This window comes from Shewanella sp. 2_MG-2023 (assembly GCF_030548905.1).
GTDB lineage: Bacteria > Pseudomonadota > Gammaproteobacteria > Enterobacterales > Shewanellaceae > Shewanella > Shewanella electrodiphila.
Genome location: NZ_JAUOSO010000003.1, coordinates 173,015 through 230,685, shown reverse-complemented (window position 1 = coordinate 230,685; position 57,671 = coordinate 173,015). Strand labels below are relative to the sequence as shown.

Here is a 57,671-nt window from a genome sequence, read left to right as displayed (position 1 = left end):
CAATTATAGGGTTGGAAAGTAAGCCTGATGAAGATTTGATGGAAGCTATTAGGTTAGGTAACTTCTCATCGATCACTTTAGTTAGTCGTGAAGAGAAGTCCATTAATGGCACTGATAGTAATGTTGAAATTATAGAAACTCAAAGAGAAGTTAGGTTAAGCACTAAATTTACAGGCTCAACAGGTTCTTTTTTTAATGGAATAAAACAGTATTACAAAAATGATTTTGATACTGTTAAAGTTTCTTATAAATCAGGGGGTGTGAATTCTTCTGCTAACTTCGATGTCTCAAATATATCTGTAGATGGCTTAGAAAAAGCTGTAACGAAGAAAGTTTTAATTGATGGTTTTAATGAGACTTTAAAAGATGCTTATACAATGTTATCTAATGATATAATTGAAAAAATGTTGGAAGTACAACAGTAGCCTTTAAGGTATTATTATGCTGATTACCCAAATCGCAAGTCCACTAAATTACTTAAAAATCAAAAGTATGAACTCAAAATACTTATTTGATTGGCTTTTCCCTATATTGCTGACAAGTATTAGCTGTATTTATTTGTATGTTGTGGCTAATTGGGATTTAAATTTTATTATTATTCAATCAGGTTTTATAGATAAATTATTAGCATTTACAGCTCTATTACCTGGTTTTTTTATAGCTGCTTTGGCTGCTATAGCCACTTTCCCCCGAAAAGAAATTGATTTTGCATTAGACAATCCAAACGTAGAACCGACTATGAAGGTAAACTATGTTGATAAGTCTGGAGTGCACCATAAAGAAGATATTATTATATCAAGACGAGTTTTTTTATGTTCATTATTTTCTTTTGTGACATTTGAATCAATTGTTTTACTTCTAATAAACTTATTTTCATCAGTAACAGTAGTTCCAGTAGATACTTTTTTTGTCCTGACATCTTTTTATGTTGTATTAGTTTTGTTCATATTTTGGCAAATGCTAACAGCAGCTTTTTTAGGTTTGTATTATTTAAGTTTTAGAATTCATCTGCTTAGATGATTCTTAAAAAACCAGTGAGATAAAGTTTAAAATAAATGTGGTCAGAGTCTGACGAATCCCCACGAAATAATTATTAGAAACAACAAGATATTGAAAAAAGATTGGAACATTCATGGCATTTGGTGATCAAATTTATCGCCAAACAAAAATTACCACGAGTAAATGCCATGAATGCGAAACAAGTTTTATCAAAATGCCTATCGATTGTCACCCCGTTAATGCACAAAACTCGCCGACAAAGTTTGTTCTGTGCAGTCGAAAGCTCAATGAATGGAGGCTCCCTTTCAATTACAGGCCTTGGCCGTAACATTGAAAGTAAAGCGCTGGAAAAACATAAGATTAAACGTGTCGATAGGCTTTGTAATAATGGCCATTTACATCGTGATATCGAGTTTATATACACACGCATGACTTGCTTACTAATCGGAAGAATGAAACAACCGATAATTCATATCGATTGGTCTGATCTTGATGACCGAAAGCAACATTTTCTCATTAGAGCATCGCTTGCAGCTCAAGGTCGTTCACTGACACTTTATGAAGAAATTCATCCGCTAAATAAAAAAGAGAAGCCTAAAACTCATCAACTATTTCTAACTAAATTAAAAACTATGCTTCCCAATGAGTGCAAACCTATAATCGTGACAGATGCAGGTTTTCGTATACCTTGGTTCAAGCAAATTTTGTCATTAAATTGGGATTACGTAGGCAGATTTAGAAATCGAACTCACTGTAAAAAATTACCAGTAGATAGCTGGTATCCAGTTAAACAACTCTATGTTCAAGCAAGCACCAGAGCTAAAAGCCTCGGTGTTTACATGCTAGGTGAACAAACCTCTTTTAAGTCCCGTTTAGTTATTTTCAAACGTAACGCAAAAGGACGTAAAGACAAAGTGGTAACGGGTGAAAAGTCGAGGCGGAGTAAACAATCTCGAGCCAGTGCAGAACGAGAGAAAGAGCCTTGGTTACTTGCTACATCACTTTGTTTATCAAGTGCTGCTGCCAAAAGAGTCGTTAAGATTTATTCAACAAGAATGCAGATAGAAGAAAGCTTTAGAGATGTTAAAACAGGTCTAAAAATGAATGATAGCGGCTCAAGGAACCAAGATAAATTAAGCGTGCTTCTACTCATCGCCAGTCTTTCACAATTTATACTTTACCTGCTTGGTTTGGCGGTCAAAGCAGCAGATAAACACAGGCAATATCAAGCTAACTCGATAAAGCACCGGAATGTACTTTCAAACCAGTTTATTGGCTTGAGAGCCTACAAAAATAAGAATTTGAAGCTGTTGAAATCGCATTGGCAGTTAGCGATTAAGATGCTGCTGGATTTAGTGTGGGAACCACAAGCATCCTATTAAATTCGTGAGGTTCCCTCAGACTCTGACCCCATTTATTTATGCGAAATGTATATCAAACCTGATATAGCCTTTCGGTTTAGCGACTAACTTAGCTAAAATAAAATGGCCTATTACATGCGGGAGTGACTTTGATTGAAAAATATTATTGCTGTGCTTGAATCAACCGGTGTGCGCAAGCACGATTATGCCCAGGGTCGTTATCTATTGCGCCAGTCCTGTGAAGTCACCGCGCTATTATTTTGTGTTGATGCCAATTTTACGGTTTCTTATATCAATGATAACGGCAATGAATTTATTTTGAAGGTGGAAGAAAATTACACTGGCTTTGTCGGTGAGATGGAATTTTTTCAACAAGAGAATCATTCACTTTTCAGTGTTAAATCTAATAAGCCCGGAACCTATTATAAGCTCAGCAAAATGCAGGTGTTAACGGTTTTATCGGCTGACAGTCAGGTTTTTTCTGACTTAATGGCATTGATGACCCAACGATATAACACCAATGTCAAAAAGCTTATTGAACGTCTCACTCAGCCAACAAAAATAAGTATTATCAATCAAATACTGCAAGCTCATAACGTGTCGGATGATGAGCTATTTGATTTGTCATCGACTTTAAATGCTAAAAAACTCGGCATTACTACACGAACGTATCGCAGAATTGTGCATGAACTTATCGAAGAGAAAAAGCTAGAGAAAATCGGTAAACGTTATAAGGTTATTGGACAACTTTAGCTATTAAACAGAACGCCAAAGGCTTGTTGACGTTCTTCATGCGATAACTATAACGGCTTGATGGCTGTTTCTAACGCTAATTTCATCATATTGTCAAAAGAGCTTTGGCGCTCTTCTGTGGTCAACTCGCCGCCTTTTATAACGTGATCAGACACTGTTAGTATGCTTAACGCTTTCACACGATGTTTCGCTGCGATGGTAAATAAGGCAGCCGATTCCATATCATAAGCGAGAATATTCATGGTTTTCATCGCAGGTAGCAGCGTGTCAGGATCTTCGTAGAAAAAATCGCTGGTAAAAATATTACCAACACGCAGCTCAAGAGATTGTGACTGTGCCACATCCCAACAGTTTTTAAGCATCGAAAAATCAGGTGCCGCAGCATAATCATAACCCGCAAAACGTGCACGATTCATGGCGTTACCTGTACTGGCAGCGTTAGGCACAATAATATCTCTTAGCTCAATATCTTCCGCAATCGCGCCGCAGCTACCAACACGGATTAGCTGTTTAACCCCAAATTCATTGATAAGTTCATTGGCATAAATGGCCATAGAAGGCGTGCCCATACCAGAGGCCATTACTGAAATTGCTTGCCCTTTATAGGTGCCGGTAAACCCGAGAATATTACGTACATCACAGACTTGCTTAACATCTGATAGATAGTTTTCGGCAATAAATTTCGCGCGTAAAGGATCGCCAGGCATTAAAACCGTGTCAGCGAAATCGCCTTTTGATGCATTAATATGGGGAGTCATGGTGCTACCTTTTTATGGTGTTTATTAAACTAGTTATTTTAGATAAAACCTGTTTTAGATAAGAGGACATTTGTCCGAAATACGTAAAAATAGACGGTATGAACGCGTATGCAAACAAATCGTTATAGTGGTTGATTTTTTGTAGTGGCTGCACAATATTTATACAGTACCTTAATTTTGCTTAAGTAAGTTCTTTTTCTAAACCCTATGGTGGTTATATGTTAAACAAATGGATTGCACCAATTACACTGGCTACATTGACGTTATTAACCAGTAATGTGATTGCAAGTGAGGAACAACCGCATCGTTATCTCATCAAAAACGTTAATGTTTTTGATGGCAGCGACAAACTTATTCCAAATCAAGATGTCCTTATCGAAGGAAACCTCATCAAACAGATTTCTGAAAATATTACCGCAGAAAAAGAGACTGAAATCATTGAAGGTGACAATAAGACATTGAGCCCAGGGTTTATAGCCGTGCATGAGCATATTATTGGCCAAATGTCCTTTGGCGATATATTTACTACAGATACAAGGTTTGCAGCTTATGTCGCTTCAAGTACGGTAAATACTTACCTAATGAATGGCTATACAGCCTTAAGAGATGTCGCTGGCAATACTTTTTCTTTGAAAAAAGCAATCGATGAAGGTTATGTAACAGGCCCCCGAATTTACCCATCTGGCCCAATGATCACACAAACATCTGGCCATGCCGATCACCGCCATGCCTCTGATGGTTCAAACGTTAATGGCAATGGCACATGGGATCCAATGGTAAGAAATGGTGACATGGTTATAGCCGATGGTGTACCTCAAGTCCTTAAGGCCGTAAGAGAAAGTTTAAGACAAGGGGCGACACAGATTAAAATAGCTGTAGGCGGTGGCACAGGCTCTTACGCTGATCCGCTTGATGTTATCGAATTTACACCTGAAGAGATTAGAGCCGCTGTTAGCGCAGCCAGTGATTGGGGCACCTATGTTTTAGCGCATGTTTATAATAGTGATGGTATTCGACGTGCCGTTGATAATGGCGTTAAAAGTATTGAGCATGCCAACCTTATTGATGAGAAAACACTTAGATACATGAAAAAAAACGATGTGTGGCTGTCACCTCAAGTCAGTGTTTACACTTTTATTCCTAAAGGTTATACCGAAGACCAAGCGAAAAAACATCGTGCAGCATACGCAGGACTTGATAACTTATTCTCGACAGCTAAAAAAATAGGTTATAAAAAAATCGCATTTGGTTCAGACATTATTACTGACCCTGCAGCTATTGAGCGGATCAATGAGGAATTTGTTCATCGTACTAAATGGTTTTCTAATGCGGAAATTATGCAACAGGCAACAGCAAACTCTGCGGCATTACTCGCTCTGTCAGGTAAACGTAATCCATATCCACACCCTATGGGCGTCATTAAAGTGGGGGCATACGCTGATTTATTGATAATTGATGGTAACCCACTTGAAGATATTTCGATTCTGACTAAACCTAAGCAAAACCTTAAAATGATCATGAAAGATGGGGTCATATACAAGAATACCCTTTAAGTCTCAAGCAACAAGCAAGCTAATGAAGTCTGTTCACAACTTGCTTGGCGCTATATGGCTTAATTTATTGCTATAGAAAGTTTGTGGCAATAGCTAACGCTTGCGGTGGGGCTCCTATGCCCCGCGAACGCTATCCTGATTCTGATAGGCAGGATGCCTGAATGCTTTGAAGCACATGGATGTACGAGAAAGGCCATGTGAGGCTTACGCTAACTCTCCGAAAATTAACATGGCCACCTATTTTACATGGTCACCCACTCCAAGTGGCTCCCGCTTATTCCCCCCACTTATTTAAAAATAGGCACTGCGACTGCTGCTAACTCTTGGTAACAAACTGGCTCCAAGATCCGATTTTTTTTTGAACGCAAATAAATGCCAAAAGTGAAACAACCTGCGTCTAATTTCACTTATTATGACCTCAGTTATTACTACTTATTTAATCGGGAACTCAGCCATTGCAGGCTGAGTTTACTTGAAACGCTAGATTTTAGTGTTGTAGCAACTGACTAAAACGTAGATTAAAGCTGGCAGAGTCATTTGGGTCTAACATGACCCGTACTATGTTTACGCCTTTAGGCTCTTTTAATGCAGTGAAAATCGCATCCATTTCTTTTTCAGTGTTGACTACATAGCTATGCACATCAGTACCTTCAGTGCCGCCAAGAGCTTCACCAAGCTTTTCGTACTTCCATACTGCAATGTCGTTATAAGCACGCTCTACACCTGGATGAATCGCTCTTTCTGCGCCGTAACCTGCATTGTCTAAAATAAATAAAGCTAAGTCTTTCTTGTGCTCAATTAAGGTGGCTAAATCCTGTGCACTCATAGTGAATGCCCCTTCGCCTTGGATACTCACCGAGCGACGGTTGTGTTGTTCATTGGCAAAGTTAGCGCCGACAAACATGCCAAATCCTGCACCGAGCGATCCCCAGTTACCACAACCATGCATAACAACATCCGCAGGGAACTCAGCTTGTGAGCTATTAATAAATCCGCCAGTATCGCCATATAGCATGTCGCCTGCTTGCAGGTAATTAGCAAATTGCACAAATAATCGATCGATGGTGAGTTCATTATCGGTCGGGGTGAATTTGTCGTTTAACTCAAAGGCAAACTTACGTCGAGATTGCAAAGACAGCTCGCCTGCATCGATATGCCTGATAGCAGCTAAAAGCGCTGGAACAAAGTCGCGTAGATAGACCATGTCATATCGCTCACCATTAATTTCGACATAGTCTTTACGGATCCAAATGACATCTTGTTGCTGACCTAGTCGAGTTGAAAATACACCCGTATCAAACTCATTGAATGTCACACCAAGTGCTATAGCCACATCTGCACCATCCATCATTTCTTTGGTGTAGTCTTCGCTGACTTCGCCCATATAGATCCCCACACTGTTAGGATGATCTTCGAAGTCGCCCATTTTACAGGTGAATGTAGTGGCAACAGCAGCGTTAAGCTGATCAACTAACTGCACGCCTTGCTTAATCATGCCTTCGCGCTGTAGAAGGTGCCCTGTTAACACACTGCGAGTGTGTGATTTTTCAAGTAAGGCAACACTGGCTTCAAGTGCTGCATTGAGGTTAGTCATTGAAGACTGCTCAAGCATTAAGTCCAGTGGACGCGTTGGTGCAGGTACTAATGCTGTTTGTAGATCATAGGGTACTTCTAAGTAAACAGGCTTTTTGGTTTGCATCGCTTTACGTAGCATTTGGTCTACTTCAAAGGTGGCAATGCTTAAATCAACTAAGCGCTGGCTGGCGCAAGTAATGTGTTTAAACATATCGATATTAGTGTCGAAGTTGTTCTCAATCACATGATGGTAGCGGCGCTCTGTTGGTGTTGATAACACCTTGACCGTTGGCGTGCCAGCAATGACCATCAAAGGTGTGTCGTCAGCATAAGCGCCAGCAATGGCATTAGTACAGCTCAATGAACCCACCCCAAATGTCACAACCATAGCGCCGAAACCATTCAATTTTGCGTAACCGTCAGCAGCATAGGTGCCGTTAAGTTCATTGCGTGGCAGGACGTGCTTTACGCCATGGTCGCCATCTAAAATCTCATCAAAAAATGGCAGAACATAGTCACCTGGGATGCCAAAAACATGATTAGTGTTAAGTTCTTTAAGACGAGTCAGGATGTAAGTGGCTAGTGTGATCTGTTTCATGGTGTTACCTCAACGTGGTTTTAATTTGGTGCTTTGTTTGTGTGAGGTAATAGTAAGCAATGGCTGATATCTTCTATATAGCGTATTTCGAGCTTGCCAATCCCAAAAATGAGATTGGCTTTTTAACTGAGTGGAGAAGGGGGGATTTACTTAAACGCGCTGACGATGGCATCCACTACCGCTCGCTGAGCGGCTGATTGTAACTGGCGACTTCGATAGAGTAGTGAGAAAGGCACGGGCGCTAATTGGTAGTCGTTAAAGATTTTCACTAAGGCTGAGTCGGCTGGTTGCAGCGCATATAAAGGAATAATGGCGTAACCAAGACCTTCTTTTGTCGCGGAGAGCAACATTTCAGCATCCATCACAGTGAGTTTGCAGCTCGGTTGAATTTTGAATTGTTCATCGGTGCTTTTATGGGTAATCGGCAATGAAGGGTGAGAAAGCGTTGAGATATAAGGCAGGTTATTAAACTCAGCATTATTGATTGCATCTTTATATTGCAGGGAAAATGCTTCACTAGCGAAAAAGGCGAGTTCGAGCTCAATGAGTTTTCTGGCGATTAAGTTACTTTCAGGGAGTTCACCGTTCACCACTGCAATATCGACATCGTCAGTTAATGCAGTGGAGTTAACTGAGTGCTTGAGTTCGACACTGAGCTTAGGGTTATCTTTGAGCAATGTAAGAATAGCAGGATGAATATAGCGAGCATAAAAAAGCTTGGTGGTGGAGATAACAATATGACCGCTGAGTAAGCCTGAGTCATCATTAAGTTCATCGACAGTATTGGCGAGTTCTTCAACAATATTCGCTAATTTTTGGTAATACTTAGCGCCTTCATTAGACAGTGATAATTTGTTTTTATTTCGAATAAAAAGCTGCAAGCCTAGGTTTTCTTCTAACGACACAATCCGCCTACTGACCGTTGATAATGGTAAGCGGGTTTTCTCGCTCGCTCGCTTCATGCTGCCATATTTAGCGACTTGGCAAAAAACATAATAATCATCTAATTGAATTTTCATAAGCAATCCCTATCCCTGTTCTACTCCAAGATGCTTTATTTCAAGAGAAATTAAAAGTGATTTAACGCAGGTTTAGCGCTTAAGGCTAAGGTAATTCGTGGCGCTTCGTTCCTTATTGTTTGAGAACGCTAAAAAGAATGTGAACTGCGACACTCTCTTATTCGTTGCCAACATTGCCTCAGTAGTCTCAGCTAAATATTCGGAAAACGAATGATTTCCAACGGGGGAATATTTAGCGTCAGACTTCATTTGGGTGAGATTAGAATTAAGTTTACTCTGACCCACTTATAAAAAAGTCGTTAAGTTACTTTTTACAATGGATGGCATGTTACGTGTTTACGGGGGAGTAATTAGCGTCAGACTTTATTTGAATTTGAATTTGAATTTGAATTTGAATTTGAATAGCAAATAGTCATAAAGATGATCGCAATCCAGGTAGGGGTTGTTACTGTACTTTTTAACAATGAGTGGCATGTTAAGTTATGCTGCTTTTCCCGCCATCTCCAGTGAAACAAACTCTTTGGAAATAGCATTGACGCTTCTAAATTGGTACCACTGCAACCCGCATATCAACAACGAACACACAATAAAGCTGATAACGGGAAGCAGAAGCATTGAGATTAATGGGTCTGCTAAATTAAGTAACATCATTACATCCATTTATTAGTCCTCATTACTTACTAATGCTGTATCTGGCTCTGTTACTGATTCAGTCAACTCAAGAGAAGTACTTAGCTCAAATAGTTGCTCTGCGATGTGGCTTTGCAGATTCAAAGTAATTTCTTGTTTTGCAGTTTGTAGCATTTCTGTGGTTGCTTCAGTAAAACGTGTTTCTAATACACTTACGACATCAGCACTACTCAATTCATTAGCTTGAGCGCCAATACTTGCTGTTGCAATAACGGCAATTAACGCTAATTTTTTAAATGTACGGTTAGTTTTTGTAGATGCTGAACGAGCTACTAAATTTGTATTTGAGGTTGAGTTAAACATGGTGTCTTCCTTTTCAATTATGGGGTACACCTAGGTTATTACAAGCTGCGTGCCAAGTTTTTCTGTAGTCAATTAAGTTGCTGATTTAAAATTGTTTTAAATGGTTTTAATCAAAAGCAAATCAAATAAAAATCAAAATATATTCAATTTGCACCTGTGTAATAAATAAACAATTAGTCATTTTAACCACCTAAGTAGTGAGTTTAGTTAACTCTTAATTGGCAAACCGCAAATACAAAAAAGCGCCTCTAATGAGACGTTTTTTTATGTTCAAAAATAGTTTAATCAGTGGTGATATTATTAAGGTAGAAAGTGACATCTGCAGGAAGCCGACTTTGATGCATTTTTCAACAGCATCCCAAATGACCTCTAATAGTTTGACCCCACTTATTTTGGCCTTGCGGCCAAGGTAAGTCGTGGCGCTTCGCCCCATACTGTGCAAAGAGTGCGACCAAAAGGGTGTGAACTGCGACCCCCTTCTTACTCTCTGTAAACATTGGCCCCGCAGCCCCGACGAAGTGGCTCTTGGTAAATATTAGGCTCATGCTAATTTAAGCTAATTGACTATCGCCTCAGATTCGCCATCCATGGCTCAACTGAGGCTATCTCGGCGTCCATGCCGAGCTCACGTCAATTCACTTAACGCACTCGGACACTTCCAACGGGGAATCATCCAGCGTCCGACTTCAATTTAGTTGAAAGGATTTAGTTTACTAGGAATCACTTTATTACTTAATAAATCCGGCTTTTTAGTTGCTTAAAAGAAGTAATTCCTGCATATTTTTTTGTTAATAATTTTTGTCCAATTGAAACATCTGTTGGACTACTCATATCTACAAACTCATTGATTAGGGCGGAAGTTTCAGTTACTTGTGGAGAAAATTTTTCAAAGAAATCAGAAGAAGGGCAAAGGCTATCAATTTTTAACATTCTTTTCCAAGCTAAGCTGTAGTTTTCATGTGCTTCTTGTATATTATTTGGAACAACACTAGGCAGTTGGTTGTGTTCTTTATTTAATTCAATAAGCTTATCAAAGTAAATCCCGTAAGCTTCCAAAGTCTCATCAAATCTAGATTTTGCGTTGTCATAAAGCAACTGTTTTTTCCAAGACGTTAGTGCTTGCCTTGAGTAATAGGTAATAAATAATGTTGCGGCAGCAGTTACTGCTGCACTGAGGCATATTACAACATCTAAAAAGCTATTTAAATTTATTGTAACATCGGCGGTCCAAGCCGCGCCAAAAATCACACCTGAGATAAAAACTAGAAGGCAAATCAAAAAAGTTTTTAAATCAATATTCAAAGCTTCACCTTGTGCAGATAGACTAATTCTTAGGAAGTGTACCCTTTTTTAGAGATTTACAAAAATAGCCCTAACTAAATCTGAATATGTTGAGCCAGAGCAAACTAATCCAAACACCGCCGCAGTCTCCAATATTCCCATTCCAAGTTGCTGAAATACGCAGATAAAAATACCGTGTAGCCATCAGGATGATGGCTAAGGCTCGGCGGGACATGGATGTCCCATCTGAGCCGTTAGGTATTTTTATTGGAGTATGAAGAAGCACAACTTGGTTGGGGCGGCAGGGGTGATTCAAGAGGGGGATTGCTGTTGAACCCCATCTTGGCCAGTGCAGGGTGGAACCCTGCGATCTCAATCCAAACGAAGTTTGGAAACCTAAAAGAGTAACCAGTGATTACTCAACATCAATCTCTACTCAGGATCACTCTTACTCAGGATTGATGTGGTCAAGCACTGGTGCCAACCATCTTTCCGCTTCTGCCAAGCTCATTCCCTTACGTTCAAGATAATCCTCAACTTGCTCTCGGCCAATATTAGTAGCGTGATTTCGTGTGGGCAAAGGGATTTATCAGACTAAGAGTACACTATTTCTAGTTAATTAAGGGGGAGTAAATTACCTTTTATTGCTATTAATGCTAATAGTTAGGCATATTTATATATGGCATTATATAAAGTTATATTTAGATTTTTTTCAGAAAATTTAAAAGTTTTTTTACAAGGATTAAGTATGAAAGACGTGTTAATACCAATAGTATTCCCTGAATATAAGATAACAGTGGATACACCTAGAAAAGATGTAGATCTTATACCGTGGGTAAGTTTTGATAATTTTACAATACAGAGTTCAACTCAAAAACTATCCAATTTAGGGCATGCGGGCATCCTTATCGTCAATGGTATTTCGGGACTAACGAAATACTATGAATTTGGAAGGTATGATTATCCTGAAGAAAAAGGAATTGTAAGGAGAGTACCAGTCCCTGACGCAAAAGTAAGTACTTCAGGTGTAGAGCCTAAATCTTTAATTTCTGTTCTAGATAAGGTGAGTAAAATTGCTGGAAGAGCTACCAGAATCGAAGGTGTTTATATAGAGGCCACAGATGTTTTTGAAAAGCTTAACCAAAAAGTGATTTTGCAGAAAGCTCAAAATAATAACCCGAATCGAAAAGAGTATGACCTTACTTCGAATAGCTGTATTCATTTTGTTAAAAGGTTAGTTGAAGCAGCAGGTAAAGAAACGCCGTGGATGATAGATCCTCGGCCCGCATCCTATATCGGAGAATTCCGAGACGATTATCGTGATCTTGATTATTACCCTTCTAGTAAAAGGCTTGTTATTGAAGCTGTTGGGGAGTATTCCTAATGAAATGGATAAATATACTGCTAATATCTTTTTTGCTATTTGGATGTGAACAGGTAGCAACTATTGAGCCTGAAGTTCGTCCAAATAATATACCTCTAGCAGCCTTATGGGTTGGGGGGAGTGATGGCGGGGTCTATGTAAAAGTAGATCCTGAAAATGGCCAATATAAAGGGACCATCTATTTTGAGTCAAGTGGGGAGGTTTGGTATCAAGGAGGTTTTCAATACTCTGGAAATGAAATAATTGATACCAGAGATCAAACTCTCTATGCGGCTTGGGATGGCGATATTTTGTATCTCACAAATGGTGAGAAATTAGTATCAATGGCAACCGAATAAAAATATATTGGGTCAGAGTAAACTAAACCAATTACCGCCGCAGTCTTCAATATTCCCCATTCCAAGTTGCTGAAATACGCAGATAAAAATACCGTGTAGCCATCAGGATGATGGCTAAGGCTCGGCGGGACATGGATGTCCCATCTGAGCCGTTAGGTATTTTTATTGAAGTATGAAGCTTATTCGCTTTGAAAGAATAACTTGGTTGGGGGCGGCAGGGGTGATTCAAGAGGGGGATTGCTGTTGATCCCCATCTTGGCCAGTGCAGGGTGGAACCCTGCGATCTACATCCAAACGAAGTTTGGAAACCTAAAGAGTAACCTTATGATTACTCTGGATCACTCTCTATTCAGGGTCATAATCCAAAACCGGTGCCAACCATCTTTCCGCTTCTGCCAAAGTCATTCCCTTACGCTCAGCATAATCCTCAACTTGATCTTTACCTACATTAGTCACCCCAAAGTAACGTGATTTCGGATGGGCAAAGTACCAGCCTGATACGGCTGCGGTTGGGAACATGGCATAGCTTTCAGTGATGTTTAAACCAATGGTTTCATCGGGTTTAAGCAAATCCCACAATAAGCCTTTTTCAGTATGATCAGGACATGCTGGGTAACCTGGCGCTGGGCGAATCCCTTTGTATTTTTCACGAATAAGCGCTTCGTTATCTAATATTTCATCGGCAGCGTAACCCCAAAACTCTTTACGTACTCGTTCATGCATACGTTCGGCAAAGGCTTCAGCTAAACGGTCTGCAAGGCACTTAAGCATAATGGCGTTGTAGTCATCATGGTTCGCTTCAAAACGCGCGACATGTTCATCAATACCATGACCTGCGGTGACTGCAAATCCGCCCATGTAATCGGCAACGCCAGAGTCTTTTGGCGCAACAAAATCAGATAAACAGAAGTTGTCATTACCCACACGTTCAAGCTGCATGCGCAGATGATGGGTGGTCATTTCAACTTCGGTACGTGTTTCATCAGTGTATAGCTCAATGTCATCATGGTTGACGGTGTTGGCTGGAAATAAGCCCATAACCGCTTTGGCGGTGAGCCACTTTTCACTGATGATGGTTTTAAGCATGGCTTTACCATCGGCGTATAGTTTGCGGGCTTCTTCACCTACAACCTTGTCGTCTAAAATATCAGGGTAACGGCCATGTAATTCCCAGCTTCTGAAAAACGGCGTCCAGTCGATGCGATCAACTAAGTCTTCAAGTGGGTAATCATCAAAGACCTGACGACCTAATACATTCGGGGTAAACGGCGTGTAGTTGTCCCAGTCATGCTGACAACGATTCTCGCGCGCTGCCTCAATGGATATGATGGTTTTACGTTTAGTTTGTGATAAACGCTTTTCACGCATCACATCGTATTCATTATAGGCTTCATCAATGGTGGCTTGACGGGTTTCATTATTAATCAGTTTTGACACCATAGGTACGGCGCGTGAGGCGTCGGCAATGTAAATTGCCCCAGTTGGCGAATGGGGCGCAATTTTAACGGCGGTATGAATTTTTGAACAAGTCGCGCCGCCAATAATCGATGGAATGGTTAAACCTGCCTTATGGAAGGCTTTAACGTTGTGCACCATTTCATCAAGGCTTGGGGTGATAAGGCCTGACATGCCAATGATATCAACGTTTTCAGCTACCGCGACTTCAATGATTTTATCAACGGGCACCATCACGCCTAAATCGATCACTTCATAGCCGTTACAGGCCAGTACGACGCCGACAATATTTTTACCAATATCGTGCACGTCGCCTTTCACTGTGACCATTAAGATTTTGCCGTTTGATTGGCCTTCGACTTTTTCGGCTTCAATGTAAGGGTTAAGGTAAGCAACGGCTTTTTTCATTACTCGGGCTGATTTAACCACTTGCGGCAGGAACATTTTACCTGCGCCAAATAGGTCGCCGACCACGTTCATGCCATTCATTAATGGCCCTTCAATCACATCAAGCGGGCGCACAGCTTGTAGGCGCGCTTCTTCAGTGTCTTGGTCGATAAATTCGGTAATGCCTTTTACTAGCGCATGGGATAAACGCTCTTCCACAGGCCAGCTACGCCATGCTAAATCTTCTTTTTTAGCGATTTGTTTACCGTCACCACGAAACTTTTCTGCCACATCAAGTAGCTGTTCGGTATTAGTTGAGTCGGCAACAGGGCAAGGTAAGTTCTGCACCACGTTTTCGACTTTTTCTTTAAGCTCTGGGTCAATGTCATCATAAATGGCTAATTGACCTGCGTTAACAATCCCCATGTCCATACCCGCTTGAATCGCATGGTATAAAAACACTGCGTGGATCGCTTCACGTACTGGGTTGTTGCCACGAAAAGAGAACGAGACGTTTGATACACCACCAGAAATCATTGCATAAGGCAGGGTGGTTTTAATGTCTTTAATCGACTCGATAAAGTCGACCGCGTAATTGTCGTGCTCTTCAATACCCGTAGCAATAGCAAAGATATTCGGGTCAAAAATAATGTCTTCAGGCGGAAAGCCAACTACATCGACTAAAACGCGATAAGCACGGGTACAGATTTCAGTTTTACGAGCGCGGGTATCGGCTTGGCCGTCTTCATCAAATGCCATTACGATGGCAGCAGCGCCATAACGCTTCACTAAGGTCGCTTGTTTGATAAAGGCTTCTTCGCCTTCTTTCATCGAAATAGAGTTAACGATCGACTTGCCTTGAACGCACTTAAGGCCAGCTTCAATCACTTCCCATTTTGATGAGTCAATCATGATAGGTACACGAGAGATATCAGGCTCAGAGGCGATTAAGTTTAAGAACTTTTTCATCGACTCGGCGCCATCGAGCATGCCTTCATCCATGTTGACGTCGATGATTTGCGCACCATTTTCGACTTGTTCACGCACCACATCGAGTGCTTCTTCAAACTTTTCTTCTTTGATTAAGCGTAGGAACTTAGCTGAACCTGTGACGTTGGCACGTTCGCCCACGTTAACAAATAATGAGTTGCCATCAATGGTTAATGGCTCAAGTCCTGAAAGGCGACAAGCGACTGGGATCTCAGGCAGTTTACGTGGGTCGTGATTTATCACAGACTCACGAATGGTATTAATATGCTCAGGCGTACTACCACAACAGCCACCAACAATATTGAGCATGCCATCGGCGGCCCAATCTTGAATCACTTCAGCCATTTCTTCTGGGGTTTCATCGTAACCACCAAACTCGTTTGGCAGGCCTGCATTAGGGTGAGCAGAGACAAAACATTCAGCAATACGTGATAGTTCTTCAACGTATGGGCGCAGCTCTTTAGGGCCTAATGCACAGTTAAGGCCGATTGAAAGCGGCTTAATGTGGCGCAGTGAGTTATAAAAACCTTCGGTAGTTTGCCCTGTGAGTGTACGGCCTGATGCATCGGTAATGGTGCCCGATATCATCACGGGTAAGCGGTCACCCAAGTTATCGAAGACTTTTTCAATGGCAAATAAAGCGGCTTTGGCGTTTAAGGTATCAAAGATGGTTTCGACCATGATGATATCCGCGCCGCCTTCAATTAAAGCGCTGGTAGATTCAACATACGCATCGACCAGTTCATCAAAACTGACATTACGAAAGCTTGGATCGTTTACATCTGGGCTGATAGAACAGGTACGGTTTGTCGGGCCTAAAACACCAGCAACATAACGTGGCGTGCCAGTTTGCGCTGCCACTTCATCAGCTGCTTCACGTGCAACGCGAGCACCTTCTAAGTTCATTTCAGCCGATAGCGACTGCATGTCATAGTCGGCCATGGCGATAGTGGTGGCATTAAAGGTGTTGGTTTCGATAATGTCAGCACCAGCCAGCATGTATTTGGTGTGAATGTCTTTAATGATTTGACGTTGGCTTAGGATCAACATGTCGTTGTTGCCTTTTACGTCGCAATGCCAGTCTTTAAAGCGCTCGCCACGATAATCAGCTTCTTCCAATTTGTAGTCTTGGATCATGGTCCCCATGGCACCATCAAGGATTACAATGCGCTCATTTAGCGTATTGGTAAGTTGCTCAAGAACCTGACTGTAGGAAGTCGACTTCGTCATAACTGATTACCTTTATTACTTATTAGTTGGTGCTATTGGCCAGCAATATGGTGATGAGGCAGTGCGATTAACGCTCATTAGCATACCTTTATTGATTGGATAAAAGGCGCTGACAAGTGAAAAATCCCTGCAAAAATATTCATCATCAAGATTTGTTTGGACATTTAAACGTATAGACGTCCATAATACGTTTAAATAGATTGTAAGAGCAAGCGCATTACACAAGTAAGCTGGACGCTAGATTAAATTCAGTGTCTATGAAATCTTTATAATCGTCAGAAGTGAATGATTTACGCTTGATAATGGCTGGCTGTTAGCTGAGTGTATGCTTGAACTGAATGAAGGCTCGAAACAGAATGAAGGCACGAAGCTGAGTGAATTGAGCTGAGTTGCACTGAACTGAACGAAACGAAACAAGGGTGAAGCGTTAATATGCAACAAGCCAAAATGATATTACTGCGTCATGGTCAGTGCGAAGGTGGCAATATTTTACGTGGTAAAACCGATGTTGCGCTTACGCCTTTGGGCGTGGCCACCATGGAGGCTAGCGTAAAAAAATTAGGCGGGGCTTTGCAAGCTGCTCCGCTAACGATATACAGCTCTCCTTTAATACGTTGCCAGCAATTTGCCCAAAATTTAGTCGCTGATATAAATCAAAACCGCAGCTTCAGCCAACAACTTAATGCTAATGAACCTGTTAACAAGCGAGAGGTTGATTGCCAAACCAGCTTGTTAGCTGAAGTAATACAGATGCCGCAATTTCAAGAAGTAGATTTTGGTGATTGGGATGGGCAAACGTTTGATGCTTTATACCAACATGACGGCCAAGCTGTAGATAGCTATTGGACTAACCCTTGGCTGGATACACCACCTAATGGCGAAACGATGTTTGAGTTTGAAGCCAGAGTCACTAATGGACTCGCCGAGGTGTCTGGTCAACTTGCGGCTCAGTTATCAAGTTTGAAGCAATTAAATGAACAGGTTTCAGCTGAATCAAGCCTTGCTTCAGCGCCTGAGCCTGAGCCTGAGCCTGATTCTGATACTGACTTTGATAATGGCACTGCTACTGAGAATGAGAAAGCGACTGCTTTGATTGTCACCCATGGCGGCGTGATCCGCTGCATCATGAGTCATATTTTAGGGCTTGAACAATGCGCTGGTTTGTATTCACAGCTGGCGATAGATTACGGCGCCACAGTGGTGATTGATGTTTATTGGCCAGAACAGGCAGTAACTAAACAGGCGGTTAACAGTGCTTCTGAAATTGAATCGATGCAATCAATGACAAAGCCTGCGGACAGTAAACCCGTCTACCGATTACATTGGCCGAGTTAAATTAATCACCTGCAAAACTTGTGCAGCTAAATCACTAAAAGATTATCGTTAAAAGGTCATAAACTCGGTGAGATATATCGTACAATAGTGCGAGAACAGTTTAACCGCTTGCAAGCCAAGCACTTAATAATCACTGTTTGTTTAAAATGTAATAACGTTAATTTACTGCTTTGTCGTTAGTAAAACTCGATAGCCAGTAAATGAATAGGGAATCATGGCATTCATAAGTTACTTATGATGATTAGCATGAACTGTACCCGCAACTGTGATGTGGCATTAAATAGCAAGCTAGCTTGTGTTTGCCCACTAAGTCAGATACCTAGCGTTATTTTCTTTGCTGTTTAACAGCGTTATGCAACCTAAGCGGGTGACTTAGGCGGAGTGTTAATGTTATTTATTCGTTCATTTTCCTTATCAGGTATTAATGCATTTTTTATCGCTAGCGCTGAAGGCGTTATCGCTAAGGCGATAAAGATATGAGTGTAGATATCCCTTCAGCGTTAAACGTTGAACTCCTCAGTTGGTCTGCTGATGATAACCAGATCCTTTCTCGCGTCAGCTTTAGCCAAAATCAGGGAGAAATGCTTGGACTGATTGGCCCCAATGGCGCCGGTAAGTCGAGCTTACTGCGTTGTCTCTATCGTTATATCACCCCAGAGCAAGGCAATGTGAAGCTTTTTGGCCGTAACATTAATGGCTTTAGCCAAAAGCAACTGGCGACTCAAGTGGCAGTCGTTCAGCAAGAAACTCCGCACTATTTTGAAATGACCACAGAGCAAATTGTCGCAATGGGGTTAACGCCCCATAAAGGCTTGTTTGAAAGTGATTCTCTGTCGGATAAACAAGATATTGCCGATGCACTTACCAAAGTTGGTTTGCAATTAAAGGCCAAGCAGCAATATGAGCAGTTATCAGGTGGCGAAAAACAACGGGCATTAATTGCCCGTGCGATTGTGCAAAAACCTCAGCTGCTGATTCTTGATGAACCGACCAATCATTTAGATATTCGTTATCAAATCCAAATTTTAGAGCTAGTTAGGCAACTTGGGATCAGTGTGATTGCTTCTATTCATGATTTGAATTTAGCCAGTGCTGTGTGCGATCGCTTAATACTGTTAAATGCAGGCAAGTGCATTGCGCAAGGTTTACCAGATGAAGTGTTAACTGAAGCCATTATTGGTGATGTATTCGGGGTATGTTGCCAAGTGTCCAAACACCCTCAACACGGCAAGCCTTTGATTACCTATTTTTATGGCTATCAAAGTGGTGGTCATAGTAAAGATGATGAAGCAGAGGCAAGTTTATGACCCTAGCTGCATCATCGATGAAATATAAGCTATTAATTTTTGCAACCGCATTATTAACCCTAATGACACCGATTGCAGCATCAAGCTTTGGCGCTGCAAACATTAGTTTTGAGCAAGTACTTGGCTTATTTACCTCACCGTTTTTGGGCGCTGACGCTGACAGCGCTAATGCCTTAACGCAACGAATTGTGTTTGAGTTACGTTTACCTCGAATTGCATTAGCCTTTATTGCTGGCGCAGGTTTAGCGCTCGCGGGCAGTGTGTTGCAAACTGTCACGCGAAATCCGTTAGCAGATCCCTATTTATTTGGTATAAGTTCTGGAGCCTCTTTTGGCGCAGTATTGGTGCTGAGTTTTTTTGGTAGCCAAGGATTAGTGCAGCAATGGTTGTCGGAGTCTGGTAGCCACTTAGCCGAGGCGATACTGCGTTCTGGCTGGTTTAGTCATGATGCCTGGTGGTCATGGTCATCACTCAGTTTGCCCATAGGGGCATTTATTGGTGCGTGTTTTTCAGTGTTATTGGTGTTGTCTTTATCGGGTTTTGGCCGCGCAAGCCAAGTTGAAAGAATGCTGTTATCCGGTGTTGCTACTTCATTCATGTTTGGCGCACTGACCAGCTTGGTATTGTATTTTTCTAGCCCGCAAGCTGCGGCGTCAGTGCTGTTTTGGAGCTTAGGCAGTTTTGCCAAAGCAAGTTGGCAAGGTCTGGTGATACCCGCTGTGGTGGTATCAGCCAGTATATTGATTATATTGGCATTTAAGCGTCAAGTTATCGCGATACAGGCTGGCGATGAAAGTGCCCACTCATTGGGGGTAAATGTCGCCAAGCTGCGTTTGTATATGTTGGTATTGTGTTCATTAATCACCGCCGTACTCGTGGCAAGTTGCGGCGGTATTGGCTTTGTGGGGTTAATGATCCCCCATACTGTTAGGCTACTTTTCCCTGGGCAGCAGCCTATTTTAATTACCGCACTTGTCGGTGGATTATTTATGGTGTGGATAGATGTACTCGCCCGTTGCTTACTGGCTAACCAAGAATTACCTGTTGGGATTATTACGGCTGCTATTGGTAGTGTGTTCTTCCTATTTGTTTTACGCCATCGTCGTTAAGACGCTGTTTTGGAGTATAAAAATGTTTGCAGTAGATCCGGTTAACCATCATATAGATGAGCAGATCCAACATAAAATAAACCAAAAAACTAAGCCTTTGGGCGCGCTAGGTCTTTTAGAAACCTTGGCAAAGCAAATTGCTCAAGTGCAGTTTGCCAAACAATTTAATGGCAGACACAAATTGTCGATTAAAGAACCTGCAATGTTAGTGTTTGCAGGGGATCATGGTATTGCAGCCCACGGGGTGTCTATTGCGCCGAGTGAAGTGACTAAACAAATGGTGGCAAACTTTGCCTCTGGCGGCGCAGCAATTAATGTCTTTTGTCGTCAAATGGGCTTAAACCTTGAAGTGATTGATTGCGGGATGCTCACCCCAAGTGATGCGCCTAGCGTGACTAACCATCGACTCGGCTCAGGCACAAAAGCGATTCATCAAAAGCCTGCGATGAGCTTATTGTCGGTTAAAGATGGTTTTAGTTATGCCAATGAAGTGGTGCAGCGCCATTATGATTCAGGTTGTAATTTAATTGCTTTAGGTGAAATGGGCATAGGTAATACATCATCTGCCGCAGCGGTGATGGCAGCTTTATTGAAATTAGATATTAAAGATTGTGTTGGCCGAGGTACGGGTATTAACGATGAAGCGTTTGCATTAAAAACCGAGTTATTAACTGTGGCGATGAACCTACATCGTAATAATCTTAATGATCCGGTTAATGTTTTGGCTTGTTTGGGCGGCTTTGAAATTGTGCAGATGACTGGGGCTATTTTAGCTGCGGCTGAAAAGAGAATGCTGGTGGTGATTGATGGCTTTATCGCGACTGCAGCAGCATTAGCAGCGGTAGCACTGCACCCTGATGCGCGAGGTTATTTAATTTTTGCCCATCAGTCTGATGAGCAAGGTCATATCAAAATGCTGCAAGCGTTAGATGCTCAACCGATTTTATCTCTAGGGCTAAGACTCGGCGAAGGGACGGGAGCAGCACTGGCGTTACCGATTATTCAATCAGCTGTTAATTTTTATAATGACATGGCCAGTTTTGAAAATGCTGGCGTGAGCAATGTGGTTTAGGCTGCTATTAACATTAACGCTATCAAGGATTAGAGAATGTCTCAGGGTTCAGATATCGGCTCCTATTTCAATATGGGCTGGTTCAGGAAACAACTAAACTTACTGCTTATCGCAATGAGTTTTTTTACTCGAATTCCTATTCCTGCATGGGTAGAGTTTGATAGCGATAAGCTCAATAAAGCCAGCCGTTACTTTGGCGTAGTGGGCTTAATTGTGGGTGCTGCGAGTGCTTTGGTATTTTGGTTAAGTCAGTTTGTTTTACCCAATAGTGTTGCGGTGATCTTAGCCATTATTACTAGCGTATTAATGACTGGTGGTTTTCATGAAGATGGCTTAGCGGATACCGCAGATGGTTTTGGTGGTGGCTGGAAAGTTGCTGACAAATTAAAGATCATGAAAGACTCCCGTATTGGCACTTATGGCACCTTGGCAGTGGGTTTAACCTTACTGTTAAAGTGGCAACTATTGGTTGAAATTGCACTTTATAGTCCACTTAAAGCGGCTATTGCGCTGATTGTGGCACATTCTTTAAGTCGAGTCGTTGCGGCGAGTATGATTTTCTCTGAGCAATATGTCACTGAAGATGATGGTAGTAAATCTAAGCCGTTAGCACAGCACCAGCATATTAATGATTTATTGATTTTATGTCTTAGTGGTTTTGCCGTCTTAGCTTGTTTAAATGGCCTTGTGGCATTTGTGTTGTTGCTGGTATTAGTTGCGCTTAGACAATTATTGATTTGGGGTTTTAATCGTCAAATTGGTGGATACACAGGCGATACCTTAGGTGCGGCTCAACAAATTAGTGAACTGATGTGTTACTGCATCATGTTAACCATAGGATTGAATTAATGATCCATCTTGTTTTAGGTGGCGCGCGTTCTGGTAAAAGTCGTTATGGAGAAACCTTAGCGGCAACGTATGCTGAGCAGGTTTCTGAACAGGTTTCTGAGCAATGTTCAGCGCAAAGCCCCAGTTGTATTTATATCGCCACAGCAACTGCACTAGATGAAGAAATGAGTCAACGTATCGCACGTCACCAACAAGACCGTGTTGATGCTAAAGTGAATTGGTTATTGATTGAGTCGCCACTGGCATTAGCATCCACCCTCATGGAACAAAGTGCTGCTGATAAGGTCATTCTGGTTGATTGCTTAACGCTTTATTTAACCAACCATTTAGTTGCTAGCGAAGAAACCCACCGCAATGGTGTAGATGATTTATGGCAGCAACAAAAAATTGCTTTGCTTAACGCTTTACCACAGCTCAAAGGTCATATCATTTTTATCAGTAACGAAGTGGGTTCTGGCATTGTGCCATTAGGTGAACTCACACGTCGTTTTGCCGATGAAGCAGGTTGGCTAAATCAAGCCATTGCCGAGCAAGCTGACAAAGTGACTTTAATCGTCGCGGGTTTGCCATTAGCGCTAAAATAAACAGTTATTAAAAAAAATCCCCAACTTATTGCCTATCGACGTTGAATTATTGGTAATAAATGCATCATAAACAGCAAAGCATGAAGGATGATTGGCATCAATGAGCAATCGAGAAAACTCCCCCCTGGCTGAAGACGAAAAAGTCATTAGCGAGTTTAGTAATGATGTTACAGATCATAGTTATCTGGCTGGGGCGGCCTCAACCTTAATGGTGCAAGGTACAACTTCAGATGCTGGTAAAAGCACCTTAGTGGCTGGCTTGTGTCGGCTATTTGCCAGAAAGGGCACTAAAGTCGCGCCATTTAAACCACAGAATATGGCATTAAACAGTGCTGTGACAAGTGATGGTGGTGAGATTGGTCGCGCTCAGGCGCTGCAAGCTGTGGGTTGCTACCTTGAACCTCATACCGACTTTAATCCTGTATTACTGAAGCCCAGTTCAGATACGGGCGCGCAAATTATTATCCACGGTAAAGCGCTATCCACACTTGAAGCCAAAGCCTTTTTCGGGCCAGAAAGCCGTAACTATAAGTCGGTTGCAATGAACGCGGTATTGCAGTCGTTTGAACGGCTAACTTCTCAGTATGAAATGGTGATTGTTGAAGGTGCAGGCAGCCCTGCAGAAATTAATTTACGCGAAGGCGATATTGCTAATATGGGCTTTGCTGAAGCAGTAGATTGCCCTGTGATTATTATCGCTGACATTGATAAAGGCGGCGTATTTGCTCACCTAGTTGGTACATTAGCGTTATTAAGTTTGTCTGAGCAAGCGAGAGTTAAAGGCTTTGTGATTAATCGCTTTAGAGGTGATATTAGCTTGTTACAGTCAGGCATTGATTGGCTAGAAAGTTATACCAATAAACCTGTGTTAGGCGTTTTACCTTACCTACATGATTTACATCTTGATGCAGAAGATGCCCTGGTTGATGCTCCTAATGCTTCCGTTGATGCTCCTAATTCAGACTTATCTATTGATGAGTCTTCACCAAGCTCATCGAATCAGTTGCAAGCGCAACAGAAAATTAAAGTGCTGGTATTAGTGTTTCCACGAATAAGCAATCATACCGACTTTGACCCTCTGAGATTAAACCCTTATGTGGACTTTCAATATGTGAGTATGCAAACCCAAGCGAGTAATAAGCTGTTTCCAAGTGCCGATCTTATTATTCTTCCTGGCAGTAAAAATGTCCGCGCCGATTTAGCTTTTATGTGTGATCAAGGCTGGGATAAAGCAGTCAATCGGCACTTACGTTATGGCGGTAAAGTCGTTGGGATCTGTGGCGGCTATCAGATGTTAGGCGTGCAGATTGACGATCCAAGTGGTATCGAAGATGTCGCTGGTAGCAGTAACGGCCTAGGATTAATTAACATGACGACCGTGCTTAGCGAGCATAAAACCCTTAAACAGGTCAGTGGAGAATTAACCTTGGATGGCCAGCTGGCTAGTGTCAATGGCTATGAAATCCACTGTGGGCAAAGCGAGTTCATTAACCCAAATGATAGTCAGCCTTTATCTTTGCAGTCGCAAGAGAATACTGGAATTGACGATGTTGCTAAAACAGAAACGGCAACTAAAACCACAACTAAAACCACAACTAAAACCACGACCAAACCCGCAACGACAACTACAACCACAGCCGTTGCTGGTCAAGTCTATTCAGAAGGTTGTGTAACCGCAGATAACCAAATTTTGGGCACTTATGTTCATGGGCTGTTCGATAGCCCAACAGCGTGCCAATTGATATTAACCTGGGCAGGGTTAGCACAGGCTCAAACGGTGGATATCAATCAGATAAGAGAGCAGCAATTAGATAGATTAGCTGATGTGCTAGAAGCGCATCTTGATATGGACAAATTAACAGGAAGTCTTGCATGACACAGTCTGACAATAACTTAGATAACAATGAAGCAGCAGATACTAAAGCTGAGCGTCATAAAGCGCGCCAGCAAAAACTCAAAGAAGGCGTAGATGCAAAAATTGCAGCGGCTCAAGAAGAGAAGGGTATTTTATTGGTGCTGACAGGTAACGGTAAAGGAAAATCAACATCCGGTTTTGGCGCGGTAACCCGTTGTGTTGGCCATGGACAAAAAGCTGCAGTGGTTCAGTTTATCAAGGGTGGCTGGGAGTGCGGCGAACGTAACTTACTTGAAAAAGTGGGTGTTGAGTTTTATGTCATGGGCACAGGTTTTACCTGGGAAACTCAAGATAGAGAGAAGGACGTTGCTGCAGCTGAGTCCGCTTGGCTAGACGCTGAAAAGTTACTCAAAGATGAATCTATTAATATGGTGTTACTTGATGAGTTAACCTACATGGTGACCTATAAATATATTGAATTAGCACGTGTTGTAGAGGCACTAAAGAATCGTCCTAAAATGCAGCACGTTATTATTACAGGCCGTGCGTGTCACCGTGAAATCATCGAACTTGCAGATACGGTTAGTGAAGTACAACCCATCAAACATGCCTTTAACGATGGCATAAAAGCCCAACTGGGTTTTGATTATTAAGACAGTGAGCATGAATTCATAGGTGTCGTTGAGTCGTCAAACTCACTTAACGGCATCTATGACTAGGATTATTTTCATATACCAATTTTCACTGCCATCACCCATCACCCATCACCCATCACCCATCACCCATCACTTTCTCCTATTACTTCCTTCAACTATCACTTCCTTTTTAGTTAGTACTGTACATTGTGAGCTCACTTTTATCGCTTTTTATTGAATATTTGGGTTTGAATTTATATGAGCCTCAGTGATGCTTCATGTTAAATAAAAGTTGATTCAGGTGTTTTTATGCATTTTTGGGAGGATGTTAATTTTAATTTGTCTAAATTCGATTTTGAACGGCTTGTTTTATTAGCTTACCTTTATCAATCACTCGGATTTAGACCTTTAAAGTAACGCTTTGTATGAAATTGTATCTTATTTTAAATATGTTTTAATTTTTATTTGTTCTCTATTTTGTACTGTTTTTAGTTGTGGTGTGATTTTTATGTTTTACATTGTTTTTAATTAGACCCTTGTTTCGGTTGGTTTTTATTGGTTTATGTTTTTAGCTGTTTATTATTTGCTGGTTATTTGTTTTTTGTGGTTATTAATGTTTAACCTTATTGTTCTGTATATTGATAAATGACTTGTCTGTAACCGTATCGTCATATTGGTTTTAAGTTTATGTAATGTAAGTGGTATTTTTGTTTTGTTAAATTAATTGGCGGTATTGTTTTTGTGATGTGGCTCGTGTTGGTCGCCTTGCTATGGCGCTGTAACTTACTTAATATTCTAATGTTGATTAATTCTGGTTGCTGTGATTGATAATTAAGCATGTGTTGCGGTTGTGTAAAATTAGTTTGTGGGAATGCCTAATACATAAATATTAGAGCTCATCCGTTTAAATATAATTTTTATTTACATTTTGATTTTTGAGTATTTTGAAATGTTGTCATTTTTACAAATGAACATGCTTCCGTTTGTTTTTCATTCTTGAATGTCTTTCGCCTGATTTTATATGAGTTTACTTGTATGGATAACCCTTTAGATATTCTTATCGCCGATAAATCAACCTCACATTAATAATAATTAAGTCAGAATCCAACCTACAAGCTAAAGGTTGAAGTTCACTAATGGAAATAAACGCGATGCTTAGAAAAACTACAGTTGCAGTCGCATTGGCCTCTTTATTTTGTATATCAGCAGCTCAAGCTGCGACATTACAACAAGAGGACAATGGCGATTACCTAGATTTATACGGTGAAGTGGGTGTCGGAGGTCATTTCGGCACCAATTCAGATTATAACCACGATGAGTTTTACGATACCAAAGGGTATGTAGACGACAGCTTTGCCACTATGGGCATTAAAGGGCAACGTTCAAACTACATCTACCGACTAGAGCTGGATTATCAACGCAGAAATTGGCTTGGTGGTGACGGTGAATTTGAGTTGGCTATTGATAAGTTATATGTCGGTTATGTGTTTGACGACAATCATTGGATTGAACTTGGCTTAACCGATACCGCATTTGATGAATATGATCACTTTGGTGACTTTACCTTCAATAAATCGGTAGAAACGGGCGAAGCTGGCGATCAAGAAAACACGGTTAAATACGAAGCTAAATTCGAAAACCTTGTTTATGGCGTTTCATATTCTTATGAAGGTAAACATAAGAACGGATCACCACAAGGCGATATCGTTAATGGTTATGTCGGTTGGATGACGGATGTAGTCTCTGTTGTTGCAGGTCTTGAGACTCGTGGCGGCTCTGAAGGTGAATCTAAGTATGGCGAGCAACAGTTATTTGGCTTAGGTATGCGCGTACAACTGACTGATGATATTGCATTAGGTTTAAACGGTTTTATTGAAGATGAAGACTTAGCCACTCGCAAAAGTGGCGATGTGCACTTAGCTTATGAAACTTTCAGAAACTATGGTGTGACCCTTAGTGGTAAATACGACCTAACAGAGTCGTGGGAAATTATTGCGTCTGCAAACCATGAGCAATATGAAAGCTGGGATGTAGAAAGCCCTAACTACGACTATACCGGTTTGCCCGCTGAATATGGTAAAGACCGTCGTTGGGCGAGTGTCGGCTTTAATTATCGTCCTACCAGAGACATCGTATTGTCTGTTGAAGGCCGTGTTGGCGAAGCCCCAGAAGCCGGATATGCGTACGCACGCATGTATTTCTAGTTTCATTTCCAGTTTAAAAAATATCGAGTTTACTATGAAGAAAACTTTTCTCTCACTGGCCATTGCCAGTGTTATCAGTGTCAGTGCTAACGCAGGCGTTAATGATCTACTGATCACTGAAATGGTACAGAAAAATTATGGAGCTGAAGTCGGCTCTGTTGAAATCACCAATACCCATGCTACTGAGTCATTTACGTTTACCGATGATACTGCCGCATTTATGTGGGGTAACGGTAAGTACGAAAACCAAATGCTTGCAGCTGGTGGTGCACCGCTATTAACGGGTATTACCGTTGAAGCTGGCAAGTCTATTGTGGTAATTAACGCTGCAGCTTCTGACGAATATAAGAAAATTATTACTGATAATGGTGGTGATTTTGTTATTGGTGAAGGCAATGGTTCAGGGACGTACAGCGACTTTTACCTGAGTGGTAATGACGGCTTTTATATCAAAAACGGTGATACCATCATCGATCGTGTTGGCGCAGCCGATAACACCAGTGTTTGGGCTGAAGACACCACATTACGTCGTCGCCAAGACAGCGAAGGCAATGCTCCAGCACCTTCAAGCGATTTTGATGCTTCTCAATGGGAAGTCATTAGCCCGCTAGATATGAGCACTGTCGGCACCCCAAACCTTGCTGAAGCATTTACCCCATTCTTTTGCGAAAATTTAACAACAATCAGTGAAATTCAAGGTACTGGTGGTGAATCACCATTAAAAGGCCAGAGTATTGCTGTACAAGGTGTTGTCACTGCAGTTGTTGATATTCCTAAAAAAGGTTTCTACTTACGTGATGAAGTTGCTGATGGTAACCCATTAACTTCTGATGGTATTTTTGTTGAAAGCGGCAATGCTGATAGCGAACTTGTTGGTCGTACTGTATGTCTCGGCAGTGACGTTGCTGACAGTTACGGTCAAACGCAGTTAAGTGCTGAAAGCTGGGAAGTGACTAATAGTGCTTACACGCCAACATTAGCGACAGATCTTGAAATGTTAGATTCAGACGATGGTTCTTTTGAAACCATGCTTGAACGTTATGAAGGTATGTTAGTTAACTTACCTGAAGATATACGTCCACAAGCTGACGGCGTTCATGACATGCGAGTATCGCGTAGCTTCAGTTTTAACTTCGATAGCTTCCGCAATAACATGACTTTGGCATATTTACGTCCTAATATGCAGCCAAATCAGCTTAATGTAGCCGGTTCGCCAGAATCTGTAGCAGCAGCTGCGCAAAACGATGATTATCGTTTAGTCATTGAAAGTGCAACAAAAGCTAGTAATGATGTTATCCCTTACTATCCTAACTTTGGCATTGCACCACAAGATAATTATGTTCGCATCGACGACAGTGTCGTTGGTATGGAAGGGGTTATTAGTTACACCTTTGGCAATTACAGCCTAACGGTAACTAACGAGTTAACCAGTACCAACTTTATCCATAATTTGCCAAGAACAGACAGCCCTGATATTGATGAAACGGTTGCAGATGACCAGTTTGCTATCCGTATCGCCAGTCAAAACTTGTTCAATTACTTTAATTCTCCATTTGGGGGCGATCAGAACCAGTTTGGCCAAAGCCGTGGTGCTGACACTTATAACGAGTTCATCCAACAAAAAACCAAGTTAGTAGAAGCGATTCGTGCGTTAGATGCTGATGTTGTTGGTTTGATGGAAATGGAAAACAATGGTTATGGTTTAAAGAGTGCTGTTGCTGACCTCGTCAATGAAGTCAACGTGTACTACAACGATGAGTACGCGAATAATCATGACAAGCCTTACTCAACTGAAAATCGCTATGTGTTTGTTGGTTTTGACCATAACGGCAATGGTGTTTTAGACGAGTTAGATGCATTAGGTTCGGATGCAATTGCAACTGGCATTATTTATCGCCCGAGTAAGTTAAGTATTGAACGTACTCGCGTTGTGACAATGCCACAGCAAAAAGCGCCGACTATCGTTAATGATAACAATGAGGTTATCAAAGACGGTAGAGATGAAATTTTAGAAAGTGGTCAAAACTATCATCGTGATGCATTGGTTGTGACCTTTGTGGTTAACCAAACCGGTAAGCGTTTAACGCTTGCGGTTAATCACTTTAAATCTAAAGGCTCAACATGTTGGGAAGATTGGCAAGGTGTTGAATTTGGCGATGCTACTACATGGACAGATGATGCTCCAGATTTAGATTTCCAAGGTTCATGTGCAGAGTTCCGTAACTCTGGTGCCGTTCGTTTAGCTGAAGAACTTAAAACGGTTGAAGGCGATCGAATCATCCTAGGTGACCTTAATGCTTATGCGAAAGAAGATCCTTTATTAGTATTAACAGAGAATCCTCGTAACAAAGCCCTAATGACTGCAAGTCATACTTTTGTCGGTACTAAGCCACAGTTCAACACTGATGGATCACCAGTAGCGATTACAAGTAGTTATGGTTATATCGATATTATCTCTAAAGTTTTTGAAGAAAAAGGTAAAACACCTTGGAGTTATTCATATAACGACGAAGTGGGTTCATTGGACCATATCTTAATCTCACCATCGCTTGAAGATCGTGTGATCGATGCTTCGGATTGGCACATTAATGCTGCTGAATCTAGCCTTTACGATTACAACAATGAGTACAAAGGTGATTACGATAACGAAGTGAATAAGTTCTTTGCTGAAGATCACTTCCGCTCATCAGATCATGATCCAGCATTAGTAACGTTAAGTTACTTGCCAGGTGAGGCTGATTCAAATCGTCCAATCCATTTAACCAATCTTAATAAATTGATGAAAGTACCGTATCAGATCCCTGAGTCTGCTGGTGCGATGGCAGGTGATATTGCCATGATCAAATTAACACCAAAAGATGATGAAGCTAAATTGGATTTGAGCCAATTAGTTGAGCCAAATGTGGTGTTAACCCAAGACGGTGAAACGTTAATTAACTTTGAAGTGTTTGGCGCCCCATCTGCACGTTACACAGCCAAAGTATACCTTGAGCGTGATGGCAATGTAGTTGAAGGTTCTAAAGTTTCTCTAGATTTAGAAGTAGCAAGTAGAGATGCATTAGTTGCTGAAATTGTTGAGGAAAAACACGATGGTAGTGGCGGAAGTACCGGGCTGTTGAGTCTTCTTGGTTTATTTGGGTTTGCAGCGCTGCGTCGCCGTAATCAAAAATAAGTTCAATCCCAGGTGAGGTGTTAGCAAAGGCTACACCTCACCATCTAACAATAAGATAAGACTATGAATAATAAAATTAACGCAGTCGCTAAGGCAGTTACCCTATTGCTAGCAACAGCGTCTACAGCTGCACATGCTGATCTGGTCATTACGGAATACGTAGAAGGTGGTGGTAGTAATAAAGCCATCGAAATATCTAACCTTGGTGACAGTAATATTGATCTTGATGCAGCGCAATATGCAATTACGCTGTATTCAAATGGCTCTACTGAAGCCGGAAACTCATCAATACTCACTGGAACTTTAGCCCCAGGCAGCAGCATTGTTTATCATAATGGCAGTGCTGATGATGCCTTTAAAGTAGGGATTGAATCAACAGTCACTTACTTTAATGGTGATGACGCTTTACTGCTAACTAAAGACGGTGTTGTCATTGATCGTTTTGGTAAGCTTGGTGAAGATCCTGGTTCTGAATGGACCGACGCTAATGATGCAAATTTCTCTACTAAGGATAAAACCTTAAGACGTAAGGCTAGTATTACCACTGGTGATACCAATGCATCTGCAGACTTCCCTGGAACTGATAACCAGTGGGTTGTGTTTGATAAAGACACAAGCGACGGTTTAGGTTGTCCTGGTGAAGGTGCTTGTACTGCTGAACCTGGCGTATTAATTATCACTGAATATGTTGAAGGTGGCGGAAGTAACAAAGCGGTAGAACTTTCGAATGTGGGTGGCAGTAGCATAGATTTAGATGCTTCCGTTTACACATTGAGTTTATATGGCAACGGCAGTACCGATGCTGGCAATACTGAAACTTTAACGGGCATTTTAGCTGCTGGCGAGAGCATTGTGTTCCATAACAGTAGTGCAGACGATGTTTTTAAAGTCGGTACAGAATCAACAGTCACTTACTTTAACGGTGACGATGCACTAGTCCTTTATAAAGACGATGTGGTTATCGATCGCTTAGGTAAGTTAGGTGAAGATCCAGGGTCAGAATGGACAGATCCAAACGACCCTGATTTTTCGACTAAAGACAAAACCCTTCGTCGTAAAAATAGCATTACAGCAGGTGACACAGATGCTACTGCTGCATTCCCTGGTGACAATAATCAATGGGTGACCTTTGATAAAGACACTGCCGATGGACTAGGTTGTATGGGTGAAAGCGCATGTGGTAGCACACCTGTAGATCCTGAGCCAGAGCCAGAAGGTCCTTGTTCTGGGTGTGATGAGTTAACCCCTGTCGCAGATCCCGCTACCTTTGATGCCAATGTTTACTACACCAACGTACTTAGCGGCAGTTTTGATGATGCTGAAGCAATGAAAAATGCGATTTCTGTCGCTATCACTGCAGGTCATACACAGTTGAGTTACAAGCAAGTGTGGACAGCGTTGACATACTCAGATGAAGATCCATCTAACAGCAGTAATGTTATTGAGCTTTACACGGGTTTATCAGTGTCTAAGCAAAATAACGGTGGCAATACCAGTGACTGGAACCGTGAACACGTTTGGGCTAAAAGCCATGGCTTCCCAAGTGAGTCTCAGTTAGGTTACACAGATGCTCACCATTTACGTCCAACTAACGTAAAAGTAAATTCTACTCGTAGCAACTATGACTTTAACGAGTGTAGTGATACAGGTACTGAAGTTGCTGATGCTCCTGGTAACTATCTTGATGCAGGTGCTCGTTGTTTTGAGCCAAGAGATGCAATCAAAGGTGATGTGGCGCGGATGATCATGTACATGGATACACGTTACCAAGGTAACGACAGTAACATGCCTGATTTGATTGCTGTTGATCGTATTACCACTGCTGATGAGGTCTCAAACAATGATCCACTGCATGGCAAGTTGTGTACACTTTATGACTGGCACCAACAGGATCCTGTTGACGCAAAAGACATAACGCGTAACGACGCGATTTACCAATATCAAGGAAACCGTAATCCATATATTGATTACCCTGAGTGGGTACAAGAAGTGTATGGGGATCAGTGTGGCGATCCAATAAACCCAAGCTTAGATGTTGATGTCGTGATTGAGGCACCAGAGCAAGTGAATGAAACTGAAACGCTGGTTCTTGATGCATCGGCAACAGTGGCTGAAGATGGTTCAGACTTAACCTTTAGCTGGGAACAAACAGCAGGCCCAGAACTAACATTTGACGGTTCTGCAGCTATTTTGTCTGTGACTGCACCAGAAGTTAGTGTAGACACACAAATCGCGTTTACCTTAACTGTCAGTGATGGCATGTTAGAAACGACGCAAGTTGTAGCTGTTACTGTTGTCAATGTGCCTTTGTCATTTGATATTAGCTTTAGTGGCAACACTGAACTCAATGAAGGCGATAGCACTGTTATTACAGCTGCAATTGCTGATGAACCTGCAGGTTTAGTGTATAGCTGGAAACAAGTATCAGGTGCTGATGCTGAATATAGTGCTGATGGCTTGGTATTGAGTGTGACAGCGCCAGAAGTAACAGTTGATCAGGCTTTGGTGTTTGAGCTTGTCGTGACTGATGGTGACGAGCAATTTACTACCTCTGTAAGTGTTAACGTTAATAATACACTAGATGAAGGCTGGACTAAGCCTGAAGGCGCGGGCAGTTTAGGTGCTGGTTTACTAATGCTACTTCCTCTGTTATGGCGTCGTCGCCAATCTTAATTCATTATTGAGGGTGTATAGCCCTAACGATAATTGAATGGTTAAAAGCCAGTTGTGCAATGATTTGTACAACTGGCTTTTTTGTATAAATGAGTTAAGGGATACAGTTTTAGCTTGTTGCTCTTTTTCGTTTGCAATGTATTATTTTACCATCTGTGAGCTTCCGTAAACGTGATTGTCTAATAAGACATACAAGGATAAAGACATGAAAACCATGACTTGCAAACAACTTGGTGGCGCTTGTGAACACGAGTTTCACGCTGCAACTTTTGAAGAGATGAAAGCCCTAAGTAAACAGCATGGGATGCTGATGTTTCAACAGCAAGAACCAGAACATATGAAAGTGATGGCTGAAATGTCGCACTTAATGCAAGATCCAGCAGCAATGAAAGTCTTTATGGAAGAGAAACAAAGGCTATTTGACTCAATAACAGAAGATTAGTAATCAGAATTGAAATAAGAATGGAAACTAGATGAGCCATACTGAACAGGACGTTAATGGACAATGAACCTTGTACTACTAAGTAATACAGCTTCTTTAGAAGCGATGAATGCACTGACATTTTTTATTGGTAACTTATCAAAGGATTTGTTGTCATTACCGGTGATTTATATTGCATCTCAGCCTGATCCTAAGCGAGTGTATTTTACTCCTATTAAGATTATGTATCAGCAACTAGGTTTTAAGCAGGTTGACTATATCGAGCTCGAGGATGGTTTTCAGGCTAATGCGTCAACACTATTAGAAAAAGCAGGTTTAATTCATCTATCTGGTGGTGATACATACCGTTTTTTAACTGGGTTAAAGCAACGCGGTATTGATAAGCAATTAAGGTGTCTTGCTGAAGAAGGTACAGCGATAGTTGGAGTGAGTGCAGGGGCAATGATAATGACGCCGAGCATAGATTCAGCAATACTTTGTGGCGATCAAAATACAGTCGGTTTAACTGATACTAGAGGCTTACATTTAGTGTCATTTTTAATAGTTCCTCATGTGAGTGGCCCCATTAGTAATCTGTCAGAAATAGAAACATTTAAGTTGCAAAGCGACAATGAGTTATTGCTTTGTAAAGACACCGATGCTGTGGTTATTAATGGAAATAAGCAACAAACGTTCGGTACACCCATTTGGCTAAAATAAGTTTTTATTATCATTAAAGCTTTTAAATAATAAAGGGCTTAAATGAGTCAATTTAAGCCCCGTGCTTACTACAAGGTGTAATGCTAGCTAGAACTTTGGCTTATATTCAAAAGCAGCTTGGGCTTTGCTGTCAGTAAAGACTTCAATGACCTGCTTTTTATTGAACATACCGTTAACCATATTATTCGGGAAAGCTTGAATACAGTTATTAAAATTAGCCACGTTTTGGTTAAAGATACGAACTGCAGCACCGACATTTTCTTCTTGTTCTGTAATCTCACTCATGAACTTTGAGAAAGACTCTGATGCTTTAAGTTCTGGATAGGCTTCAACCGCGACATTAATACCTTTAATCAGCTCCTGTGAGGCTTTATCAACATCACTTTGTAACTTAGTGTCGATGTTATTGTCTTGGAGTGCGTTTATCCCTTTACGTAGTGCAGTAATCTTCGGCAGTAACTCCATTTCATAGTCTTTATGCTCTTGTAACACTCTATCTAATTCTGGAATAATTCTGCTACGTTGCCTTTCTTGAGTTAATACGTCAGCCCAACCACGCTGAACGGCATTGTGCTCTTTAACAATGGCATTATAAATACTGAAAATAATGATCGCGCCAAGGATAATTACCGCTAAGAAAATATAAGACATGTCCATGATTTTTCCTCTATGAAGCTTAAGTTGTGTGCTTAATAAGTTGATTAACGAAGCCAAAGATACTGTTCACTGTGAACAGTGATGTGTCATTTAGCAACTCTTGTTTGAATTTCTCAGGTGTTGTGATGTCATATTCCATTTCGGGATTAAGCAAATTAGTGTTGTGCTGATTAATCAATAAACTGCCATCATGTGCAAATTCGATAGTTACATTTTTGAGTTTATGGCTAAGTTGCTCACAAGCAATCACGACAACGGGTTCAAGAAATTTTGCTGCGTCAAACTGAGAATCTGCTTGCACGCGAAAGGACTTTTCAAACTCTCTAGAAGCTGGCATAAAGCTTTGTTGCCATTGTTTGGATAATCTTGATTCACTTAACACTAAATGAGTGGTCTTATTAATTGGGGGAAATATTACACCTTGACGATAGTAATGGTCATAGACAGTTCTGGTGCGAGTACGCGTACCGCCTTTACCATCTGATTCAGTATAGGTCTCAGTTCTTCTGTCGACATAATGATGATAAACCACACTGGCGCGGATTAGTCCAATATCTGAGTGAAAGTCAATTTCTTTGCCCCACTCAACATCTTGCGAGTGATTTCCTCGGTTAAAGTCGACAAATTTATTTTCTGCATTATTGAGAAAAGCAGCGTCGCAACTACGCATATTATACAGATGCTTAAGGGTTTCATCTCTTATGAGTGTGGAGACTTTTTTAAGTTTCGTACGGCGTGAAAAGTATATTGCTATCGCTGATATTAGACCGACAATGCAAATAATAAAAATGCCAAAATCAAGTTCAGAATAGCGATAATAGCTTCCCTGTTGCTCAAGATAAAACCAATAAACAACGGCTGATAAAAGGGCGATTAATCCAGCGATAAGTATGTTGCTATTCTTATAAGATAATTGATTTGGATAAGCGATAGCACTATCTAGTGCCTCTTTGACGACATCAATAGATTGAGAATGAATCACTTGGGATTTAAGCTGCTTCAAAAAAGCGCTTAATGCCTTATTGTTCGCGGGTTTCTCACTAGACTCGTTGTTAACATCTGCGACAGGCTCTGATGACATTGTACGTCCTTGTTTAAATTGACAGGGTTATATTACAAGGCAAATTTATAGTGTAAAGTGCTGTTTTATATAAATTTGATAAATGAGTCAATAAATTGAAACAGATTGATACAGATATCTAGTGATGTCGTTAATTATTTTCAAAGGGAGCTTTATGGCTAAGTTACACCGTTTTGATCATATCCATATTTACGTTGAAGATAGAGCGAAAGCGTTAACTTGGTATCAAGAGGTAATGGGCTTTGAACCTGTAGCACCTTTATCTTTTTGGGCGGTAGATAATGGCCCTTTAGTCATTGCCCATGATGATTTACATCTGGCGCTATTTGAATCAAGTGCTGCTAAACGTACTACCGTCGCCTTTGGTGTCGATGCCAATAATTTCAGCCTTTGGCAACAAAAGTTAAGCGATAATGAGGTTCAATTTAATGTAAGCGATCATCAAATTACCTGGTCGATTTACTTTAGCGATCCCGATGGAAATCCTTATGAGATTACCAGCTTTGATTATGATGAAATTGCTAAGGCTAACTGATAATGACACCAGCGATTAATCTAGCGAAAAAGAACAAGGTACTCCATCAAGTGCTGTCATATCACCACGACCCAGCAGTGGCATCATATGGAAATGAAGCACTTGATAAGTTAAAGCTGCCAGCAGAGAGAGTATTCAAAACCCTTGTTGTTCAGCTAGACACCAAAGAGTTAGTCGTGGCTGTTGTACCGGTGCTTGGAATGCTTAACTTGAAGTTTCTTGCTAAAACCTTAGGGGTTAAAAAAGTGCTGATGGCTGACAAAGTACTTGTTGAGAAAACCACGGGTTATGTATTAGGTGGGGTCAGTCCATTAGCGCAAAAGAAACGCCTCAGGACAGTGATTGATCAATCTGCTGAACACCAAGCACAAATCTTTGTGAGTGCAGGAAAAAGAGGACTAGAAATCGGCTTATCTGCGCAAGACTTATTAGTGTTAACCCAGGGTGTTTTTGCGTCGATTGCTGAGGTAAGGTAAGCGCTTGCCCGTTAATGAATAACTCATTAGTTATTAACGATTGTGTTTAAGTGTTCATGTTTAATTCTTGTTGAGTATCATAAGCGAAATTAATCACTATCAGATTATTGTCCCATATGTTATTAAGTCTATAAGTGAACTTTGTTTAACATCTTGCTGCTTAGTTTGATTAATGAGTTGATTAAGCTGAACTAAGCCATTGTCATTACAGTATGCATTCCTCAGGAAATAAATATGAATTTAGATAAGTCTAAAAAAAGAATCGCTAAGAAAGTCAAAGCTGGCTTTAAAGGCTACCCACTGATCAATATTATCTATCAGGGAAAAACAGCTGATATTGCCGAAGAGGTTGTGGTTGAGTTTATATTTGAGGAAGGTGCTGAAGCGCAGCAGGAAAAATTTAAAAGCACTGCTGATGCAAGGCAAGATGAAGTGATTCAAACGGCCCTGATTAAAATTATTGATAGAGCTGATGCGAGCACAGTAACTGAGTCAGATGGCGTGATAGTGGTTAATTGATTGCTAGTTAGTATATGTATCAGCTTTAGACATCAAAAAAGGCTTATCGCAAGATAAGCCTTTTTGTTTAATCTATACATCAGTTTGACTTTCAAACACAGATTTCTGCACGAGTACGATTACTACAACGTATTAAAACGCTACTTTGAAGAGACAATTAAGAAGCCAATTCTTAAGAAGCCAATTTTTAAGAGGCAATGTAATGAGTGCGTCTTCTACGACGTCTCATACGACCTTCTTTTTCTTCTTCAGTTTCCTCTGCTGTTCCATCATTTGCTGAATCCGCAGATTGGTCAGTTTTAGCTGTCGTTTTTTCTTCTGTACTCGCCGCCAGTTGATCTACATCATCCGGCGTTTCGGACTTTTTTTCATTTCTCTTAGTGTCCCCCTTGAAGACAGACTTAATGATACTTGTTACACCGCCAGTAGTTCCGGCTGTATCATCAGCTTTGTCTTCAGAGATATCTTCAGAAAATTCAATTTTATCAATTTTCGGTTTAGGTTTTTTAGGGGCGACTGCCACTGGGTCAAGGCTTTTAGTCGCACTAACCGTTTTAGCAGCAGTTAACTCTGCAACTGCGTTGTCTTCTTCAGCAGATTTAAGCATGCTTTCTGCAAGTGCTTTTTGGATCTGGTTGCTGATTTCAGACACGTTGTCTGGCGATATGCTGCCATTGTCTGCTTTAGCAGGCGAAGGAGCAGCCACTGGTGCAACCGTTGGTGCACTTATAGTGTTAGTGTTCTCAGCGTTTTGTTTTGCAACGCGTTGATTGAAGTCAGTAGAGACTTCATTCACTTCAGTTTTGGCAATCGATAGCGCTGAAATCAACTCATCAAATGAACCTTTGAAAGTGTTGTATTTACTTTCAAAAGGATCAATGTTTGATTTAACTTCATCAGTTAAATTGATGGTTAATTTTTTGTATGTATTGATTTCTTGTTCGAATTCAACCAGAACACCTTTGGTAGACAGTACGCTTTCTTCCATGCTAGCGACTTTTACTTGTAGTGCCTTTTCTTTGGCTGCAAATTCTTCAATTAATGCTTGAGGAATCAATGCTGGTGGAACCATTGCTGGCACAATGTGGGCAAATTCTTTAATGCAACTTACCGGCTTCCATTGTGTAAAAGAAGGATGCCAACCGTAACAGTCACCATCTTTCAATAAGAATTCTTTTGCTTCAACTTCGTTTAACGGCCCTGTTACTTGACCATTTTTGGAAAAATACCATTTTTTCATAGTCGTATTCTTTTTATTTAGTTAACAACAATTGTCATATGCTACTCAGATTATTAAGTATTTAAGTCGGGTAAAACTTAACTTAACCTACACCTGAAAGTGTTTTCTGAAGGGCAGCATATTGTTCATTAACGCTACGAAGCGTCGCTTCTACTTTTTCGTTCAATTCTTTGGTCGTGACTTTGTAACGGCTCGAATCTCGTCCAATATCTGACATTGAAGAATTAATCGTTTTTAGTGTGTTATCAATTCGACCTAAAGCAGAATTGAGTTCACGTTCTTTTGCAGTAAAACGTTCAATCAACTGCTGTGGGATCTCCGCAGGAGGCGGTGGCGGAGACACAATGATGTCAAATTCTTCTACATGACTCACTGGCACCCATTGTGCGTAAGACGGGTGCCAAGCATAGACATCAGGATTTGATGCGATAAATTTATTGGAATCAGCTAAGCCCAAAGGTCCACTGATTTCACCATTATTTGAGAAATACCACTCTTTCATAGTCCACTCTTATCCTTAATAGTGTAGTAAGCTAATGTTTTTATGAATACAATCAACAGCTTTTGGTGATTTCAAAAATACAACGAAGGAAAACGTCAGCTCGCAGGGTTATTGTTTATAAAACCGTATATCATACGAACTGGTTACATTAACTTATATTGGTTAACATATCTACTTAGAAATAGTTAATTTTACAAGTTTTTGCACTCAGATAGGGCAGCCATTTTTTTTGACTATTAAATGGCTGTTTGAAACGGTTGTTTTATTCGAAGTTGGCGTTTACTTCGAATGTCATTGGCTGATTGGAGTGTGGGTGGTTAAGTGATAAAAACTGGGCGTGTAAATGTAAGCGCTTTTCTGTTTTACCATACAAATCATCACCTAAAATTGGCATATGTAATCCGTTATGATGCGCACAATGAACTCTTAATTGATGGGTTCGCCCTGTTTTTGGATAAAGGTGTACCAAACTAGTATCGTTTTCGATAGCGACTTTCTGCCAAAATGTTTCAGCATGCTTACCGTGTTCATAGCATACCAGCTGCTTTGGCCTATCATCTAAGTCCACCCTAAGAGGTAAGCTGATAGTGCCACTTTCTTCTGTTAACACACCGTCAATTTTTGCAATATAACGTTTAGTCACCGTTCGGTTAATAAACTGCTGAACTAAATGTTTATTCGCTTCTTTAGACAGTGCGATAACCATTAATCCTGAAGTCGACATATCGAGGCGATGCACGATCAAAGGCCCAGTCGCTTGTGGAAACCTTTGTTTCATTCGGCTAAAAACAGAGTCGCTGATGTTTTTTCCTGGCACTGATAAAAACTCTGCTGGTTTATTGATGACGGCGATGTAGTCATCTTGATAAACAATTGGCAGCTCAACCCCTTCGGCTGGATTCGTCAGTAAGGGGTTTTCATCTACGTTCATACCATCAAGCATATGACCCAATATAGGACGGCACTTACCGTGACATGAAGGGTAATAGTTTTGGTGTTGTTTGATCTCTGATTTTGGCGATATTCCCCACCAAAATTCAGCCATTACAATAGGAGTTAATTGGTGCTTAAATGCATACTGGAGTAACTTAGGGGCCGCGCATTCCCCCGCAGCAGCAGGTGGTTGATGATTCGGTGCGTCTTGGAAAATATCACTTAAGTCGCGACACTCACCTTTGATATTTAAGAATTGATATTGAGCAAATAATTTTTGCTGCAGTGCATTTGACACTTGTTTGCGTTGCAGCTTCAATGCATCAATTTGATTGGTTAATTCATTGAGTCGTTGTTGAGCTTGAGCAATGTTAGTATCGGATTCATGTTTTAATGCATTTAGCTGATGCTTATCGTTAACGCTTTGCCTACTCATCTCAATGGATAATACGGTTTGCTCAGAATCAGTTAGGCCAACTAAGTTGTTACGTTTTGCTTTACGCGCTTTTCGGTTCTCAATCATCAACTCGCGATGTTGAGCTATTTGTTGTTCGGCTGCTAATTTTACGCTGGTATAAGTTTGCTCAAATTCGGTTAATTGAGGATTTGATTCTAGCGCTTTTAGTTTATGGCTTATTAGGTTTATTTCTTCATACTCACGCTTAAAGAAGCTATCACTACTTAGCATGTCGAACACTGGCGGAACAAAATGGGGCAAGATATTTTGATCGGCAATTTTCCCTGAAAAACCAGCTAAAAAACCTATTTTTCCTTGGTTGTTTTTAACGACCAATACACCAAACATTTTACCAACAGGCTTTAGTTTTGTCTTTTGTCGCTGTTGAGGCAAATCTGTTTTATCTTCAAGACCAAAGTTATGTACCCAGTCTGTTTGCTGAGTAAGGTGGCGCTGTAATTGCTCTGCAGCCATGACAGCAAGAGGGTGAGGCTGATAATAAAACGGGAAAGTAAATTTGTTTGGTAAAGGAATATCAGCAATCGATTCATTGAACTGATTAAAAAGGGGATCGAATTGTGACATGAAGGAAAGCCTTAACCGTTTTACTGTTGATTAGCTAATCTAAGTAGCAAGAGTAGGGATATAACATTATGGATAAAGCCATTGTTAATCATTAAAACGAACACTGATGGCTTTGTAAGCCTTTTAACCGTTCGATTATGGCAAATTATCTTGTTAATTATTACGCTGCATAAGTTTACCTTGATTGATGTCAAAAGGCATTAGTCGCGGCTTAAGAAAAGATCTTTCAAGCGCAGGTTTGTTATGGCGTTAGTGCTGTTAACTAGTTCTGTTAACTAGAATAGATGTTGGATTAAAGAAACGTTAGCTAGAGACGTTAGCTAGACACCCTAGCAAGAGACGTTAAGCTAAAGAGAAGCTAGAATAAAGCCATGGGATCACGACTTTATTCTATTGATATAAATCAGGTGTTATTTAGGGCGGTAAAGTACACAAATTTTGTTACCTGCAGGATCGCGTAAGTAACCTAGAAATAGTGGCCCCATTGGTGATTCTCGATAACCTGGCAATTCTTCACAGGTGACGCCACCATTAGCAAGCCCTGCAGCATGCCATGCAAGTGCTTGTTCTTCATTCGCAGCTGAGAAACCAACTGTGGTGCCATTACCATGGCTTGAGCTTTCACCATTGATAGGCTTAGTTAACGCAAAGACACCTGTTTCAGTGACATAAAAGCAGCGCCCTTTCGGATCAATCGTACCTGGTGCGTGACCTAATGCTGCTAAAGTGGCATCGTAAAACGCCTTTGATGTGTCGATGTCGTTGGCGCCAATCATAACGTGACTGAACATAGTTAACTCTCCGTGTGTTTTATCAATTTGGATTTTAGGAAATCCAGAGGGGTTATTTATTTTTTATACATTGTTTATATTACTGTATTTGTTGTAAACGCTGTCTTAGTGCTGTTCTGCGTGTTGCTCAAGCAGTGAAATAGTATGACTGAGGAGTTGTTTATCTCCCATTTTTCCATGGCCAGGAAGCACTCTGTCGGTGTCTGTAAATTGTGTTTGTAATTGCTTAATTGAGAATGGCCAAGCGTCTAAGTCAGCTTCACCGTAATACCCTAAACTTTTACTGCCAAGGCTTTTGACTAAGCAGCCACCATAAAGCAATTTGGATTGAGGAAACCAGACTACCAAGTTATCAACCGTGTGACCCGCACCGACAAAATAGACTTCGGCTTTAGACTCTACAAAGTCGAATTGACCTGCTTTAAAGCTATTTGTGGTGGTAGGTTTGCCTGCTTGTTTAAGGAGTTTATTCGTATGTTCAGATGCATAGGTTGTCACGCCGATTCGGTTTAAGTAATCCACCCCCGCAGTGCGATCTTCATGTGAGTGCGTTGATACGCTGGCCGCTAAAGTGAAGCCTTGATTTTCAATCCAACTGACTAGTTTGATCGTATCAGCCTCACTCCATGGGGTATCTATTAAATAGGCTTTGTTATCATCAATTAAAACGAGTCCGTTAGAACCGACAAATCCGTATTGCTGGGTTTGCATAAAGGATTCGTGGACAAACAATGTGTCTGATAAAGGGCTAATGCTTAACTCGCCTTTAACTTGCAAGGAAGGCTTTTCTGTTTCTTTATCTGCCTTTGGGGTTGCTTTGGCTGACATTGACAACAATGTCGTGGCTAAACAAGCGCTGAAGCAAAGTGAAATAAGTAACCAGTTAATAGATTTGCGAGTGGTTCGGTTGAACATAAAAATACTCAAATGATGAAAGGTCGTGTTTAATACTGCCATAATTTACCCAGATTAGAATATCTTGTCGGTATTAAACCTTGTTAATTTGCCATTAGACTTAACTCAAAAGCTGCACTTGTTAGTTGCATTCGGTCACCTGTTCATTGATGTTTTAAAAACAGCTTTTGAACGTTAACCTTTGCTTTTATGCGTGAGGCTAGTAAGTATATTCCGGCTAATTTCCGATGAACAAAAATCGCATCAGTAGGTGGCGTATGCCATTCATCTGGCTTGGTACTCATTGATTTAGCGGCATCAGTGACGCGTTTTGCAAGGTTACTGGTTTCAAAGTCATACTCTCCGTCGCATCGCAATGGTTCACAGGCTTGGTGGAAAATATCAACGATCAGTTGTTGCTGCTCTATGGTGATATTTTTTTGAAAGAAACCGATGTCTGAGGCCGCTTGTGTCATTAACGCTTTGTCACTGGTCATCGCCCCTTGCATGAGTTTTCGGTAACCTGCAGACAGGTCATCTGATATTGAACGAGTGGCACCAAAGTCCAGTAATACAATCTTGTCACTTTGGCTTTGGTACATAAAATTGGCAAAGTTAGGATCTGTTTGTACTAGCTTGAACTCGAATAGCTCGTCTAGAAATAGTGCCAATAATTGGGTGGCGACATTGTCCCTAATGCTTTGCTCAAGCTTAGCGACATTTTCAATGGCTTCACCTTCGATAAACTCCATGACTAAAATACTGTCCGTGCTTAATGACTGGTAGATTTTAGGTACAATAAATTGTTCATTACCCGCAACCCATTGCTGGTATTGCGTTAAAAGGCGAGCTTCGTATTCATAGTCGGCTTCATGATGCAGTTGAGCTTTTGCTTCTGCGAGTAATTTATCAAATTGCACATGGTCTGGAATCAGCTGGGCGACTTTTAGTAAGGTAGCAACGTTATCAATATCGCTATCAATACTGTCTTTAATGCCTGGATACTGGATTTTAACCGCTAGCTTTTCCCCTGAATCTAAATAAGCAAGATGCACTTGACCAATTGATGCTGCGGCAAAAGGGCGCAGTTCAAATTGGGCAAATGGCGATAACCAATCATTTCCCCATTGTTGCTTGAGTATTTCGACCAATTGTTTATGAGGCATGGCTTTAGCATCATCACGCAGCCTTGCCATGATTTCACTTAATTCTGCGGGTAATAAGTCCCCAGTGTCCATTGAAATCATTTGGCCGACTTTCATCGCAGCGCCGCGAAGTTGGGCGAGCTTTTCTGCTACTTGAGAAATATTTTTAGGCGTAAGAACCAGTTCTTGAAGTTTAGGTGATTGGCCTTTACTGAGCTGCTTTGCCCCTTCCAGCAATACATTTCCAGCTAAACGTGAGGCAAGACCACCCATTTTACTCAGTCTGGAAAAACGACTACTTGGAACTTTGGCTACTTCTTTACTCATAGTGACAACTCATTTTGAAGGAAAGTGAGGTACTGCTGAAGACTCATTCTTCATCTATTTGCTTCAATAATACGGCTTATTAAGAATACGTGGTTAACTGGATTTAGATCAACCTGATAGTGAGTGAGATACTTTCGGCAAATTAAATACGCAATAAAAAAGGACAACGAAGTTAGCTTCGTTGTCCTTAATATTTGTCTCAGTAATTAGCTGATTTCCGAAGTTAGCATTTGATCGCTAGAATTCAATTTCTAGAACTCAGTCTCTAGAATTCAATTTCTAGAACTCAGTCTCTAGAATTCAATTTCTAGAACTCAATCTCTAGAATTCAGTCTCTAGAACTCAATAGTATCTTGCCAGCCTAAAAGTACACCTTGAATGCCATGTTTTTGCTCATATCGTTCAAGTTTTTCAGGGCTTGCATCATCAAGAGCTAACTCGCGATATTTCTTGGCAAACTTGAGGGTACGCAATAACTCTTTATAGAAATGCTTACCTAAGTCTTCGCGTATGGTTTGTGCTAAAGCGTCGGGTAAATGACTTAGCGCACGCTCAGTATGGAGCGTAATCGTATCAACACTGAACCATTTTTCATCTAATTCAATTTTGCGTAAACGCTTTTTCATGTCTTCACGCACTCTGGCGTCATCAAACATAATGCGGTACAAAACGGCTTCAGCTAATACGCTTTCTAAGCCCAAGCTAAATAAAGGATCAAGCTCCACTTTAGCGTAAAAGGTTTCTAATAAAACCTTAGTGGCTTCTTGGTTTTGATGATCTTTCAGCGCTGTTTGATAATCTTGCCAGCCTAACCATTCTTCAGTATCGGGTGGAGTAGAGATTTTCTCTAACAAGAGCTGATTGATACCACCGTAAAGCGAATTATCACTTCCGTGCATGTGTTTACTGACAGTTGTCAGCATGCTCCAGCCTTTTTGAAAACACTTAAGCACGCCATCGGGCGTTTGCAGTAAAGCTACTGAAGCGACAGGTTCTTCACCTGTTAGCGCAATAAGTCCTATACTTACGACACCAATGACATCGTGAGCGGCATGCTCAAGCAAATGCATTTTGTGTTTGTTATAAAACTTATCTGCCAGTTTCAAACTCATTAAAATCGCTTTGGATTTTATTTGAGTCACATGTTCATCGGTTAAGCGTTCTTCTGCACGTCCATATTCAAGTACACGACTAAAATAGGGACCTTGGTTATTATCACGTAATGCTAATTGCATTAAGTCGATTCCTTAATCAAGAAAAGTAAACATGTCATCGACTTCAGCGTATTCATCAGCCACTTCGTTTTTCTCTTTCGCTTGTAGAACAAGCTCATTAACGAATTTACCGATGATTTGCTCCCAGCCAGAACTTTCATTACGTAGCAAGTTCTTAATTGATGAAGCCACACTAGGTGCAAGTTGTTTAATAAGAGCGAATAAGCTGCGTGGGTCGTCCATCGCTAAGCTGTGAGCTTCTTCATCTGCCTGCCAGTTACTGTAGCCTACAGTTTCGCCATCATCTTCATCATCGAAACTCTCGTAAATCGAATTACCATCTTGCTCGCCAGATGGTGCAAGGATTAGCTCAATAAACGGAATTGACAAGTAGAATAATCCAGCTGGATCTTCAGCAATACATTCTAGAATAGCGGTTTGCTTTTCTTCTGTTCCCTGAATACGAATGAGGTAAGTCAGAAACTCAAATGTATGGTGCATGAGCTCATCGGCATTGGTTTTAATTTGCTCTTCCCAATACAGTGGCTGCTGACAAACGATGTCACGGATTTGTTCTGGCGACATCAACTCAGACATGATTGATGGACATGAAATATCATGGTGACTGTTAATTTGCGTTAAGGTCACAATATCCATGTGCTCAATAACATCAACCAGTTGATCATCCGACATGGTATTAGCAATAATTTCAAAGCGCTTACTGGCTTGTTGCGGCTCGACATCGGCAAGATCTTTAATCTCTGCTGCTGTGAGTTCAATAAGGTTGTTCATTATCGCTCCTCGTCATCATATTGATCGTAATAGCCTTCTTCATCGCTGTCGTCATAATCACCATCATCATTGTATGGATCATAACCGTCGTCAGATGAATCTGAGTCTGAAGCACTACTGAATGATTTACTCGGCGCTACCACATTATCTTGGGTGTTAAGTAAGTACACCACGGCGCAGCTCTCAATCAGTAATTCTTCACTATACTTGCGTACTGCCAGCACTAAAGGCACATCATCATTATTAAATTGAATCGTTACTTTAAACTCATCCCACGACGGCATCGTCGCAGTATCAATCCATGTTGCCCACTTGGTTTTGGCAGCATCTGAAAAGCGAACTCGATTGAATAGCGCCACAGGTAAGTATTCTGGCACAGCGGCAAGCATCGAAGGATCCGCTAATAAGATCGCTTTCATTGAGTCAGTAAATTTGGCTAATGCTTCAGGGCTATCGGGATCGTTATACGACTCGATATTGTCATAGGCATTATTTTTTAACTCATTAATACGTGAGATATTAAGTGGTTTGCTCATGGGTTTCTCAAGAATAAAATTGGTCCCACAGCTCGGTCATTGCCGCTGTAGGATTGGTCACGATGACATTATTAAAATCTTTAATAAAGGCAGTTCTTAATTTTTTATCAGACAAAACATCATAGGCATTTTTGACCCGATGCAACTGCTGCGCTGCAAGATGTTTTTCTTCTTCTGAAGCATTAATCAGTTTATCGGGGTGTAACTTATTTGATAAACGTTTATAGGCTTTTTTTATTTCGTCTTCTTTGGCACTGGCTTTAACACCGAGGACTGTGAAGTGGTTAATCATATTTTTACCTATGGCATATGAACTTGGATAGACTGATGCTAATCCATTAAATTATGATTATTTGGTTGTATACCCATGATACTTCAAGATGCAAAGTCAGCAAGGCAAATAGTGCCAAGATGCTAGGCATAAAATTGAAGTATAGTTATTCTACATAGATATTTTATAACAACGCAGATTGGTGCTATTTGCCTTGCCCTACGGGGAGCAAGCTCGAAAACCATTGCTACGTTGTAAGCTTTGAAAAGTGAATAACAATTACCTCAGCTTACGCCTTGCATTGTTATCCGAGCTTGTGCCTGACAAAGCATTTTGAGGTAACATGGGTATAAATAATAACAGAAATACAATCATTTCCATAAAACTATCAACTAGTTTAGCTTATTACAAAATTCAGATGTTCAAATTGAATAAAAATAATACAAAATTAATAATCTGAATGTCCACTTTGGCTGACAGTTGCTTTGAATTATTCTCATTTTTAGGCTTTTGAAAATAAAAAAGAGCACATCATGGTGCTCTTTTATATTGTATCTTAGCGACCGCTACTGGCTATTTCGACTAGCTATTCCTAACAAATAATTCTGCTATCGACTGCTATTGATTGTTATTAACAATTGCTATTAACGATTGTTAGCAAACAAATATAGTAAGTTTATCTCTCCGTGTTGTCTTTTTCGATTAAGGCTAAAATCACTGGCACTATTTGATTAATAGCACCAACACAAAGACTTAATATTGCGACATATTCCCAACCCATGTTTAGCTCCTTTTTGTTCCAACTTAACGGCTGTCACGTTGTTTTTTCAGATGCAGCCAGTGTAGAAAATAAGGTGAATCTAAATAAGTGAGAACTGTCATGGGTTCAGATGACAAAAGTCATATATTGGCGTTTTTATATTTATTAACGGCTATTTAATCAGCTTTAGCAGTGATTTAAATCGCTCGCCACTGGCTTGATGCTGTAGCTCAAATAAGCATGACTCAGTATTGGTTGTTCGTGCGCCTAATTGCGTCATCATTTGAATACCCAGTTGTTTGTTTTCAACAGTGCGTGAAGATACCGCATCGGCGACAAGATGGACGTTATAGCGATTAGAGAGTAAATCTTGGCAGGTTTGGTAAACACAAACGTGGGTTTCAATACCGGCAAGAATAATATCTGTGCGATTAAGTCTGGCTAACTGCTGCTGAAACTCTGGACTTTGCCAAGCGCTGAAATATGACTTTGGAATAACTTGAGTCGTTTTACTCAGTAGTGCAGCTAACTCCTCTGTGGTGCCGCCCAATTTATCGGGCAATTGCTCAACCCATAAAATTGGCATATCAAACAGTTGCGCTCCTTGAATAAGAATGCCTAGTTGTTTGTGGAGTTCGGGAGATTGTTGCATGACTTGGGCAAGTTTACCCTGAACATCAATGATCACTAATACCGATTTATCTGTGGTTAACATGGCCATTCCTTACTACTGGAGAATTAGGTGTATGAGTCATATTGAGTAAACGATACTTTTGCACTAATGACTATTGTCGAAAAGTCGAACAAGCTTAATCAGCTGATAAAAGGTAAGTGAGTTATCCTGTAAATCTAATACGGTGATGCTGTCATGGCTATGACTATGACTGCGTTGCTATTGCTATCGATATAGCTAAGCAGCTACGACTGCGTTGCTATTGCTATAGATACAGATATCGATATAGAGATAGAGATAGAGATAGAAATAGAGCTGCAACTGGGCCTTCAAGGAAGAGTAATGAACAAGCGAATTATTATATGTGCCGACGGTACTTGGAACCGACCTGAAGAAGACATTAACCAAGATCAAGCGACCAATGTGCTGCGTCTAGCGAGAGCCATTAGCCCCGTCGCTGCCGATGGCACTCCCCAACAGGTATTTTATGACTGGGGAGTAGGCTCTTATTACGACGGCATCATTGGTGGCGCAACCGGAAGAGGTCTGCATAAAAATATTGTCGATGGCTACCGATATATTGTGCAAAATTATCAAGCGGGTGACGCCATTTACTTATTTGGCTTCAGCCGAGGCTCGTATACCATGCGCTGCTTGTGTGGACTGATTAATAACTGCGGCATCGTAAAACGCCCTGATGCCAAGCTCATTCAACAAGCTTTTGACCACTATAAAACCCAAGCTTCAGCATATGCACCAGATGGCGCGAAGTCATTGGCATTTAGGCAGCAGCATTCGCATCCTTCGCGAGATATTGAGTTTGTTGGTGTATGGGACACGGTGGGCGCAATGGGGATCCCCAGCTCGTTTTTAGGCTTGTTTGAAGATAAAGATGAGTTTTATGACACGAAAATTGGCAGCAATGTCAAAGTGGCACGCCATGCACTGGCGATTGATGAGCATCGACAAGATTTCGAGCCGACAATTTGGCAACCTAAAAATACCATGGATATGAAACAAGTTTGGTTTGCGGGGGCCCACAGTAATATTGGTGGCAGCTACCAAGCTGACAAGAATGGGCAAATGTTATCGGATAATGCTTTGTTATGGATGTTGTCTGAAGCTCAAGCGAATAGCTTAAGTATTGAGGCACATTTAATTAATCAGGTTTCACCAACCCCTTTAGCTAAATTGCATAACTCGCGACGTAGCTTTTATCGTATTAAACGTAAACTGTATCGAGATATGGCCCCAATGGGTCTGCCAATGTTGATCCATCAATCGGTAAAAGATCGTTGGGATAATGACCCCAAATACCGACCTAAGAATCTTCAAGACTTAATCGAGCAATATGGCTGGCCCAGTGAACTCGTGTTATAACGCATTCAATAGTCTTAATAAATTGCTAGAATAGCGTTTTAGCGCTGGTTTATTAAAACTGGATTCATTTTTACGATATTGGTTACATTAACCGTGACTTCACTTATCAAAGGATTTTTAGTGGCTCATTTTGTTGCTCATCGATTTATATTCACCTTAAGTTTCACTTTAGCGTTATCGGTACTAGGCGTTTGTGGCAATGCAGCGGCTACAGAAGTGTTAGCAACTAAAGCTTTAGTGAGCAAAGAGAAAGTAAACAAAGCTTTAGTACATAAAAGCATTCCTGCTAAACGGGTGATTGCGTTATCTCCTCATGCAGTAGAAATGCTATATGCCATAGGTGCAGGCGAGACGATTGTTGCTACCACGGATCATGCAGACTTTCCTGAGCAAGCTAAGAATATCCAGAGTATTGGCGGCTATTATGGCATTCAGATGGAGCGAGTGATTGAGCTAAATCCAGACCTTATTGTGGTGTGGAAAAGTGGCAATAAAATGGAAGACATTGGTCAATTAAAACAGCTAGGTTTTAATGTGTTTAATAGCGATCCTAAAAGCCTAGATGATGTGGCCAAAGAGCTAGAACAGTTAGGTGAGCTAACGGGGAATCAACAGCAAGCTAAGCGAGTGGCTAATGATTACCGCAAACAGTTATCGCTCATTCGTAGTGAAAACCAACAAAAGCCTGCTGTGAAAGTCTTTTATCAATTATGGTCAACGCCATTAATGACGGTATCAAAGGGAAGTTGGATAGAGCATATTATCAGTGCTTGTCATGGTGAGAATGTATTTATCGATGCTGCCAGTGAATACCCACAGATAAGCGTTGAGAATGTACTATTAACCGGTGCAGAAGTGATTCTTCAAAGCCAAGATGAAGGTAATGTGATTGGTGTCGATTGGTCAACGTGGCCTGAATTACCCGCAGTAAAAAATAATCATATCTATCAGCTTAATGCGGATTTACTGCATCGCGCTTCCCCAAGAGCCATACTAGGTGTGCAAGCACTTTGTGACGCTTTAGATAACGTCAGAGCGTAATGACATCTGACTTATACTCACAAGCGATATGTTTAGCTGTTATCAAAACACAGCGAGATAAGACCTAAGCTCAAAGTATAAGGCATAACCTTTCCTGTTGTGATTCACCTATTGCCAATAAAGTGTCCGCTCGGACACTTTCCTTTTATGCGGACACTTTTTCAGTGTGTCCGCGGACACATTCTATTGCGTTAAAAGAACTACAATTTAATTAAGCTTATGATTTTAATTGTTTTTAATTTTCTGGCACGCCCTGTGCTATCTGTTAGGTATCAATATCGAATTAGCGGACTAGATAACCATCTAACGGACATTATCTAGCGAGTTTCAAGGAACTGAGATGATTAAAGATACCAGCGGACAAGATACTGTCGTTAAGCCAAGTGCTTCTAAAAAACTCCGTATGCCAGTCATTATTGGCACAGTAGGTGTGTTAATGAGCGCCTTAGTGTGGGCAAGCATTGGACATGATTCATCGATTCGTTCAATTGAAAGCAAAGACTTACGTTTAGCCACGGTAACTCGTGGCACTTTGGTTCGTGATATCGCTACCACAGGTAAAATCGTTGCGGCCAATGCGCCTATTTTGTATAGCACTGAACAAGGTGTCGTGACGCTATTGAGTCAGCCTGGTGATCAAGTTGAACCCAACCAAGTTGTCGCTCAAATCGATAGCCCTAAATTACGCAGTCGTTTTCAACAAGAGCAATCGGTATATGCCGCAATGGAAAGTGATTTAGAGCGCGCCAAGTTAGATGCACGCCGTGAGCAATTACGAGTCACCCAAGTACTGGATATGGCGAAAGTTGATTTGGAAGCCGCAGACAGAGAAAGCCGCCGAGGCGATCAATTGATTCAAAACAGCTTGATTAGCCGAATTGATTTTGAGAAAGGTAAAGATGAGTTACGCAAAGCTAATTTAATGCATCAGCATGCGATTCAAGAAGTCGATTTGATGCGCGATACCTTAACGTTCGAACTGAAAAATCGCGCTTTGGAAGTCGATAGACAAGCCTTGGTTGTTACAGAGCTTGCTCGTCAGATCTCAGCATTAGAAGTTAAGGCACCGGTTAAAGGCATTATTGGTAACTGGTTGGTTGAACAAAAAGCACGAATTGGTGCCAGTCAGCCTATTTTAACGGTTGTGGATTTAAGCGCCTTTGAAGCAGAGCTTGCTGTACCTGAGTCTTACGCAGACGATTTAGGTATTGGCATGGAAGTGGAACTGAGTTTTGGCAGCGTCAATGTTATGGGTCACTTGTCTTCTATTTCACCTGAAGTAAGAAATCGTGAGGTAACCGCGCGAGTTAGGTTTAATCCTGAACCGAGCTTATCACTACGTCAAAACCAACGTTTATCAGCAAGGGTGTTATTAGAGAATCGCCCGAATGTATTAATGGTAAAACGTGGTGACTTTTTAAATCGTGGTGGTTCAACTGCATTTGTGATGAGTCAAGATATGGCAGTTAAAACGCCAGTGATACTAGGCGCTAGAAGCATGAGCCAAGTTGAAATCGTCGACGGTGGTAAAGAAGGTGATGTATGGGTGGTGTCTGGCACCGAAGCATTTAGAAACGATGAACAGATTCAAATTAGATAAATGTTAACCCTATTGGATTACAACAGCATTAAGTAAGGACACCACAATGAAATTATCTCAAACAAAACCAATCACTGGCTTTATCGCGTTGATGTTTTTGAGTTTAGCGGTGAGTTATCGCATAGATGAAAGCTTTAACTGGTTGTCATTTAGTTTTCAAATTATTGACCTAACAGATCAACTCGCAGATCAGGTTAGTTATGGATTAAGCAGCGACATAGTGCAGGTGCTATTTGAATTAGATTTTGCCACTGCCATACAGATTATTGTGCAGTTTTAGCACTGTAAAGAACCATTTTATTAACCAACTTATAGAATAAATAATGATAACTAGCGCTAAAGCATTAGCTAGTTAAACAAGGAAAGAACACATGTTATCAATGAAAAATATTAGCAAAGTATTTAAAACGGACTTAGTAGAAACTCATGCTTTACGTGACTTTAATCTTGAAGTTGAAGAGGGGGAGTTTGTTGCGGTTACAGGGCCATCAGGCTCAGGAAAAACCACCTTTTTGAATATTGCAGGTTTACTTGAAGGGTTTACCTCTGGCGAATTCTGTCTTGATGGTGTCAATGTATCTAACTTAAGCGATAACCACAGCGCTAAAGTCAGAAATGAGAAAATTGGTTTTATTTTCCAAGGTTTTAACCTTATCCCTGATCTTAATTTAGCTGAAAATGTTGAAGTGCCTTTACGTTATCGTGGTTTTAATCGCGCTGAGCGTAATCGCCGGGTGGAATCAGCGTTAGAGCAAGTAGGATTAGCAGCGCGTATGAAGCATTTACCGTCACAATTGTCAGGTGGGCAGCAGCAACGTGTTGCGATTGCTAGAGCCTTAGCTGGCGAGCCAAGGTTTCTATTAGCCGATGAGCCAACGGGTAATTTAGACAGCTTAATGGCGCGCCAAGTGATGGAGCTACTAGAAAACATCAATCAAACGGGAACCACGATTATTATGGTGACCCATGATGCAGAATTGGCTCGACGTGCCCAGCGCAATATTCAAATCGTTGATGGCCAAGTGTGTGACTTCTCTATGTATCAAAAAGCCGATCAATCTGTTGTAACCGATTTACAGCAAGCTGCTGGCTTACAACAAGCTGCCAGTAGCAATGGATAATCTGAGTAGGAGATAAGCTTATGTTTTTATATTATTGCGATCTTGCTTGGCGCAGCATCAAGAAAACCCCAATGCTATCCATGCTAATGGTTTTAGCGATTTCAATTGGTATTGGGATTACGATTACTACGCTCAATGTTTACAAAACCATGTCATATAACCCTGCCGGAGACAGAAGTGATAGCATCAACTCCATTCAGCTTTGGAGCCAAGGCTTAGATACCTGGGATGATTTTCAGTCAAATATTACTTACACAGATACCATTAATCTACGTAATAATAACGAGTTAGCGCTTAAGGCTGCATCATTTCGTACTGGGCTTGCGATGCAATCTGATAATCAAGATATTGAGCCTGTGTTAAAAAGTATTCGAATCACAGACAGAGACTTTTTTAGCATATTCGAGGTGCCATTTTTATATGGTGAACGTTGGAGTAAAACGGTCGATAGTCAGCCTGCTTATCAAGTGGTGATCGGTGAGAAACTCAATCAAACGTTTTTTGATGGACAAAACAGTGTCGGTAAAACCATCTACCTTAATCGTAAGCCTTACCAAGTGGTGGGAGTGATTAAAGAATGGAATCCACAACCTAAATACTATGATCCTCTGAACGGTGCATTCAATGATGCTGAAGAGGTGTTCATTCCATTCTCACTGACTGAGCAAGAAGAGTTTGATGTTTGGGGCAATACCAGTGGCTGGAAATTTGAGCCAATGTTGACCTATCAAGACCGCTTAAATTCTGAAAAAACCTGGATTCAGTTTTGGGCGTTATTACCAACGGCTGCCGACAAGCAACAGTTGCAAACTTGGCTTGCTCAGTATGTTGAACAACAACGCAGCTTTGGTCGTTTCACTGATACTGCTAAAACTCCGCAAGAGTCTTTTCAAATTAGTGATGTGGCGCTATGGCTTGAGAATAATGATGTAGTGCCAAGAGATAACAAAATTTTAGTCGGCCTCAGCGTACTGTTTTTGAGTGTGTGTTTGGTCAATATTTTAGGTTTATTGCTAACTAAGTTTTTAAAACGCGCGCCAGAAGTGGGTGTTCGCCGCGCCATTGGTGCCAGCCGTGGGCAGATATTTTCCCAGTATATGGTGGAAGTGGGCTTAATCGGTTTTATTGGCGGCATTGTAGGATTGTTGTGGGCTTGGGGGGCATTAACTGTGCTGCATGCCGAGTTTAATGTCGACCCGAGTGTCACAGGGTTAGATACCAGCATGTGGATTATCACACCACTAATTGCCATATCTACGGCAGTACTGGCAGGTGTATATCCTGCTTGGGTAGTGTGCCGCACTAAGCCTAGCGTGTATTTAAAAGCGCAGTAGTGAGCAAAGAAAGGAATTCAACATGTTACATATCAAACCTATTTTATCGAGTTTAATGCGCAGCAAAAGTGGTCCTGTGTTGTTGCTGTTACAGATTATTTTGTCAGTTGCGATTGTGGCTAATGCCAGTTTTATTATTCATGAACGTTTAACCATGATGCAGCGTGATTCGGGCTTAATGGAAGAGCAAGTTTTAAGCTTTAACGTTTATAATTTTGACCCTGCTATCGATAACATTCAGCAAAATGTTATCGACCAACAAATATTACGTGGCCTACCCAATGTCATTGATGCCAGTTCAACCAACATGATGCCACTCAGTGGTAGCGGTTGGATGGATCGCTATGTTGATAGTGCCGATGAAGACACCGCCAAAAGTATGCCTGGCTTTGCTTTGTATTTAGGTAATGAACATTTACTCAATGTGATGGGCGCTAAGCTTATCGAAGGGCGTAATTTTCGTCCTGAAGAAATCAATACTCAACTTGATCAAAGCGGCATGGTAGCGATGGTATCGAAACCTCTAGCTGAAGAGTTCTGGGGAGATGAATCTCCCGTTGGCAAAATCATGTATCAAGGTGCACAAACCATCGAAATTATTGGCGTGATTGAAAAGCTACAAGGGGCTTGGGTTAATCATGAGAATTTTGAATATAGCGTGATTCAAAATATTGATTTTGGCGGTGGGTTGAAGAATAAAACCTATATGGTACGTGCTTTACCTGAACATATTCCCGCTCTAGAAGAAGCCATTGTCAAAGCGTTTCATGCTGAAAACCCTAATCGCGTTATTGATGGTTTTTCATCACTACTCGATATGAAGAAAGAGTCTTATAGCAACCATAGATTAATGGCAACCTTACTCAGCATGATGGTGATTTTATTGCTGTTGATTACTGCTTTAGGGTTAACAGGGATGGTGATGTTCAATATTCAGCGTCGTACTAAGCAGATTGGTACTCGCCGTGCTTTAGGGGCGAAAAAACGCGATATTGTTAACTTCTTTATGGTTGAAAACTACATGATTTGTCTTGCTGGTGGAGTGATTGGTGGCTTATTGTCATTGCAATTAGGTCAACAATTAATGAGTTTATATAGTTTACCCATGTTACCCATGACTTATCCTATTGCCGCTATTGCTGGCTTGTTAATCGTGACGACATTGGCAGTGATTTTCCCCGCGTTGAAGGCGGCAAAAATATCACCTGCAATGGCAACTCGCAGCGTTTAACTAACATCAGAGGTTAATGGTGAGTCGTCGCCATTAACCTCAAAATAATCCTATGGCCTTATGCTAACTTAGGTTGATACATGCTTAAGCTTCTCGCAAAAGAGACCTTTTTACAGTAACGTTATCTGGATTACATAACGCCAGAACATACAAAGAGAACACATAATACACATGGATAGTATTTTAGTGGTTGATGACAACCATGCTATATGCAGCGCACTGACGTTGATGTTAGACATCCATGGCTATCGAGCATTGAGCTGTGAAACGCCAGAGCAAGCCTTAGATATTGTATCTAAACAAGATATTAGTCTTGTTATTCAAGACATGAACTTTACTCAAGATACGACTTCTGGTGAAGAAGGTAAGCAGCTGTTTTATACCTTACGCCAGCAGCAGCCCAATTTACCGATTATTTTAATGACGGCGTGGACACAATTAGAAACCGCTGTTGAATTGGTTAAAGCAGGCGCTGCCGATTACATGGGCAAGCCCTGGGATGACGCCAAGCTGCTCACCAGCATCAATAATCTGTTGTCGATTTATCACCTTTCTAAGCAAAATAATCAACTGACCCGCGTGGATTCTGATCGCATGAGTGCCATTAACAATGCTGACTTGTGCGGTATGGTATTTGGCAGCGGCGTAATGCAGCGCTGTATTGATTTAGCATTACAAGTGGCCAAGTCTGATGTGTCCGTGATGATTACGGGCCCTAATGGTGCAGGCAAAGATAAAATTGCTGATATATTACAAGCCAACTCATTATTAAGTCATAAGCCATTTATCAAAGTGAACATTGGCGCATTGCCAATGGATTTACTGGAAGCCGAATTATTTGGCGCTGAAGCTGGCGCGTTCACTGGTGCAAACAAAGTTCGCATAGGCCGTTTTGAAGCCGCTGACGGCGGAACACTATTTTTAGATGAGATTGGTAACTTGCCGTTATCTGGGCAAGTGAAACTA

The 57,671-nt window shown here is 41.0% G+C and carries 51 protein-coding genes (2 of these 51 running past the window's edge); 31 read left to right on the top strand and 20 right to left on the bottom strand.

Going from position 1 to position 57,671, the window contains the following annotated elements:
* From Q4600_RS04935 to Q4600_RS04920, 4 genes are all read left to right on the top strand, one after another.
* Window positions 1-425 carry the 3' portion of a hypothetical protein gene (locus Q4600_RS04935; protein ID WP_303513298.1) on the top strand. Its footprint begins 574 nt before the window's first position, so the window shows 425 of its 999 coding nt (coding positions 575-999); its start codon lies off the left edge, out of view; its stop codon occupies window positions 423-425.
* Window positions 426-441: 16 nt separating this feature from the next.
* The gene (locus Q4600_RS04930) at window positions 442-1,020 is read left to right on the top strand and encodes a hypothetical protein (RefSeq protein ID WP_303513295.1); all 579 of its coding nucleotides are present in this window, start codon (window positions 442-444) and stop codon (window positions 1,018-1,020) included.
* 167 nt (window positions 1,021-1,187) lie between these two features.
* Window positions 1,188-2,381 carry an IS4 family transposase gene (locus Q4600_RS04925; RefSeq protein WP_303513515.1) on the top strand — a complete coding sequence of 398 codons (1,194 nt, stop codon included), beginning with the start codon at window positions 1,188-1,190 and terminating at the stop codon, window positions 2,379-2,381.
* A 132-nt stretch (window positions 2,382-2,513) separates the two neighbouring features.
* Window positions 2,514-3,113 (top strand): Crp/Fnr family transcriptional regulator, encoded by a 600-nt coding sequence (locus Q4600_RS04920; RefSeq protein ID WP_303513293.1) that lies wholly within the window; start codon window positions 2,514-2,516, stop codon window positions 3,111-3,113.
* Window positions 3,114-3,160: 47 nt separating this feature from the next.
* Here Q4600_RS04920 and deoD read toward each other — a convergent pair whose 3' ends face one another.
* Entirely contained in the window at window positions 3,161-3,871 is a 711-nt protein-coding gene (deoD, locus tag Q4600_RS04915; protein WP_303513290.1) for a purine-nucleoside phosphorylase, read from the bottom strand.
* A gap of 218 nt (window positions 3,872-4,089) precedes the next feature.
* Between deoD and Q4600_RS04910 the strand changes: the two genes are divergently transcribed.
* Window positions 4,090-5,424: an amidohydrolase family protein gene (locus Q4600_RS04910; RefSeq protein ID WP_303513288.1), complete on the top strand. Its 1,335-nt coding sequence runs from the start codon at window positions 4,090-4,092 to the stop codon at window positions 5,422-5,424.
* 487 nt (window positions 5,425-5,911) lie between these two features.
* On the opposite strand, the gene Q4600_RS04905 is transcribed toward Q4600_RS04910, so the two are convergent.
* From Q4600_RS04905 to Q4600_RS04885, 5 genes are all read right to left on the bottom strand, one after another.
* Window positions 5,912-7,597 (bottom strand): thiamine pyrophosphate-binding protein, encoded by a 1,686-nt coding sequence (locus Q4600_RS04905; RefSeq protein WP_303513286.1) that lies wholly within the window; start codon window positions 7,595-7,597, stop codon window positions 5,912-5,914.
* A gap of 146 nt (window positions 7,598-7,743) precedes the next feature.
* Window positions 7,744-8,616 carry a LysR family transcriptional regulator gene (locus Q4600_RS04900; protein ID WP_303513284.1) on the bottom strand — a complete coding sequence of 291 codons (873 nt, stop codon included), beginning with the start codon at window positions 8,614-8,616 and terminating at the stop codon, window positions 7,744-7,746.
* 480 nt (window positions 8,617-9,096) lie between these two features.
* Window positions 9,097-9,276: a hypothetical protein gene (locus Q4600_RS04895; protein ID WP_303513280.1), complete on the bottom strand. Its 180-nt coding sequence runs from the start codon at window positions 9,274-9,276 to the stop codon at window positions 9,097-9,099.
* Between the two features lie 3 nt (window positions 9,277-9,279).
* The gene (locus Q4600_RS04890) at window positions 9,280-9,609 is read right to left on the bottom strand and encodes a hypothetical protein (RefSeq protein ID WP_303513277.1); all 330 of its coding nucleotides are present in this window, start codon (window positions 9,607-9,609) and stop codon (window positions 9,280-9,282) included.
* Between the two features lie 732 nt (window positions 9,610-10,341).
* On the bottom strand, window positions 10,342-10,911 hold the full coding sequence (locus tag Q4600_RS04885; RefSeq protein ID WP_303513274.1) for a hypothetical protein: 570 nt from the start codon (window positions 10,909-10,911) through the stop codon (window positions 10,342-10,344).
* Window positions 10,912-11,569: 658 nt separating this feature from the next.
* Between Q4600_RS04885 and Q4600_RS04880 the strand changes: the two genes are divergently transcribed.
* Together Q4600_RS04880 and Q4600_RS04875 are read left to right on the top strand one after the other, a co-directional pair.
* A complete protein-coding gene (locus Q4600_RS04880) occupies window positions 11,570-12,274 on the top strand; it encodes a hypothetical protein (RefSeq protein WP_303513271.1) in 705 nt (234 codons plus the stop codon).
* Window positions 12,274-12,612 (top strand): hypothetical protein, encoded by a 339-nt coding sequence (locus tag Q4600_RS04875; RefSeq protein WP_303513269.1) that lies wholly within the window; start codon window positions 12,274-12,276, stop codon window positions 12,610-12,612. Before Q4600_RS04880 ends, Q4600_RS04875 begins: the two co-directional genes overlap by 1 nt.
* Window positions 12,613-12,957: 345 nt before the next feature.
* Here the strand turns inward: Q4600_RS04875 and metH are convergent, their stop codons facing one another.
* Window positions 12,958-16,674 (bottom strand): methionine synthase, encoded by a 3,717-nt coding sequence (gene metH, locus Q4600_RS04870; RefSeq protein ID WP_303513267.1) that lies wholly within the window; start codon window positions 16,672-16,674, stop codon window positions 12,958-12,960.
* Window positions 16,675-17,106: 432 nt separating this feature from the next.
* Here metH and Q4600_RS04865 point away from each other — a divergent pair, with 432 nt between their 5' ends.
* The 13 genes from Q4600_RS04865 (at window position 17,107) to Q4600_RS04805 (ending at window position 34,610) form a co-directional block, all read left to right on the top strand.
* Window positions 17,107-18,009, top strand: coding sequence for a histidine phosphatase family protein (locus Q4600_RS04865; protein WP_303513263.1), 903 nt, complete (start codon window positions 17,107-17,109; stop codon window positions 18,007-18,009).
* 476 nt (window positions 18,010-18,485) lie between these two features.
* A complete protein-coding gene (locus Q4600_RS04860; protein ID WP_303513260.1) occupies window positions 18,486-19,316 on the top strand; it encodes an ABC transporter ATP-binding protein in 831 nt (276 codons plus the stop codon).
* Window positions 19,313-20,425, top strand: coding sequence for an iron ABC transporter permease (locus Q4600_RS04855; RefSeq protein ID WP_102526119.1), 1,113 nt, complete (start codon window positions 19,313-19,315; stop codon window positions 20,423-20,425). The genes Q4600_RS04860 and Q4600_RS04855 overlap by 4 nt, the downstream gene beginning before the upstream one ends.
* Window positions 20,426-20,447: 22 nt before the next feature.
* Window positions 20,448-21,497: a nicotinate-nucleotide--dimethylbenzimidazole phosphoribosyltransferase gene (gene cobT, locus Q4600_RS04850; RefSeq protein WP_303513256.1), complete on the top strand. Its 1,050-nt coding sequence runs from the start codon at window positions 20,448-20,450 to the stop codon at window positions 21,495-21,497.
* Between the two features lie 72 nt (window positions 21,498-21,569).
* Window positions 21,570-22,346: an adenosylcobinamide-GDP ribazoletransferase gene (locus tag Q4600_RS04845; protein WP_248955108.1), complete on the top strand. Its 777-nt coding sequence runs from the start codon at window positions 21,570-21,572 to the stop codon at window positions 22,344-22,346.
* Complete coding sequence (cobU, locus tag Q4600_RS04840) at window positions 22,346-22,930, top strand: bifunctional adenosylcobinamide kinase/adenosylcobinamide-phosphate guanylyltransferase (protein ID WP_303513254.1); 585 nt, start codon at window positions 22,346-22,348, stop codon at window positions 22,928-22,930. The genes Q4600_RS04845 and cobU overlap by 1 nt, the downstream gene beginning before the upstream one ends.
* Before the next feature lie 208 nt (window positions 22,931-23,138).
* On the top strand, window positions 23,139-24,806 hold the full coding sequence (locus Q4600_RS04835) for a cobyric acid synthase (protein ID WP_303513511.1): 1,668 nt from the start codon (window positions 23,139-23,141) through the stop codon (window positions 24,804-24,806).
* Window positions 24,803-25,438: a cob(I)yrinic acid a,c-diamide adenosyltransferase gene (gene cobO / locus Q4600_RS04830; protein ID WP_229369364.1), complete on the top strand. Its 636-nt coding sequence runs from the start codon at window positions 24,803-24,805 to the stop codon at window positions 25,436-25,438. Before Q4600_RS04835 ends, cobO begins: the two co-directional genes overlap by 4 nt.
* A gap of 1,133 nt (window positions 25,439-26,571) precedes the next feature.
* Window positions 26,572-27,624 carry a porin gene (locus Q4600_RS04825; protein ID WP_303513251.1) on the top strand — a complete coding sequence of 351 codons (1,053 nt, stop codon included), beginning with the start codon at window positions 26,572-26,574 and terminating at the stop codon, window positions 27,622-27,624.
* Window positions 27,625-27,658: 34 nt separating this feature from the next.
* Window positions 27,659-30,796, top strand: coding sequence for an ExeM/NucH family extracellular endonuclease (locus Q4600_RS04820; RefSeq protein ID WP_303513249.1), 3,138 nt, complete (start codon window positions 27,659-27,661; stop codon window positions 30,794-30,796).
* Window positions 30,797-30,859: 63 nt separating this feature from the next.
* On the top strand, window positions 30,860-33,469 hold the full coding sequence (locus tag Q4600_RS04815; protein WP_303513246.1) for an endonuclease: 2,610 nt from the start codon (window positions 30,860-30,862) through the stop codon (window positions 33,467-33,469).
* A 205-nt stretch (window positions 33,470-33,674) separates the two neighbouring features.
* A complete protein-coding gene (locus tag Q4600_RS04810) occupies window positions 33,675-33,911 on the top strand; it encodes a hypothetical protein (RefSeq protein WP_303513243.1) in 237 nt (78 codons plus the stop codon).
* 63 nt (window positions 33,912-33,974) lie between these two features.
* Window positions 33,975-34,610: a Type 1 glutamine amidotransferase-like domain-containing protein gene (locus tag Q4600_RS04805; RefSeq protein ID WP_303513241.1), complete on the top strand. Its 636-nt coding sequence runs from the start codon at window positions 33,975-33,977 to the stop codon at window positions 34,608-34,610.
* Window positions 34,611-34,697: 87 nt separating this feature from the next.
* On the opposite strand, the gene Q4600_RS04800 is transcribed toward Q4600_RS04805, so the two are convergent.
* Both Q4600_RS04800 and Q4600_RS04795 read right to left on the bottom strand, forming a co-directional pair.
* A complete protein-coding gene (locus Q4600_RS04800) occupies window positions 34,698-35,267 on the bottom strand; it encodes a LemA family protein (protein ID WP_102526125.1) in 570 nt (189 codons plus the stop codon).
* Between the two features lie 19 nt (window positions 35,268-35,286).
* Entirely contained in the window at window positions 35,287-36,348 is a 1,062-nt protein-coding gene (locus Q4600_RS04795) for a hypothetical protein (protein WP_303513238.1), read from the bottom strand.
* A 154-nt stretch (window positions 36,349-36,502) separates the two neighbouring features.
* Here Q4600_RS04795 and Q4600_RS04790 point away from each other — a divergent pair, with 154 nt between their 5' ends.
* The 3 genes from Q4600_RS04790 (at window position 36,503) to Q4600_RS04780 (ending at window position 37,878) form a co-directional block, all read left to right on the top strand.
* The gene (locus Q4600_RS04790; protein ID WP_229369358.1) at window positions 36,503-36,883 is read left to right on the top strand and encodes a VOC family protein; all 381 of its coding nucleotides are present in this window, start codon (window positions 36,503-36,505) and stop codon (window positions 36,881-36,883) included.
* A 2-nt stretch (window positions 36,884-36,885) separates the two neighbouring features.
* Window positions 36,886-37,359: a Cys-tRNA(Pro) deacylase gene (gene ybaK, locus Q4600_RS04785; RefSeq protein WP_303513235.1), complete on the top strand. Its 474-nt coding sequence runs from the start codon at window positions 36,886-36,888 to the stop codon at window positions 37,357-37,359.
* 234 nt (window positions 37,360-37,593) lie between these two features.
* Complete coding sequence (locus Q4600_RS04780; RefSeq protein WP_102526129.1) at window positions 37,594-37,878, top strand: hypothetical protein; 285 nt, start codon at window positions 37,594-37,596, stop codon at window positions 37,876-37,878.
* Between the two features lie 187 nt (window positions 37,879-38,065).
* On the opposite strand, the gene Q4600_RS04775 is transcribed toward Q4600_RS04780, so the two are convergent.
* The 11 genes from Q4600_RS04775 to Q4600_RS04725 form a co-directional block, all read right to left on the bottom strand.
* Window positions 38,066-39,118 carry a DUF4339 domain-containing protein gene (locus Q4600_RS04775; RefSeq protein ID WP_229369352.1) on the bottom strand — a complete coding sequence of 351 codons (1,053 nt, stop codon included), beginning with the start codon at window positions 39,116-39,118 and terminating at the stop codon, window positions 38,066-38,068.
* A gap of 82 nt (window positions 39,119-39,200) precedes the next feature.
* Window positions 39,201-39,620, bottom strand: a complete 420-nt coding sequence (locus tag Q4600_RS04770) for a GYF domain-containing protein (RefSeq protein ID WP_102526131.1) — start codon at window positions 39,618-39,620, stop codon at window positions 39,201-39,203.
* Between the two features lie 262 nt (window positions 39,621-39,882).
* Window positions 39,883-41,595, bottom strand: a complete 1,713-nt coding sequence (locus Q4600_RS04765; RefSeq protein WP_303513230.1) for an RluA family pseudouridine synthase — start codon at window positions 41,593-41,595, stop codon at window positions 39,883-39,885.
* Window positions 41,596-42,005: 410 nt separating this feature from the next.
* Window positions 42,006-42,386 carry a VOC family protein gene (locus tag Q4600_RS04760; protein ID WP_102526133.1) on the bottom strand — a complete coding sequence of 127 codons (381 nt, stop codon included), beginning with the start codon at window positions 42,384-42,386 and terminating at the stop codon, window positions 42,006-42,008.
* A 105-nt stretch (window positions 42,387-42,491) separates the two neighbouring features.
* Complete coding sequence (bla, locus tag Q4600_RS04755) at window positions 42,492-43,343, bottom strand: subclass B1 metallo-beta-lactamase (RefSeq protein ID WP_303513226.1); 852 nt, start codon at window positions 43,341-43,343, stop codon at window positions 42,492-42,494.
* Between the two features lie 101 nt (window positions 43,344-43,444).
* On the bottom strand, window positions 43,445-44,752 hold the full coding sequence (locus tag Q4600_RS04750; RefSeq protein ID WP_248954891.1) for an AarF/ABC1/UbiB kinase family protein: 1,308 nt from the start codon (window positions 44,750-44,752) through the stop codon (window positions 43,445-43,447).
* Window positions 44,753-45,087: 335 nt separating this feature from the next.
* Window positions 45,088-45,987, bottom strand: a complete 900-nt coding sequence (locus Q4600_RS04745; RefSeq protein WP_303513222.1) for a hypothetical protein — start codon at window positions 45,985-45,987, stop codon at window positions 45,088-45,090.
* A gap of 12 nt (window positions 45,988-45,999) precedes the next feature.
* The gene (locus tag Q4600_RS04740; protein ID WP_102526137.1) at window positions 46,000-46,758 is read right to left on the bottom strand and encodes a hypothetical protein; all 759 of its coding nucleotides are present in this window, start codon (window positions 46,756-46,758) and stop codon (window positions 46,000-46,002) included.
* Window positions 46,758-47,294, bottom strand: coding sequence for a hypothetical protein (locus tag Q4600_RS04735; protein ID WP_102526138.1), 537 nt, complete (start codon window positions 47,292-47,294; stop codon window positions 46,758-46,760). Before Q4600_RS04735 ends, Q4600_RS04740 begins: the two co-directional genes overlap by 1 nt.
* 7 nt (window positions 47,295-47,301) lie before the next feature.
* On the bottom strand, window positions 47,302-47,586 hold the full coding sequence (locus tag Q4600_RS04730) for a J domain-containing protein (protein ID WP_102526139.1): 285 nt from the start codon (window positions 47,584-47,586) through the stop codon (window positions 47,302-47,304).
* A gap of 911 nt (window positions 47,587-48,497) precedes the next feature.
* Window positions 48,498-49,040: a hydrolase gene (locus tag Q4600_RS04725; RefSeq protein WP_102526140.1), complete on the bottom strand. Its 543-nt coding sequence runs from the start codon at window positions 49,038-49,040 to the stop codon at window positions 48,498-48,500.
* Between the two features lie 300 nt (window positions 49,041-49,340).
* Between Q4600_RS04725 and Q4600_RS04720 the strand changes: the two genes are divergently transcribed.
* The 8 genes from Q4600_RS04720 to Q4600_RS04685 all read left to right on the top strand — a co-directional run.
* Entirely contained in the window at window positions 49,341-50,378 is a 1,038-nt protein-coding gene (locus Q4600_RS04720) for a DUF2235 domain-containing protein (RefSeq protein ID WP_102526141.1), read from the top strand.
* Between the two features lie 237 nt (window positions 50,379-50,615).
* The gene (locus Q4600_RS04715) at window positions 50,616-51,419 is read left to right on the top strand and encodes a cobalamin-binding protein (RefSeq protein WP_303513508.1); all 804 of its coding nucleotides are present in this window, start codon (window positions 50,616-50,618) and stop codon (window positions 51,417-51,419) included.
* Window positions 51,420-51,759: 340 nt separating this feature from the next.
* Entirely contained in the window at window positions 51,760-53,019 is a 1,260-nt protein-coding gene (locus Q4600_RS04710; protein ID WP_303513214.1) for an efflux RND transporter periplasmic adaptor subunit, read from the top strand.
* A gap of 46 nt (window positions 53,020-53,065) precedes the next feature.
* Window positions 53,066-53,299 (top strand): hypothetical protein, encoded by a 234-nt coding sequence (locus Q4600_RS04705; RefSeq protein WP_102526143.1) that lies wholly within the window; start codon window positions 53,066-53,068, stop codon window positions 53,297-53,299.
* Window positions 53,300-53,390: 91 nt separating this feature from the next.
* Window positions 53,391-54,140: an ABC transporter ATP-binding protein gene (locus Q4600_RS04700; protein WP_102526144.1), complete on the top strand. Its 750-nt coding sequence runs from the start codon at window positions 53,391-53,393 to the stop codon at window positions 54,138-54,140.
* Window positions 54,141-54,160: 20 nt separating this feature from the next.
* The gene (locus tag Q4600_RS04695) at window positions 54,161-55,474 is read left to right on the top strand and encodes an ABC transporter permease (RefSeq protein ID WP_102526145.1); all 1,314 of its coding nucleotides are present in this window, start codon (window positions 54,161-54,163) and stop codon (window positions 55,472-55,474) included.
* 22 nt (window positions 55,475-55,496) lie between these two features.
* Window positions 55,497-56,705, top strand: a complete 1,209-nt coding sequence (locus Q4600_RS04690) for an ABC transporter permease (protein ID WP_248954895.1) — start codon at window positions 55,497-55,499, stop codon at window positions 56,703-56,705.
* A 171-nt stretch (window positions 56,706-56,876) separates the two neighbouring features.
* Window positions 56,877-57,671, top strand: the 5' portion of a protein-coding gene (locus Q4600_RS04685; RefSeq protein WP_229368991.1) for a sigma-54 dependent transcriptional regulator. Its footprint extends 573 nt past the window's final position; the window shows 795 of its 1,368 coding nt (coding positions 1-795); its start codon is at window positions 56,877-56,879; its stop codon lies off the right edge, out of view.

Excerpts from the sequence above, each read along its gene's own strand:
- Q4600_RS04795 (WP_303513238.1), bottom strand. The coding sequence starts at position 36,348 with ATGTCATCAGAGCCTGTCGCAGATGTTAACAACGAGTCTAGTGAGAAA.
- cobO (WP_229369364.1), top strand. The coding sequence starts at position 24,803 with ATGACACAGTCTGACAATAACTTAGATAACAATGAAGCAGCAGATACT.
- Q4600_RS04815 (WP_303513246.1), top strand. The coding sequence starts at position 30,860 with ATGAATAATAAAATTAACGCAGTCGCTAAGGCAGTTACCCTATTGCTA.
- Q4600_RS04720 (WP_102526141.1), top strand. The coding sequence starts at position 49,341 with ATGAACAAGCGAATTATTATATGTGCCGACGGTACTTGGAACCGACCT.
- Q4600_RS04900 (WP_303513284.1), bottom strand. The coding sequence starts at position 8,616 with ATGAAAATTCAATTAGATGATTATTATGTTTTTTGCCAAGTCGCTAAA.
- Q4600_RS04775 (WP_229369352.1), bottom strand. The coding sequence starts at position 39,118 with ATGAAAAAATGGTATTTTTCCAAAAATGGTCAAGTAACAGGGCCGTTA.
- Q4600_RS04800 (WP_102526125.1), bottom strand. The coding sequence starts at position 35,267 with ATGGACATGTCTTATATTTTCTTAGCGGTAATTATCCTTGGCGCGATC.
- Q4600_RS04765 (WP_303513230.1), bottom strand. The coding sequence starts at position 41,595 with ATGTCACAATTCGATCCCCTTTTTAATCAGTTCAATGAATCGATTGCT.
- Q4600_RS04925 (WP_303513515.1), top strand. The coding sequence starts at position 1,188 with ATGAATGCGAAACAAGTTTTATCAAAATGCCTATCGATTGTCACCCCG.
- Q4600_RS04805 (WP_303513241.1), top strand. The coding sequence starts at position 33,975 with ATGAACCTTGTACTACTAAGTAATACAGCTTCTTTAGAAGCGATGAAT.
- Q4600_RS04790 (WP_229369358.1), top strand. The coding sequence starts at position 36,503 with ATGGCTAAGTTACACCGTTTTGATCATATCCATATTTACGTTGAAGAT.
- Q4600_RS04750 (WP_248954891.1), bottom strand. The coding sequence starts at position 44,752 with ATGAGTAAAGAAGTAGCCAAAGTTCCAAGTAGTCGTTTTTCCAGACTG.
- Q4600_RS04875 (WP_303513269.1), top strand. The coding sequence starts at position 12,274 with ATGAAATGGATAAATATACTGCTAATATCTTTTTTGCTATTTGGATGT.
- ybaK (WP_303513235.1), top strand. The coding sequence starts at position 36,886 with ATGACACCAGCGATTAATCTAGCGAAAAAGAACAAGGTACTCCATCAA.
- Q4600_RS04705 (WP_102526143.1), top strand. The coding sequence starts at position 53,066 with ATGAAATTATCTCAAACAAAACCAATCACTGGCTTTATCGCGTTGATG.
- Q4600_RS04855 (WP_102526119.1), top strand. The coding sequence starts at position 19,313 with ATGACCCTAGCTGCATCATCGATGAAATATAAGCTATTAATTTTTGCA.
- Q4600_RS04725 (WP_102526140.1), bottom strand. The coding sequence starts at position 49,040 with ATGTTAACCACAGATAAATCGGTATTAGTGATCATTGATGTTCAGGGT.
- Q4600_RS04695 (WP_102526145.1), top strand. The coding sequence starts at position 54,161 with ATGTTTTTATATTATTGCGATCTTGCTTGGCGCAGCATCAAGAAAACC.
- Q4600_RS04880 (WP_303513271.1), top strand. The coding sequence starts at position 11,570 with ATGGCATTATATAAAGTTATATTTAGATTTTTTTCAGAAAATTTAAAA.
- Q4600_RS04730 (WP_102526139.1), bottom strand. The coding sequence starts at position 47,586 with ATGATTAACCACTTCACAGTCCTCGGTGTTAAAGCCAGTGCCAAAGAA.
- Q4600_RS04710 (WP_303513214.1), top strand. The coding sequence starts at position 51,760 with ATGATTAAAGATACCAGCGGACAAGATACTGTCGTTAAGCCAAGTGCT.
- Q4600_RS04745 (WP_303513222.1), bottom strand. The coding sequence starts at position 45,987 with ATGCAATTAGCATTACGTGATAATAACCAAGGTCCCTATTTTAGTCGT.
- Q4600_RS04810 (WP_303513243.1), top strand. The coding sequence starts at position 33,675 with ATGAAAACCATGACTTGCAAACAACTTGGTGGCGCTTGTGAACACGAG.
- Q4600_RS04895 (WP_303513280.1), bottom strand. The coding sequence starts at position 9,276 with ATGGATGTAATGATGTTACTTAATTTAGCAGACCCATTAATCTCAATG.
- Q4600_RS04905 (WP_303513286.1), bottom strand. The coding sequence starts at position 7,597 with ATGAAACAGATCACACTAGCCACTTACATCCTGACTCGTCTTAAAGAA.
- Q4600_RS04890 (WP_303513277.1), bottom strand. The coding sequence starts at position 9,609 with ATGTTTAACTCAACCTCAAATACAAATTTAGTAGCTCGTTCAGCATCT.
- Q4600_RS04865 (WP_303513263.1), top strand. The coding sequence starts at position 17,107 with ATGCAACAAGCCAAAATGATATTACTGCGTCATGGTCAGTGCGAAGGT.
- Q4600_RS04845 (WP_248955108.1), top strand. The coding sequence starts at position 21,570 with ATGGGCTGGTTCAGGAAACAACTAAACTTACTGCTTATCGCAATGAGT.
- Q4600_RS04690 (WP_248954895.1), top strand. The coding sequence starts at position 55,497 with ATGTTACATATCAAACCTATTTTATCGAGTTTAATGCGCAGCAAAAGT.
- metH (WP_303513267.1), bottom strand. The coding sequence starts at position 16,674 with ATGACGAAGTCGACTTCCTACAGTCAGGTTCTTGAGCAACTTACCAAT.
- Q4600_RS04780 (WP_102526129.1), top strand. The coding sequence starts at position 37,594 with ATGAATTTAGATAAGTCTAAAAAAAGAATCGCTAAGAAAGTCAAAGCT.
- Q4600_RS04740 (WP_102526137.1), bottom strand. The coding sequence starts at position 46,758 with ATGAACAACCTTATTGAACTCACAGCAGCAGAGATTAAAGATCTTGCC.
- Q4600_RS04770 (WP_102526131.1), bottom strand. The coding sequence starts at position 39,620 with ATGAAAGAGTGGTATTTCTCAAATAATGGTGAAATCAGTGGACCTTTG.
- cobT (WP_303513256.1), top strand. The coding sequence starts at position 20,448 with ATGTTTGCAGTAGATCCGGTTAACCATCATATAGATGAGCAGATCCAA.
- Q4600_RS04835 (WP_303513511.1), top strand. The coding sequence starts at position 23,139 with ATGGTGCAAGGTACAACTTCAGATGCTGGTAAAAGCACCTTAGTGGCT.
- bla (WP_303513226.1), bottom strand. The coding sequence starts at position 43,343 with ATGGCAGTATTAAACACGACCTTTCATCATTTGAGTATTTTTATGTTC.
- Q4600_RS04910 (WP_303513288.1), top strand. The coding sequence starts at position 4,090 with ATGTTAAACAAATGGATTGCACCAATTACACTGGCTACATTGACGTTA.
- Q4600_RS04820 (WP_303513249.1), top strand. The coding sequence starts at position 27,659 with ATGAAGAAAACTTTTCTCTCACTGGCCATTGCCAGTGTTATCAGTGTC.
- Q4600_RS04735 (WP_102526138.1), bottom strand. The coding sequence starts at position 47,294 with ATGAGCAAACCACTTAATATCTCACGTATTAATGAGTTAAAAAATAAT.
- Q4600_RS04860 (WP_303513260.1), top strand. The coding sequence starts at position 18,486 with ATGAGTGTAGATATCCCTTCAGCGTTAAACGTTGAACTCCTCAGTTGG.
- Q4600_RS04760 (WP_102526133.1), bottom strand. The coding sequence starts at position 42,386 with ATGTTCAGTCACGTTATGATTGGCGCCAACGACATCGACACATCAAAG.
- cobU (WP_303513254.1), top strand. The coding sequence starts at position 22,346 with ATGATCCATCTTGTTTTAGGTGGCGCGCGTTCTGGTAAAAGTCGTTAT.
- deoD (WP_303513290.1), bottom strand. The coding sequence starts at position 3,871 with ATGACTCCCCATATTAATGCATCAAAAGGCGATTTCGCTGACACGGTT.
- Q4600_RS04825 (WP_303513251.1), top strand. The coding sequence starts at position 26,572 with ATGCTTAGAAAAACTACAGTTGCAGTCGCATTGGCCTCTTTATTTTGT.
- Q4600_RS04700 (WP_102526144.1), top strand. The coding sequence starts at position 53,391 with ATGTTATCAATGAAAAATATTAGCAAAGTATTTAAAACGGACTTAGTA.
- Q4600_RS04930 (WP_303513295.1), top strand. The coding sequence starts at position 442 with ATGCTGATTACCCAAATCGCAAGTCCACTAAATTACTTAAAAATCAAA.